The organism is Mariniluteicoccus endophyticus, assembly GCF_054780035.1.
This window is the reverse complement of record NZ_BAAGXC010000002.1, coordinates 1-57038: the sequence shown is the minus strand read 5'-3', so window position 1 is coordinate 57038 and position 57038 is coordinate 1. Positions and strand designations below refer to the sequence as shown.

The 57038-nt window shown below is 70.4% G+C and carries 51 protein-coding genes, 1 tRNA gene and 1 pseudogene (1 of these 53 running past the window's edge); 18 read left to right on the top strand and 35 right to left on the bottom strand.

Translation table 11 applies throughout. The features are described from left to right. Window positions 1–362: the 5' portion of a transcription-repair coupling factor gene (gene mfd, locus ACYVGD_RS01365; RefSeq protein WP_460741174.1), read on the bottom strand. 3127 nt of this gene lie to the left of the window's left edge; the window shows 362 of its 3489 coding nt (coding positions 1–362); its start codon is at window positions 360–362; the stop codon falls past the left edge of the window. A gap of 49 nt (window positions 363–411) precedes the next feature. Beyond that, complete coding sequence (locus tag ACYVGD_RS01360) at window positions 412–1104, bottom strand: type 1 glutamine amidotransferase domain-containing protein (RefSeq protein WP_460741173.1); 693 nt, start codon at window positions 1102–1104, stop codon at window positions 412–414. Between the two features lie 273 nt (window positions 1105–1377). Here ACYVGD_RS01360 and ACYVGD_RS01355 point away from each other — a divergent pair, with 273 nt between their 5' ends. Then, window positions 1378–2193 carry a peptidoglycan-binding domain-containing protein gene (locus ACYVGD_RS01355; protein ID WP_460741172.1) on the top strand — a complete coding sequence of 272 codons (816 nt, stop codon included), beginning with the start codon at window positions 1378–1380 and terminating at the stop codon, window positions 2191–2193. 56 nt (window positions 2194–2249) lie between these two features. Here the strand turns inward: ACYVGD_RS01355 and pth are convergent, their stop codons facing one another. From pth to glmU, 5 genes are all read right to left on the bottom strand, one after another. Continuing rightward, window positions 2250–2849, bottom strand: coding sequence for an aminoacyl-tRNA hydrolase (gene pth, locus ACYVGD_RS01350; RefSeq protein ID WP_460741171.1), 600 nt, complete (start codon window positions 2847–2849; stop codon window positions 2250–2252). A 9-nt stretch (window positions 2850–2858) separates the two neighbouring features. Next, on the bottom strand, window positions 2859–3548 hold the full coding sequence (locus tag ACYVGD_RS01345) for a 50S ribosomal protein L25/general stress protein Ctc (RefSeq protein ID WP_460741170.1): 690 nt from the start codon (window positions 3546–3548) through the stop codon (window positions 2859–2861). Between the two features lie 137 nt (window positions 3549–3685). Next, window positions 3686–4288 carry a hypothetical protein gene (locus ACYVGD_RS01340; RefSeq protein WP_460741169.1) on the bottom strand — a complete coding sequence of 201 codons (603 nt, stop codon included), beginning with the start codon at window positions 4286–4288 and terminating at the stop codon, window positions 3686–3688. 1 nt (window position 4289) lies between these two features. Then, window positions 4290–5267, bottom strand: a complete 978-nt coding sequence (locus ACYVGD_RS01335; protein WP_460741168.1) for a ribose-phosphate diphosphokinase — start codon at window positions 5265–5267, stop codon at window positions 4290–4292. Next, a complete protein-coding gene (gene glmU, locus ACYVGD_RS01330; protein ID WP_460741167.1) occupies window positions 5267–6745 on the bottom strand; it encodes a bifunctional UDP-N-acetylglucosamine diphosphorylase/glucosamine-1-phosphate N-acetyltransferase GlmU in 1479 nt (492 codons plus the stop codon). Before glmU ends, ACYVGD_RS01335 begins: the two co-directional genes overlap by 1 nt. Before the next feature lie 213 nt (window positions 6746–6958). Here glmU and glpX point away from each other — a divergent pair, with 213 nt between their 5' ends. Further along, on the top strand, window positions 6959–7972 hold the full coding sequence (gene glpX / locus ACYVGD_RS01325) for a class II fructose-bisphosphatase (RefSeq protein WP_460741166.1): 1014 nt from the start codon (window positions 6959–6961) through the stop codon (window positions 7970–7972). Between the two features lie 210 nt (window positions 7973–8182). On the opposite strand, the gene ACYVGD_RS01320 is transcribed toward glpX, so the two are convergent. Further along, window positions 8183–8262 (bottom strand) — tRNA-Gln (locus ACYVGD_RS01320). A 112-nt stretch (window positions 8263–8374) separates the two neighbouring features. Here ACYVGD_RS01320 and ACYVGD_RS01315 point away from each other — a divergent pair. From ACYVGD_RS01315 to ACYVGD_RS01305, 3 genes are all read left to right on the top strand, one after another. Next, window positions 8375–8980, top strand: a complete 606-nt coding sequence (locus tag ACYVGD_RS01315) for a TetR/AcrR family transcriptional regulator (protein WP_460741214.1) — start codon at window positions 8375–8377, stop codon at window positions 8978–8980. A 115-nt stretch (window positions 8981–9095) separates the two neighbouring features. Continuing rightward, window positions 9096–9866, top strand: coding sequence for an SDR family NAD(P)-dependent oxidoreductase (locus ACYVGD_RS01310; protein ID WP_460741165.1), 771 nt, complete (start codon window positions 9096–9098; stop codon window positions 9864–9866). Window positions 9867–9916: 50 nt separating this feature from the next. Continuing rightward, on the top strand, window positions 9917–11278 hold the full coding sequence (locus ACYVGD_RS01305; RefSeq protein WP_460741164.1) for an MFS transporter: 1362 nt from the start codon (window positions 9917–9919) through the stop codon (window positions 11276–11278). 58 nt (window positions 11279–11336) lie between these two features. On the opposite strand, the gene ACYVGD_RS01300 is transcribed toward ACYVGD_RS01305, so the two are convergent. The 7 genes from ACYVGD_RS01300 to ACYVGD_RS01270 all read right to left on the bottom strand — a co-directional run bounded on the left by ACYVGD_RS01300 (window position 11337) and on the right by ACYVGD_RS01270 (window position 17199). After that, window positions 11337–11825 carry a MarR family winged helix-turn-helix transcriptional regulator gene (locus ACYVGD_RS01300; RefSeq protein WP_460741163.1) on the bottom strand — a complete coding sequence of 163 codons (489 nt, stop codon included), beginning with the start codon at window positions 11823–11825 and terminating at the stop codon, window positions 11337–11339. Window positions 11826–11930: 105 nt separating this feature from the next. After that, window positions 11931–12758 carry an LLM class F420-dependent oxidoreductase gene (locus ACYVGD_RS01295; RefSeq protein WP_460741162.1) on the bottom strand — a complete coding sequence of 276 codons (828 nt, stop codon included), beginning with the start codon at window positions 12756–12758 and terminating at the stop codon, window positions 11931–11933. Further along, window positions 12755–13858 (bottom strand): epoxide hydrolase family protein, encoded by a 1104-nt coding sequence (locus ACYVGD_RS01290; RefSeq protein WP_460741161.1) that lies wholly within the window; start codon window positions 13856–13858, stop codon window positions 12755–12757. Before ACYVGD_RS01290 ends, ACYVGD_RS01295 begins: the two co-directional genes overlap by 4 nt. Window positions 13859–13904: 46 nt before the next feature. Continuing rightward, complete coding sequence (locus tag ACYVGD_RS01285; RefSeq protein WP_460741160.1) at window positions 13905–14834, bottom strand: 4-(cytidine 5'-diphospho)-2-C-methyl-D-erythritol kinase; 930 nt, start codon at window positions 14832–14834, stop codon at window positions 13905–13907. Between the two features lie 42 nt (window positions 14835–14876). Next, window positions 14877–15734, bottom strand: coding sequence for a 16S rRNA (adenine(1518)-N(6)/adenine(1519)-N(6))-dimethyltransferase RsmA (gene rsmA / locus ACYVGD_RS01280; protein ID WP_460741159.1), 858 nt, complete (start codon window positions 15732–15734; stop codon window positions 14877–14879). Next, entirely contained in the window at window positions 15731–16366 is a 636-nt protein-coding gene (locus ACYVGD_RS01275) for a nitroreductase family protein (RefSeq protein WP_460741158.1), read from the bottom strand. The genes rsmA and ACYVGD_RS01275 overlap by 4 nt, the downstream gene beginning before the upstream one ends. Beyond that, a complete protein-coding gene (locus tag ACYVGD_RS01270) occupies window positions 16363–17199 on the bottom strand; it encodes a TatD family hydrolase (protein ID WP_460741157.1) in 837 nt (278 codons plus the stop codon). The genes ACYVGD_RS01275 and ACYVGD_RS01270 overlap by 4 nt, the downstream gene beginning before the upstream one ends. A gap of 77 nt (window positions 17200–17276) precedes the next feature. On the opposite strand from ACYVGD_RS01270, the gene ACYVGD_RS01265 reads away from it, so the two are divergent. Further along, the gene (locus ACYVGD_RS01265) at window positions 17277–18272 is read left to right on the top strand and encodes an SDR family oxidoreductase (protein WP_460741156.1); all 996 of its coding nucleotides are present in this window, start codon (window positions 17277–17279) and stop codon (window positions 18270–18272) included. Here ACYVGD_RS01265 and ACYVGD_RS01260 read toward each other — a convergent pair whose 3' ends face one another. Then, a complete protein-coding gene (locus ACYVGD_RS01260; RefSeq protein WP_460741155.1) occupies window positions 18273–18731 on the bottom strand; it encodes a MarR family winged helix-turn-helix transcriptional regulator in 459 nt (152 codons plus the stop codon). 62 nt (window positions 18732–18793) lie between these two features. Here ACYVGD_RS01260 and ACYVGD_RS01255 point away from each other — a divergent pair, with 62 nt between their 5' ends. From ACYVGD_RS01255 to ACYVGD_RS01245, 3 genes are read left to right on the top strand one after another with little or no spacing between them, the layout of a single operon-like run. Next, a complete protein-coding gene (locus ACYVGD_RS01255; RefSeq protein ID WP_460741154.1) occupies window positions 18794–18958 on the top strand; it encodes a hypothetical protein in 165 nt (54 codons plus the stop codon). Between the two features lies 1 nt (window position 18959). Next, window positions 18960–20378 carry a multicopper oxidase family protein gene (locus ACYVGD_RS01250; RefSeq protein ID WP_460741153.1) on the top strand — a complete coding sequence of 473 codons (1419 nt, stop codon included), beginning with the start codon at window positions 18960–18962 and terminating at the stop codon, window positions 20376–20378. A gap of 42 nt (window positions 20379–20420) precedes the next feature. Beyond that, the gene (locus ACYVGD_RS01245; RefSeq protein WP_460741152.1) at window positions 20421–21137 is read left to right on the top strand and encodes a HEAT repeat domain-containing protein; all 717 of its coding nucleotides are present in this window, start codon (window positions 20421–20423) and stop codon (window positions 21135–21137) included. A gap of 76 nt (window positions 21138–21213) precedes the next feature. Here ACYVGD_RS01245 and ACYVGD_RS01240 read toward each other — a convergent pair whose 3' ends face one another. The 4 genes from ACYVGD_RS01240 to rsmI all read right to left on the bottom strand — a co-directional run bounded on the left by ACYVGD_RS01240 (window position 21214) and on the right by rsmI (window position 25412). Beyond that, window positions 21214–23760, bottom strand: a complete 2547-nt coding sequence (locus tag ACYVGD_RS01240; RefSeq protein ID WP_460741151.1) for a DEAD/DEAH box helicase — start codon at window positions 23758–23760, stop codon at window positions 21214–21216. Between the two features lie 61 nt (window positions 23761–23821). Further along, window positions 23822–24052 carry a hypothetical protein gene (locus tag ACYVGD_RS01235; RefSeq protein WP_460741150.1) on the bottom strand — a complete coding sequence of 77 codons (231 nt, stop codon included), beginning with the start codon at window positions 24050–24052 and terminating at the stop codon, window positions 23822–23824. Next, window positions 24049–24588, bottom strand: a complete 540-nt coding sequence (locus ACYVGD_RS01230) for a hypothetical protein (RefSeq protein ID WP_460741149.1) — start codon at window positions 24586–24588, stop codon at window positions 24049–24051. Before ACYVGD_RS01230 ends, ACYVGD_RS01235 begins: the two co-directional genes overlap by 4 nt. After that, entirely contained in the window at window positions 24585–25412 is an 828-nt protein-coding gene (rsmI, locus tag ACYVGD_RS01225) for a 16S rRNA (cytidine(1402)-2'-O)-methyltransferase (RefSeq protein ID WP_460741148.1), read from the bottom strand. Before rsmI ends, ACYVGD_RS01230 begins: the two co-directional genes overlap by 4 nt. Before the next feature lie 197 nt (window positions 25413–25609). Here rsmI and ACYVGD_RS01220 point away from each other — a divergent pair, with 197 nt between their 5' ends. Then, entirely contained in the window at window positions 25610–27127 is a 1518-nt protein-coding gene (locus ACYVGD_RS01220) for a dolichyl-phosphate-mannose--protein mannosyltransferase (RefSeq protein WP_460741213.1), read from the top strand. Window positions 27128–27200: 73 nt separating this feature from the next. Continuing rightward, window positions 27201–28865, top strand: a complete 1665-nt coding sequence (locus ACYVGD_RS01215) for an ABC transporter family substrate-binding protein (RefSeq protein WP_460741147.1) — start codon at window positions 27201–27203, stop codon at window positions 28863–28865. Window positions 28866–28942: 77 nt separating this feature from the next. On the opposite strand, the gene ACYVGD_RS01210 is transcribed toward ACYVGD_RS01215, so the two are convergent. From ACYVGD_RS01210 to ACYVGD_RS01195, 4 genes are all read right to left on the bottom strand, one after another. Then, window positions 28943–29710: a GNAT family N-acetyltransferase gene (locus ACYVGD_RS01210; protein ID WP_460741146.1), complete on the bottom strand. Its 768-nt coding sequence runs from the start codon at window positions 29708–29710 to the stop codon at window positions 28943–28945. Then, window positions 29703–30770: an FAD-binding oxidoreductase/lyase gene (locus ACYVGD_RS01205; protein ID WP_460741145.1), complete on the bottom strand. Its 1068-nt coding sequence runs from the start codon at window positions 30768–30770 to the stop codon at window positions 29703–29705. Before ACYVGD_RS01205 ends, ACYVGD_RS01210 begins: the two co-directional genes overlap by 8 nt. Beyond that, entirely contained in the window at window positions 30754–30921 is a 168-nt protein-coding gene (locus ACYVGD_RS01200) for a hypothetical protein (protein ID WP_460741144.1), read from the bottom strand. The genes ACYVGD_RS01205 and ACYVGD_RS01200 overlap by 17 nt, the downstream gene beginning before the upstream one ends. A 176-nt stretch (window positions 30922–31097) precedes the next feature. Beyond that, on the bottom strand, window positions 31098–32354 hold the full coding sequence (locus tag ACYVGD_RS01195) for an APC family permease (protein WP_460741143.1): 1257 nt from the start codon (window positions 32352–32354) through the stop codon (window positions 31098–31100). A 124-nt stretch (window positions 32355–32478) separates the two neighbouring features. On the opposite strand from ACYVGD_RS01195, the gene ACYVGD_RS01190 reads away from it, so the two are divergent. The 3 genes from ACYVGD_RS01190 to ACYVGD_RS01180 are packed head-to-tail and all read left to right on the top strand — an operon-like array spanning window position 32479 to window position 35302. Then, complete coding sequence (locus ACYVGD_RS01190; RefSeq protein WP_460741142.1) at window positions 32479–33102, top strand: DNA-3-methyladenine glycosylase I; 624 nt, start codon at window positions 32479–32481, stop codon at window positions 33100–33102. 40 nt (window positions 33103–33142) lie between these two features. Beyond that, window positions 33143–34621 carry a CYTH and CHAD domain-containing protein gene (locus ACYVGD_RS01185; protein WP_460741141.1) on the top strand — a complete coding sequence of 493 codons (1479 nt, stop codon included), beginning with the start codon at window positions 33143–33145 and terminating at the stop codon, window positions 34619–34621. A 24-nt stretch (window positions 34622–34645) separates the two neighbouring features. Continuing rightward, window positions 34646–35302 carry a cation transporter gene (locus ACYVGD_RS01180; RefSeq protein WP_460741140.1) on the top strand — a complete coding sequence of 219 codons (657 nt, stop codon included), beginning with the start codon at window positions 34646–34648 and terminating at the stop codon, window positions 35300–35302. 59 nt (window positions 35303–35361) lie between these two features. Here ACYVGD_RS01180 and ACYVGD_RS01175 read toward each other — a convergent pair whose 3' ends face one another. The 8 genes from ACYVGD_RS01175 to ACYVGD_RS01140 form a co-directional block, all read right to left on the bottom strand. After that, window positions 35362–36651 carry a DUF2207 domain-containing protein gene (locus tag ACYVGD_RS01175; protein ID WP_460741139.1) on the bottom strand — a complete coding sequence of 430 codons (1290 nt, stop codon included), beginning with the start codon at window positions 36649–36651 and terminating at the stop codon, window positions 35362–35364. A gap of 45 nt (window positions 36652–36696) precedes the next feature. Continuing rightward, window positions 36697–37917 (bottom strand): TerC family protein, encoded by a 1221-nt coding sequence (locus tag ACYVGD_RS01170; protein WP_460741138.1) that lies wholly within the window; start codon window positions 37915–37917, stop codon window positions 36697–36699. Window positions 37918–38108: 191 nt separating this feature from the next. Then, window positions 38109–39698 (bottom strand): TROVE domain-containing protein, encoded by a 1590-nt coding sequence (locus tag ACYVGD_RS01165; RefSeq protein ID WP_460741137.1) that lies wholly within the window; start codon window positions 39696–39698, stop codon window positions 38109–38111. Between the two features lie 382 nt (window positions 39699–40080). Further along, a complete protein-coding gene (locus tag ACYVGD_RS01160) occupies window positions 40081–40671 on the bottom strand; it encodes a CE1759 family FMN reductase (protein ID WP_460741136.1) in 591 nt (196 codons plus the stop codon). Between the two features lie 30 nt (window positions 40672–40701). After that, on the bottom strand, window positions 40702–41766 hold the full coding sequence (locus tag ACYVGD_RS01155) for a CE1758 family FMN-dependent luciferase-like monooxygenase (RefSeq protein WP_460741135.1): 1065 nt from the start codon (window positions 41764–41766) through the stop codon (window positions 40702–40704). Between the two features lie 233 nt (window positions 41767–41999). Further along, window positions 42000–44168 carry a hypothetical protein gene (locus ACYVGD_RS01150; protein ID WP_460741134.1) on the bottom strand — a complete coding sequence of 723 codons (2169 nt, stop codon included), beginning with the start codon at window positions 44166–44168 and terminating at the stop codon, window positions 42000–42002. 112 nt (window positions 44169–44280) lie between these two features. After that, on the bottom strand, window positions 44281–45495 hold the full coding sequence (locus ACYVGD_RS01145) for an amidohydrolase (RefSeq protein WP_460741133.1): 1215 nt from the start codon (window positions 45493–45495) through the stop codon (window positions 44281–44283). Continuing rightward, entirely contained in the window at window positions 45485–47065 is a 1581-nt protein-coding gene (locus ACYVGD_RS01140) for an acyl-CoA mutase large subunit family protein (protein ID WP_460741132.1), read from the bottom strand. Before ACYVGD_RS01140 ends, ACYVGD_RS01145 begins: the two co-directional genes overlap by 11 nt. A 204-nt stretch (window positions 47066–47269) precedes the next feature. Between ACYVGD_RS01140 and ACYVGD_RS01135 the strand changes: the two genes are divergently transcribed. Then, a complete protein-coding gene (locus tag ACYVGD_RS01135; RefSeq protein WP_460741131.1) occupies window positions 47270–50782 on the top strand; it encodes an ExeM/NucH family extracellular endonuclease in 3513 nt (1170 codons plus the stop codon). Between the two features lie 85 nt (window positions 50783–50867). Here the strand turns inward: ACYVGD_RS01135 and ACYVGD_RS01130 are convergent, their stop codons facing one another. The 3 genes from ACYVGD_RS01130 to ACYVGD_RS01120 are packed head-to-tail and all read right to left on the bottom strand — an operon-like array spanning window position 50868 to window position 54570. After that, a complete protein-coding gene (locus ACYVGD_RS01130; protein WP_460741130.1) occupies window positions 50868–52106 on the bottom strand; it encodes a phosphotransferase in 1239 nt (412 codons plus the stop codon). A 39-nt stretch (window positions 52107–52145) separates the two neighbouring features. Then, on the bottom strand, window positions 52146–53147 hold the full coding sequence (trpS, locus tag ACYVGD_RS01125) for a tryptophan--tRNA ligase (RefSeq protein WP_460741129.1): 1002 nt from the start codon (window positions 53145–53147) through the stop codon (window positions 52146–52148). Between the two features lie 52 nt (window positions 53148–53199). After that, entirely contained in the window at window positions 53200–54570 is a 1371-nt protein-coding gene (locus ACYVGD_RS01120) for a hemolysin family protein (RefSeq protein WP_460741128.1), read from the bottom strand. 153 nt (window positions 54571–54723) lie between these two features. Here ACYVGD_RS01120 and ACYVGD_RS01115 point away from each other — a divergent pair, with 153 nt between their 5' ends. The 3 genes and pseudogenes from ACYVGD_RS01115 to ACYVGD_RS01105 form a co-directional block, all read left to right on the top strand. Next, a complete protein-coding gene (locus tag ACYVGD_RS01115) occupies window positions 54724–55272 on the top strand; it encodes a YceI family protein (RefSeq protein ID WP_460741127.1) in 549 nt (182 codons plus the stop codon). Window positions 55273–55391: 119 nt separating this feature from the next. Beyond that, a complete protein-coding gene (locus ACYVGD_RS01110; protein WP_460741126.1) occupies window positions 55392–56504 on the top strand; it encodes a GNAT family N-acetyltransferase in 1113 nt (370 codons plus the stop codon). Window positions 56505–56578: 74 nt separating this feature from the next. After that, window positions 56579–57038 (top strand): annotated as a pseudogene (locus ACYVGD_RS01105) (hypothetical protein); the annotation flags it as partial.

Here is a 57038-nt window from a genome sequence, read left to right as displayed (position 1 = left end):
ACCACACGAGGCGTCTGGTCGGCGGGTCCCGCCAGCCGGCGCAGCACGGCGAGGCGGCGTCCGACGGTGTCGGAGCGGGGGCTCAACCGCTCGTGCGGGAGCGTCTCCCAGGCCGGGTAGTAGGCGACATGGTCGTCGCCCATGATCGCACCGAGCGCCGTGGTGACGTTCTCGGCCTCGCGATAGGTGGCGGTGACGACCAGCAGGGGCCGCTCCTGGGCCAGCGCGGCGGCGACGACCGGGCGCAGCGGTGGCGTCACCGCCAGATCGAGCTGGCTGAGGGTACGTGAGCGCGCGTCATCGCAGGCCTCGGCGATGACGGGGTCGGTGGATGCGAGCTTGACCAGTCCCTGCAGCGTCACCCCGGCACTCTACCCGTCCCGTGGCGGGGGGACGCCGCCGAGCAGCCGCTCAGCGGTCCTTGAGCAGCTTCACGACCGCCTTGGCCACACCCTTGGCCGAGGTGGGGTTCTGGCCGGTGATCAGGAGCCCGTCGACCACGACGTGCTTGCCCATGGGGACCCGCGCCTTCGTGTAGCGACGGGCGCCCCGGCGCAGCATCTTCTCGAGGCTGAACGGCACGGCGTCGGCGCGTCCCGCCACCTTCTCCTCGCGCCAGGCGAAGCCGGTCACCCGACGGCCGGCCAGCAGCGGCTTTCCGTTGGCCCGCTTGGCGTTGAGCAGTCCCGTCGGCCCGTGGCAGACCGCCGAGACGACCTTGTCCTGGTCGGCGAACGCGCCGACCAGGCGCGCGAGGTGGCGGCTCTTCGGGAAGTCGAACATCGTGCCGTGGCCGCCGGTCAGGTAGATCGCGTCGTACGCGTCCGCGGAGACCTGGGCCACGGACTTCGTCTCGCTCAGCAGGTCCATGTAGTCCCGGTCGCGGTAGCGCTTCCCGGTGCCACCCATGGCGAGCATCGGGGCGCTCAGCGACTCGGGGTCGAGGGGCACCCGGCCACCGGCGATGGAGGCGATCTCGAGGGTGTGGCCGGCCTTCTCGGCCACGTCCCAGAAGTGGGTGAGCTCGCCCAGCCACAGGCCGGTGCGATAGCCGGCATCGGCGTACTCGGGAGTGCTCGTCGTCACGATGAGGATGCGGGCCACGCTGGTCTCCAGTTCGGTCGGGTGCGCCCATCATCGTACGCGCCCGCCTCGCTGGCTGAGCGAGCGCCAGCGAGTCGAAGCCCGGGATGCGCCGGCAGAGCGAGCGCAGCGAGTCGAAGCCCGGCCGGGCTTCGACCCGGCCGCAGGCGGACCTCGCTCAGCCAACGTCAGATCCCCCGCCGACCGACCCCGGACTGACCCTTGTTAATTGATTGGTCAAGCAGATACGCTCACCCCATCCGACACCCGTCGGTACCACCCCCAAGGAGCATCGTGACCGTGAAAACATCCTTCCGCCGAGCAGCCGCTGTGACGGCGATCAGCTCCACGCTCGCCGTGGGTCTCCTCACCGGCGCCGCGCCGGCCCGCGCCGCAGACCACGTCCTGTCCGGCAACTGCAGCGTGAACTTCCTCGACTCGACCGTCCGGCCCGACTCGCGGGTGCCCCGCTCGCAGCGGTACGACGTTGACCGCCGCGGCGCGGTGGATGCCCTGAACTGCTGGCTGGTCGAGAACGGCTATCCCCTCCGCAGCCGGGAATTCAACCGGGACATGGAACGGGCCGTCTCGAAGTTCAACGCCGCGAACGGGCTCGGCAGCAGCCCGGTCGCCACGCCGGCGACCTGGACTGCGCTCACCCGCATCGTTCCCAACATGGCGCTGTACCGCGTCGCCATGCACTCGCAGCGCATCGAGATGCTGCTGACCGGCGACGGCGCGGGCAAGGTCCAGAAGGAGTACGCCTCTGGCGGCCTGACGATCCCCGGCACGGTGCAGGAGATCATGGCCCAGGGCCGTCCCGTCTCCGCCGCGGAGGCCGTCCCCGGAGACGTGGTGCTGTTCCGCATCCCGGCGAACGACCCCCGGCGGACGGGCGCGGACAAGCGGGTGCCCATCCACCCCGAGTATTCGGTCGGGATCTACTCGGGCCGGGGATACGCGTACCGCGTGGAGTTCTACCTCATCCCCCCGGGTGACCCGAACTTCGGCTACGGCTCCGACGGATACTGGCAGTGGATCGGTGGTCGGCTGCAAGGCGCCGACGGTCAGCTGGTCGACGGCGCGACGTTCTTCCGGATGGTTCCCTGACCGCGTGGGTGCGCGGAGGTCACCCACCCCCTCTCCGCGCACCCGCGCGTCCGGGGTCAGGCGTTGAACCGGTTCTGCGCCGCCGACAGACCCTCGACCACGAGCGATTCCACGGCATCCGCGGCCCGCGACACGTCGATCTCCAGGTCGACGCGCTGGGCCGCCGGAAAGCTGGAGAGCACGAAGTCGGCAGGAGCCTGACGTCCCGGCGGACGGCCGATGCCGAAGCGTACGCGGAAGAAGTCGCCAGAGCGCAGGTGGGCGCGCATCGACTTCAGCCCGTTGTGGCCGTTGTCGCCACCCCCGCACTTCAACCGCAGCATGCCCAGGTCGAGGTCGAGCTCGTCGTGGACAGCGACGACCTGGGACACGGGGATCTTGTGGAAGGCGGTCAGCTTGCCGACGGCCTGACCCGACTCGTTCATGTAGGTCCGCGGCTTGACGAGGACCAGGCGCTGGGCGTCCGCCGCTGGCGCCCCCACGCCGGCCGCCGACACGCGTGTCTCACACACGTCGGCGCGCATGCCCTTCGGGGCGGTGAAGCCCGCTCCCGCTCGGCGGGCGAGTTCGTCGACAACCATGAAGCCGACGTTGTGGCGGTGGGACGCATAGGTGGGGCCCGGATTCCCGAGCCCCACCACAAGCCATGTCGCCATGGAAGGAGATTATTCGTTGTCGCCCGCGGCGTCGGCGTCGCCCTCGGACTTCTCCTCGGTGTCCCCCTCGGCCTCGGCCTTCTCCTCGTCGGACTCCTCGCGCTCGATGCCGGCCTCGGCCTCGGCCTCGGCGAGCTCGGCCTCGAGCGCCTCCTCGGAGACGGCCTGGGTCACGTTGACGATGAGCAGCTCCTCGTCACCGGCCAGCGACGAGCCCGCGGGCAGGTCGAGGTCCTTCGCGAGCACCTGGGTGCCAGCCTGCATGCCCTCGATGGAGACCTCGATGGTCTCGGGGATGTTCGTGGCCTCGGCCTCGAGCGAGACGGTGTTGTTGTCAACGACCACGACGGTCTCGGGGGCGGCCTCACCGGTGACATTGATGGCGACGTCGACGGTGACCTTCTCGCCCTTGCGGACGACGACGAGGTCGACGTGCTCGATGAAGCCCTTGATCGGGTCGCGCGTGACCTGCTTGGCCAGCGCCATCTGCGGCTGGCCACCCTTGATGTCGATGTTCAGGACCGCGTTGTCGACGCGCAGCGCCAGCAGGGTCTGGTGACCGGGCAGCGAGATGTGGATCGGGTCGATGCCGTGGCCGTAGATGACCGCGGGGATACGGTTGGCGCGACGCAGACGGCGGGCAGCGCCCTTGCCGAACTCCTCGCGGAGCTCCGCGTCCAGGTTGAGCTGGTCAGACATGTTCACTCCTCAGGTGGGACGATGCCCAGGACAGGGCACGGTGGACGAGGAGTTCCAGTCGATCACGGACCAGATGGTCCCTCGCCAAGACTGCCCCACTGTAGCGGCGACGAGCCGCCGCCGCCAAACGGTCGCCCTCAGGTCAGGCTGCTGACGCAGTACGTCCGCGCCGGGACGGGGAAGGTGAAGGGCTCGGAGGTGGCGCTGCAGCGACGTACGTCGTCGACGTCGGCCATGGACTCCACACGGAACAGAGCGCTCGCACCGCACTGAGCCACCGTGAACGCCTTCGTCAGGTTGTCGGGCTGGTAGCAGGCACCCTGCATGAGGTTCGGCATCAGGCACGCCGTCCACAGCCGTGGCCGCTCCTTGTGGGCCTCGTCGACCTCGAAGTACTCCATGTAGTTGCCATTGGGGCACTCGAGCTTCCCCTCACCGACGGCGCCGACGGCGTACGTCACGACTCCCGCGGTGTTGCACCCGACCTTCTGGTGGGTGATGTTCATCCCACCCGTGGCCCCCCGCCCCTTGTCGGGACGCGGCACGATCTGGACGCACTCCCCCACGGCCAGCTCGGCCATCGAGTTCTGGTGGGCGGTGACGACGGGCGCCAGAGCGCGCGTGCCGACCACGGTCAGGACGACCAGCGAGACGACGCCGAGCAGCACCTGCAGGGTGCGTCGGCGCGTGGGGGACGCCGTAGGGCGCCCGGGCGCCGGACGGCCCGTGGCAGCAGGCATCTCAGCTCTGGCCGTCGAACAGCGACGTCACCGAACCGTCCTCGAAGACCTCGTGGACGGCCTTCGCCAGCAGCGGCGCGATGGACAAGACGGTGAGCTTGTCGATCTTGTTCTCGGGCGCGATCGGCAGCGTGTTGCAGACGACGACCTCCTCGAACGCACTCGCCTCGAGGCGCTCCATCGCCGGGCCGGACAGCACCGGGTGGGTGGCCGCACCGACGACCTTCGCCGCGCCACGCGCCATCAGCGCGTCGGCGGCCTGGCAGATGGTGCCGCCGGTGTCGATCATGTCGTCGACCAGCAGGCAGACCTTGCCCCTCACGTCGCCGACGACCTCGTGGACCGCCGACTTGTTGGCGACGTCCGGGTCGCGACGCTTGTGGATGATCGCCAGCGGGCAGCCGAGACGATCCGTCCACAGGTCGGCCAGGCGCACGCGGCCCGCATCGGGCGAGACCACGACGAGATCGTGGCTGCCGTACTTCTCCTTGACGTAGTCCGACAGCACGGGCAGGCCCCAAAGGTGGTCGACCGGCCCGTTGAAGAATCCCTGGATCTGGGCGGCGTGCAGGTCGACCGACATGATGCGGTCGGCGCCGGCGGCCAGGTAGAGGTCGGAGACCAGGCGCGCCGAGATGGGCTCACGGCCGACGTGCTTCTTGTCCTGGCGTCCGTAGGGGTAGAACGGCGAGACCACGGTGATGCGCTCGGCCGACGCGCGCTTGAGGGCGTCGACCATGATCAGCTGTTCCATCAGCCACTCGTTCACCGGGGCCGGGTGGGACTGGATGACGAACGCGTCGGCGCCGCGTACGGACTCCTCGAAGCGCACGTAGATCTCGGAGTTCGCGTAGGTCACCGCCCGCGTCGGGGTCAGCTCGACTTGGAGGATGTCGGCCACCTCCTTCGCGAGCTCGGGGTAGGCACGCCCCGAGAACAGCATCAGGTGCTTCTGGTCGCCCTTCTTCACACCGCTCATCACTGGCACTCCTTCTGACGTTCCTGATCGGCGACGACGTCGCCGTGGGCGGCGTACGCGGTGGCGGCCTGCGCCGCCTCGTCGAACTTACTCCCCGCCTTCTTGCGCGACACCCATCCCTCGGACGTGTGCTGGCGGCCGCGGGCCACGGCGAGCGCACCCGGCGCGATGTTCTCGGTGACCGCGGAGCCCGCCGCGACGAACGCGGCGTCGCCGATGTCGACCGGCGCGACGAGCACCGAGTTGGAGCCGACGAAGGCGTTGCGGCCCACGTGGGTCTTCCACTTCTTCTCACCGTCGTAGTTGGCGAAGATCGTGCCGGCGCCGATGTTCGCGCCGGCGTCGATGATGGCGTCGCCCGCGTACGTCAGGTGGGGCACCTTCGCGCCCTCGCCTATCACCGCGTTCTTCGTCTCGACGAACGCGCCGATCTTGCCCTTCCTGGCGACGTTGGTGCCGGGACGCACATAGGCGAACGGGCCTACGGTGACGCCCTCGCCGATGACGGCGAGGTTGACCTTGGACCGCTCGACCACGGCGTCGGGGCCGATCTCGGCGTCCGTGAGGGTGGTGTCGGGGCCGATGATCGCGCCCGAGGCGATCGACGTGGCGCCCTCGAGGAACGTGTCGGGGAGGATCGTGACGTCCTGGGCGATGTCGACCGAGGAGTGGATCCACGTCGAGTCGGGGTCGAGGATCGTCACGCCGGCGCGCATCCAGCGCTCGCAGATGCGGCGGTTCATCTCACGGTTCATGCGGGCGAGCTGGACGCGGTCGTTGACACCCTCGGTCTGCCACAGGTCCTCGGTCTCGAACGCACCGACGCGCTTGCCGTCACTGCGCGCGATACCGAGGACGTCGGTCAGGTAGAGCTCGCCCTGAGCGTTGTCGGCCGTGATCCGGGCGAGGCCGTCGCGCAGGACGTCGGCGTCGAAGACGTAGATGCCAGAGTTGATCTCGTCGATGGCGCGCTGGGAGTCGTCGGCGTCCTTGTGCTCGACGATGCGCTCGACCTGACCCTCGTCGTCGCGGACGATGCGCCCGTAACCCGTCGGGTCGGGGACGCGGGCGGTGAGGACGGTGACCTGGTCGCCGAGCGAGCGGTGGGCCTCGACGAGCGCCTGCAGCGTCTCTCCGCTCAGCATCGGCACGTCACCGTAGGTGACGATGACCTCGCCCTCGAGCTCGCCGAGGTCGGAGAGACCGCACTGGACGGCATGACCGGTCCCGTGCTGCTCCTCCTGGACAGCGGTGAGGACCTCGGGTGCGATGTCGTGCAGGTGGGCGACGACCTCCTCGCGCTGATGGCCGACGACGACCACCAGGTGCTGCGGCGAGACCGACTCAGCGGCGCTGACGGCGTACGACAGCATCGAACGGCCGGCGACCTCGTGCAGCAGTTTCGAGCGCCGGGACCTCATCCGGGTGCCGCCTCCGGCGGCGAGGACGACGACGGCAGCAATGCTCTCGGACAACATGACCCCTCGGTGTTGTGGACGGCCTGCTCGGCAAACTACCTCATGACGCCCGCGGAGCCCCCGATGACAGGATCTGCGGCGACCGGGTGTCGAGAAGGAAGAGTGGGCGGGCAAGTCGCGCCGTGCCCCGGGGCGTGGGCAGGCGTCCCCTAGACTGCCGAGGGACCGCGGCGACAGAGCCGTCGTAAGGGGAAGGGAACCAGAATGCCCGACATGCCGAAGCCGGACCGCAACCTCGCCCTCGAGCTCGTACGCGTGACCGAGGCCGCCGCCATGGCCGGTGGCCGCTGGGTCGGACGCGGCGAGAAAAACTTGGCCGACGGCGCCGCCGTGGAGGCGATGCGCACGATGATCTCGACGGTGCAGATGCGCGGCACCGTGGTCATCGGTGAGGGCGAGAAGGACAACGCCCCGATGCTTTACAACGGTGAGGAGGTCGGTGACGGTTCGGGCCCCGAGTGCGATGTGGCGGTCGATCCGATCGACGGCACGACACTGACGGCCAAGGGCCAGCCGAACGCCGTGGCCGTGCTGGCGGTGTCGGCGCGCGGCACGATGTACGACCCGAGTGCCGTGTTCTACATGAACAAGCTGGTCGTCGGCCCCGAGTCCGCCGATGTCGTCGACATCCGCAAGCCCGTCGCCGAGAACGTCCGCGCCGTGGCGAAGGCCAAGAACGAGGGCGTCGAAGACGTCACCGTGGTCATGCTCGACCGCCCCCGCCACGAGAAGCTGGCGCAGGAGGTCCGCGAGGCCGGCGCCCGCATCCGCTTCATCTCCGACGGCGACGTGGCCGGCGCCATCATGGCCGCCCGCCCGAACACCGGGATCGACATGCTGCTGGGCATCGGCGGAACGCCGGAGGGCATCATCACCGCCTGCGCGATCAAGTGCCTCGGGGGTGTGATCCAGGGCCAGCTGTGGCCCCAGGACGACGCCGAGCGCCAGAAGGCCCTCGACGCCGGCCACGACCTCGAACGCGTGCTTTCGACCGATGACCTGGTCACCGGCGACGAGTGCTTCTTCGCCGCGACGGGCATCACCGACGGCGAGCTGCTGCGCGGCGTCCGCTACCACGGCGGCGACGCGACGACCCACTCGCTGGTGATGCGCTCGAAGTCCGGCACGATCCGCGAGGTCATCTCCGAGCACAAGCTGACCAAGCTCCAGCACTACGCCAACCTCGGCGCGCCGGGCATGGCACGGATGCACTCCCCGGAGGAGTGAGACCGTCGCCCGACCCGGCAGGGAGCGCCAAGGCGACCACACAGGGAACGGACTCCCCCCGCATGCGTCGACAAGCGCGCCCCGGCGTCAGGACGAGCACCAAGGAGGAGCATCGCGGTGACCCACCCGAGAAGAGGGAGGGCCGCCGCGGGGCTCGACGACTGCGAGGAAGACGCCGGACCCCGGCGCGCGCGTGAGCGGAACAACGAGCTCCCCGGGTGCGAGTCGAACGCACGTCGCTAAATCCTGATTCAAAGTCAGGCGGGCCCTGCCGACAGACCAACCGGGGATCGCCCGGGCCGGTGAGCCCGGGGCTTGAACCAGACTAGCCGAGTCGGTGGGCCCCTGTGGAACACTGAGGCGGTGAGTGAGTCCAGACAGGGGCGCGGCCGTCGCGTACGCATGACGGGCCAGGAGCGGCGGGAGCAGCTGATCGAGATCGCCCGCACGCTGTTCGCCGACAAGGGCCTCGAAGGCACGTCCATCGAGGAGATCGCGGCCCGCGCCGAGGTGTCCAAGCCGATCGTCTACGAGCACTTCGGCGGCAAGGAGGGCCTGTACGCGGTGGTGGTCGACCGCGAGGTCCGTGCGCTGCTCGACTCGGTCCGGTCGTCGCTGCTGATCGAGGACGCCTCACCCCACCAGCTGATCGAGCATGCGACGATCGCGCTGCTCGACTACGTCGAGAACCGCACCGCCGGCTTCCGCATCCTCGTGCGCGACTCCAACGTCGGCACCGCCGGAGGTTCGTTCGCCTCGATCCTCAGCGACGTGGCCTCGCAGGTCGAGGACATCCTGGTCGCCGAGTTCAAGGCGCGCCGTCTGGACCCGAAGGCCGCTCCGCTGTATGCCCAGATGCTCGTCGGCATGGTCGGGCTCACGGGTCAGTGGTGGCTCGACAACCGCCGCCCGAAGAAGGAGGTCGTGGCCGCCCACCTGGTGAACCTCGCCTGGAACGGCCTGCGCCATCTCGAGCCCGACCCGCGGCTCCGCTCCCAGCACGGCTGAGCCCAGTCCACCACTCGGACAACCTCGTCCAACCCTTGACCATCCCCCGCGCGGAGTGCACAGTTTCCGGCACATCCGGTGATCTCGCCGATGGGCGTGAGGCAAGGGGGCCACGGTGGGTTACGAGAACATGTTCCGGCTCGACGGACGCACCGTCGTGCTCATCGGCGTGGGAGGGATCGGAGTCGAGCTGGCCACCGCCCTGTCCGACCAGGGCGCGCGCGTCGTCTGCGCCGACATCGACGAGCAGGTTGCGGCCGATGTGGCCGCCTTGTTGCCCGACGGGCGTGGCGTACGCCTCGACCTGACCGACCCCGCCGCAGTCGCGGCCCTGGCCGACGAGCTCGGCCCCGTCGACGCCCTCGTCGTCACGGCCGGCGCGAACATCCGCAAGTCGATCCTCGGCTACACACCCGACGAGCTCGACCGCGTGCTCGCGCTCAACCTCAAGGGCCCGTTCTTCGCGATCCAGTCGTTCGGCCGCCGTATGGCCGAGGCCGGCCGCGGCTCCATCACCGTCTTCTCGTCGATGCGCGCCCACGTCGTCGAGCCCGGACAGTCCGCGTACGCCGCGGCCAAGGCGGGCGTCCTGCGCCTGGTCGCCACGGCCGCCGCCGAGCTCGGCCCCTCCGGCGTGCGAGTCAACGCGATCTGCCCCGGCGTGGTCGAGACGCCACTGACAGCGCAGATCAAACAGTCACCTGACTGGTACGCCGCGTACGCGAACGCCTCCGCGCTCAAGCGCTGGGCGCAGCCGGGCGAGCTCGCTGGCGCCGTGTGTTGGCTGGCCTCCGACGCGGCGTCGTTCGTCACCGGGACGGCCATCAACGTCGACGGCGGCTGGACGGCCGTCGACGGGCGCTTCGACCCGCCGCTGCCGGCCTGACCGGACCACCGACCGTCCCTCTCTTCCCTCCCATCCGCGAAAGGCCCCCCATGAGTTCTTCGGTCAACAACGAGGTGACCGAACCGGCGCTCCTCGAGCCCACGGTCTCCAAGGTCGCGATGCGGCTCGTGCCGTTCCTGATCATCCTGTACTTCGTCAACTACCTCGACCGCACCAACATCGCGTTCGCCGGCCCCAACGGCATGAACAAGGAGCTCGGGCTCACCCAGGCCACCTACGGACTGGCCTCCGGCCTGTTCTTCCTCGGCTACCTGCTGCTCGAGGTGCCGTCCAACATGGCCCTCCACAAGTTCGGTGCGCGGCGCTGGATCGCCCGCATCATGGTCTCGTGGGGCATCATCGCGACGGCGATGACGTGGGTCCCGAACGTCCCGTGGCTCATGGGTCTGCGCATCCTCCTCGGCATCGCCGAGGCGGGCTTCTTCCCCGGCATCATCCTCTACCTGACCTACTGGTTCCCGCAGAAGGATCGGGCCCGCTTCACCGCCATGTTCATGACGGCCATCCCGCTGTCGAGCGCCCTGGGCGCGACGCTGTCGACGATGATCATCCAGTACACGCACGGCCATATCTTCGGACTGGCCGGCTGGCGCGCCATGTTCCTGCTCGAGGGCGTGCCGTCGATCATCCTTGGCTTCATCTGCTGGTTCTACCTGACCGACAACCCCCGTTCGGCCAAGTGGTTGTCGAAGGCCGAGCAGGACGTGCTGCAGAACCAGCTGGACTCGGAGCACGCCGACAAGGAGGAGACCTACCAGGTCGGTCATTTCCAGGCTCTGAAGATGCCGCGCGTGTGGGCGCTGGCGCTGGTCTACTTCGCCGGCACCTACGGCCTGTACGCCCTGTCGTTCTTCCTGCCGACGATCGTCAAGGGCTTCGCTCAGCAGTACAACACGAAGTTCACCGTCGTCGAGCAGGGCCTGATCACGGCCGTCCCGTTCGCATTCGGTGTGCTGGCGCTCCTGTACTGGGGCCGCCGCTCCGACAAGAAGCAGGAGCGCGTGTGGCACACCGCCGGCCCGCTGATCCTCGGCGGCATCGCCATCCCGATCACCCTCTACATGAGCAACCCGTTCCTGGCGATGGTGATGGTCACGATCTGCACCATCTGCATCATGGCGTTCCTGTCGGTGTTCTGGTCGCTGCCGACGACGTTCCTCACCGGCGCGGCCGCGGCCACGGGCATCGCCCTGGTCAACTCCGTCGGCAACCTCTCGGGCTTCCTCGCCCCCTACATCACGGGCTGGGTCGCCGACCTGACCGGCAACCAGAAGCTAGGCCTGTGGCTCGTGGGCGGGGCGATGCTCACCGGCGCGATCATCACCCTGATCCTCAAGGCCGCGCCCAAGCCGGCCGGGGCGACCAGCGACCGGACGATGGCAGGTCACTGACGCCCACGACGACGCGAGGCACCGGGTTCCTCCCGGTGCCTCGCGTCATCTGCGTCCGTCAGGCGGAGAAGCTCGTCATGAGCCGGCGCAGCAGCGCGGACAGCTGGCTGCGCTGGTCGGCATCGAGGGTGGCCAGCAGCTCGGACTCGCGCGCCAGGAGCGCCTCGAGCGCCCCGTCGACGGCCCCGCGGCCCGGCGGGGCGAGGCGTACGCGGACACCGCGCCGGTCGGACGGGTCGGGGAAGCGTGCGACGAGCCCACGCTCGGCGAGGCGGTCGACGCGGTTGGTCATTGTACCCGAGGTCACCAGCGTCTCGCGCAGCAACGCCTTCGGGGTCAGCTCATAGGGGTCGCCAGCGCGGCGCAGGGCGGCCAGGACGTCGAACTCCCAGGCGACGAGGTCGTGCGCGGCGAACGCGTCGCGGCGGGCCCGGTCGAGCAGCAGGCTCAGGCGCGAGACCCGCGACAGGACCTCCATGGGGCGGAGGTCGAGGTCGGCGCGCTCCCGCGCCCAGTCGCGGAGCAGGCGGTCGACGTCGTCGGACATGCCCCCATCGTAACCAAGACTCTTGATGTCGAGAATCTTGGGGCGGCCACGCGGGCCTGCCGCGTCCCGAGGGAACGGACCAGCGTGCTCGCGGGCTGACCGCCGTCAGCGGTTCTTCTCGTCCCGCCACGCCACCAGGTCGCACACCGGCGCCAGGTCGTACGCCGGGCCGCCCACCCCGATGGTGAACAGGCGGGTGCCCACGGCGTACAGCCCCTCGGCGTTGGCGGCGGGATCGGCGGCCTGCTCCCCGTGCCGACCCGGCTTCGGGCTCACGTCGGCCGAGCGCTCGATGGCCCGCGGGTCGCGCCCGACCCGGGCGCACCAACCGTCGAGCACCTCATGCTTGTGGGCGATGGTCTCGGCGTCGCCGAAGCCGTGCCAGATGTCGGCCTGCTGGGCGACGATGCGCAGCGTCTTCTTCTCGCCGCCCCCACCCACGAGCACGGGGATGGCCCGGGTGGGCGCGGGGTTGAGCTTCGCCCAGCGCTCCTTGACGAGCGGCAGGTCGCGGTCGAGGTCGTCGAGGCGGCTGACCTTGGTGCCGAAGTCGTAGTCGTACTCCTCGTAGTCCTTGGCGAACCAGCCCGAGCCGATGCCCAGGATCAGCCGCCCCTCGCCGCCCTCGCGCGCCGAGACGTGGTCGACGGTGCGCGCCATGTCGGCCAGCAGCTGGGGGTTGCGGTAGGAGTTGCACGTCACCAGCGCGCCGATCTCGACCCGCTCGGTCGCCTCGGCCCACGCGGCGAGCATCGTCCAGCACTCGAAGCGTTTCCCGTCGGGGTCGCCGTATAGCGGGTAGAAGTGGTCCCAGTTGAACACCACGTCGGCACCGATCTCCTCGGCCTGCGCCACAGCGCGACGTATCTGGGCGTAGTCGGCGTGCTGCGGCTGGATCTGTACGCCGACGCGGGCGGGGCGGCTGTTAGTCATGCAGTCACGATGGCACACTCCTCCGACAGGAAATCCAGGAGGTCGGCGGCGTACACATCGGGTCGCTCCAGCGCGAGGAAGTGGCCGCCCTCGTCGAGCACCCGGTGGCGCACGACGTGTGCGACGCGGTCGCACCACGACCGCGGAGCCGGTGCGTCGCGCGGGGCGCTGAGGACGGCGGTGGGCACCTCGACGCGCTCCCCGACCTCCGCCCCACCGGTGGCATACGCGTCGGCGGCCGAGCCGCCGGTGGCCGTGAACCAGTACACGCTCAGGTTGTCGAGAAGCTCGTCACGGCCGCCGAACGCCGCGTCCACGTCCCCGTCGACGGCCCCCGTCGCGACGAAGGAGGTCAGCCAGGAGGCCAGCGCTGCAGGGCTGTCGGTGAGGGCCGGGGCGACGGTACGCGGCTTGGTGCTCTGCAGGTGGGCGTACGCGCCCTCGGTCATGAACCAGGCCTGCACCCCCTGGGCCCACGCCTTGGCATCGGCATCGAGATCGTCCTCGCCACCGCTCGGGAACCCCGCATCGGTCAGGTGCAGGCCGGCGACCCGGTCCGCGTGGTCTCGGCCGAGCGACAGCGCCACTCGCGTACCCATGTCGCCACCGCCGACGGCGAACCGTTGGTGTCCCAGGGCGCCCATCAGTGCGGCGAGCAGGTCGGCCGTCCGCGCGGGCGACTGCGCGGAGTGGCCCGAAAAGCCGTAGCCGGGCAGCGAGGGCACGACCACGTCATGTCCGGCCTCGGCGAGGGGGCCGATCACGTGGCGGAACCGGAGGAAGGAGTCCGGCCAGCCGTGCAGGAGCAGCACCGGCACGCCCGTGGGGTTGGGCGCGCGGACATGGGCGAGGTGCAGGCGTACGCCGTCCACCTCGGCCATGAGCTGGGGGATCTCGTTGATCGCCGCCTGCCGCGGCCCCCACTCGCGCTCGCGCCAAGCCGTGAGCAGCTCCTCCAACCAGACCCTGGAGATGCCGCGCGCGAAACCGTCGTCGCCGGGGACGGGGGCCAGGCGTGTGGCGTCCAGGCGTCGGTGGAGCTCGCGCACCTCCTCGCTGGGGATGTCGATGTGGAACGGTTCGATGCTTGTGATGTCCATGTCCACCACGCCATCAGACGAATCGGACAGATCCTGTCCGCAGGTTTCAGCTGATCAGCCGGGCGCCCTGCACCGGGCCGTGGACGCGGCGTACGGCCCTCGCGACGCCCTCGGCGGCGAGCGCGGTCGACAGCGCGACCGCGGCGTCCTCGTTGCGGCACAGGAACGCGCACGTCGGCCCCGAGCCGGAGACCATCGCCCCCAGCGCGCCCAGCTCCAGCCCGGCGTCGAGGGTCTGCCGAAGGTCGGGCATCAGGTCGACCGCCGCCTCCGCGAGGTCGTTGCGCAGCAGCGGCGCGAGCGCCTCCGAGTCTCCGTGGGCGAGCGCGTCCATGACCCCGGTGGGCATGGTCGTGTCGCAGCCCTCGGGATGGAGCTCGTCGAAACGGCGGTAGACCTGCGGCGTCGACAGCCCTCCGTCGGCCAGCGCGATGACCCAGTGGTGGTTGCCGCGCGTCAGCACCGGCACCAGCTTGTCTCCGCGGCCCGTGCCGATGGCCGTCCCGCCGAGCAGCGAGAAGGGGACGTCGGCACCCAGCTCGGCACCGAGCTCGCGCAGTTCCTCGTGCTCGGCGTCGAGGTCCCACAAGACGGAGCACGCCAGCAGCGCCGCGGCCGCGTCGGCAGAGCCGCCCGCCATGCCGCCGGCGACGGGGATCGACTTACGCAGCGCCATGCGTACGCCGAGGGGCTCTCCCCCACCGAAGCGTTCTTCGACCAGCCGCGCCGCGCGCACCGCGAGGTTGGTGTCGTCGACGGGGACGAGATCGGCCCCCTCCCCGGTCATGGTCAGCGCGAATTCTCCCGGCTCCCCGACCTCGACGACGAGGTCGTCGTACATCGACACGGCCTGAAAGACCGTCGTCAGCGGGTGGTATCCGTCGTCACCGACCGGTCCCACCAGCAGGGACAGGTTGATCTTCGCGGGGACGCGGACGCGTACCTGCGGCGGTTCTGGAGCGATCGGTGATGCCACGCGGTCAACGTATCCGACCCGGGTCCCATCCTGATCGGGGGCTCAGCCCGGGGAAGCATCCGCCAACGCCGCCGCAATCCGTGCGTAGTCCCCGACCACCAGAGTCTCGCCGCGGCTCGTCGGGTCGATGCCCGCCGCCTCGAGGGCTGTGCTCGCCGACGTCGATCCGCCGGCGAGACCCGACAGCGCCGCGCGCAGCATCTTGCGGCGCTGCGCGAACGCGGCGTCGACGACGGCGAACACCTGCTCACGCGTCGCCGTGGTCTCCGGCGGCTCGCGGCGCACCAGTTCCACCAAGCCGGAGTCGACGTTGGGGACGGGCCAGAACACACTCGGCGGCACGGTGCCGACGCGGCGGCTGGAGGCATACCAAGCGAGCTTCACCGACGGGACACCGTAGACCTTCGAGCCGGGCGTGGCGACGAGCCGTTCAGCGACCTCGAGCTGGACCATGACCAGCCCGCGACGCAGGCTCGGGAACCGCGCCAGCACGTGCAGCAGCACCGGCACGCTCACGTTGTAGGGCAGGTTCGCCACCACCGTCGTCGGGGCGGGCCCCGGCAGTTCGTCGACCTGCAGCGCGTCGGAGTGGATCACGGTCAGCTTCTCGGCCGCCTCGGGCATACGCTCGGCGACGGTCGTCGGGAGTTGCTCGGCGAGCCGGTCCTCGATCTCGACCACGGTCACGTGCCGGGCGACCTCGAGGAGGCCGAGGGTGAGTGAGCCCAGTCCCGGCCCGATCTCGAGCACGACGTCGTCGGGGTGCACATCGGCCAGCGACACGATCCGGCGCACCGTGTTGGCGTCGGTCACGAAGTTCTGGCCGCGCTGCTTGGTGGGGCGCAGGTCGAGCTGTCCGGCGTACGCGCGCACGGCCTTCGGGTCCAGAAGGCCGCTCACCACTGCCCCCAGTGCACCTGATCCTCGCGCGCCACGCGCTGGCGGCGGCGCGGCGACCCGGACTGCTTCGGCTCATCGGGGTGGCCCAGGCTGATCACGCCGACCGAGAGCTGATCGGACGGTACGCCGAAGCCCTCGCGCACGGCGTCGACCTTCTGCGGCGGGATGCCGAAGAAGCATGCGCCCAGCCCGCGGTCGACGCAGCCGAGCAGGATGTTCTCGGCCGCCATGCCGGCGTCGACATACCAGTAGGGCGCGGTCCAGCGCGCCTCGTCGCGGTCGGACCAGCCCTTGTCGGGCTCGGTGTAGCGGTCGAGGTACGCGTCCTTGCTGGCCCAGACCATGACCAGCACCGGTGCGGTGGACATGTTCTCCAGCCAGCGCGTCTCGTCGTCGACGGTGAGCCGCCAGAACGTCGCCACGTCCTCGCCGTCCAGCGGCTGGAAGCTCACGCCCTGCGTGAACCCGGCCGAGGGCGCGCGTACGCCGAGGTCGACCAGCGCGTCGACGGTCACGCGCGGGACCGGGGTGTCGGCGTACCGCCTCACCATGCGGCGCCGGCGTACGACTCTCTCGAAGGGTGAGGGGGACGACCCCCTCGAACCCCCGCGCTCCGCAGCCTCCCCCGTCACCACGCACCCCCGAACGCCGCGAACGCGTTGTCGTGGAGGGCGTCGCAGAGCTCGGCGAGGTCGTCGCCGCGGTGCTCGGCCATGAACCGGACGGTGTGCGGGATCAGGTAGGAGGCGTTCGGGTAGCCACGGTGCGGGACCGGCACCAGGTAGGGAGCGTCGGTCTCGGTGAGCAGCTTGTCCCGGGGCGTGACCGAGAGCGCCTCGCGGAGCTCGTTGTTCGCCTTGTAGGTCACCGGCCCCGGGAAGCTCAGCCAGGCACCGCGGTCGAGGCACTCCTTCGCGAACGTCGCGTCGCCGGAGAAGCAGTGCATGACCATGCGGTCGGGGACGCCCTCGGCGTCGAGCACGTCGAGGATGTCGGCGTGCGCGTCGCGGTCGTGGATGACCAGGGTCTTGTCGTGCGCCTTAGCGAGCCCGATGTGGAAGGCGAACGACTCCTTCTGGACCTGCTGGGCGTCGGCGTCCTTGGTGCGGAAGTAGTCCAGGCCGGTCTCGCCCACGCCGCGTACGCGCTCTCCCCCGTTGGCCGCGAGGTCGGCGACGACATCGAGGGCCGCCTGCAGGCCGGGGCCGAGGCGGGCGGCGTCGTTCGGGTGGATCGCGACTGAGGCCACGACCTCGTCGAAGCGGTTCGCGGCGTGGACCGCCCACCGGGAGCCCTCGACGTCGCAGCCGATCTGGACGATGCGGGTGATGTTGACGCTCGCCGCCTGGGCGATCGCCTCGGCTGGGTCGTGCCGCGCCACCTCGTGGGCGGTGTCGAGGTGGCAGTGGGAATCGATCACCGGCCGCGGCAGCGGCTCGGGGATCGGTGGCAGCTCGTCCTTCACAGTCCGGAGCCTACCGGCCCGCCTCCGCGAATTGTCGGTCGCGCGCGGCACCATGGAGGCGACGAAGGAGGTCCGCCATGTCCCACGAGTTCCCGCCGCCCAAGGTTGTCTGCCCCGAGTGCCGCCGCGCCAGCGGGGTGCTGATCGTCCGCGGCCTACCCACGGCCGAGGCCATGAGGGCCGCCGAATCCGGCGACGTCTTCCTCGGCGGATGCGTGGTGACGCGCGACATGCCCACGCACGTGTGCACCTCCTGCGACCACGTGTGGGTCCAGCCGAACCTGCCCCTGATCGGGCGCACCGCCGTCGTCACCGGGGTGAGCCGCCGCCGCGGTATCGGGTACGCCGTCGCCGAGCGCCTCGCGGAGATGGGCGCCGACGTGTTCATCCAGCACTGGGCGCCCCACGACGAGGATCAGCCGTGGGGCGGGGACGACCTCGAGTCGGTCCTCCACGGGGTCGAGCTCAGCGCCGATGGCCGGAAGGTCGTCGACACGTCGCTCGACCTGTCCGCGCCCGGGGCCGGCGAGGAGCTCATCGCCCGGGCCCACGAGGCCATGGGCCACCTCGACATCCTCGTCTGCAACCACGCCCGCTCCGGCGGCGACGGCACCCTCGAGGCCATCGACGCCGACATGCTCGACGCCCACTGGGCCGTCAACGCACGCTCGACCGTCCTCGCCACGAAGGCGTTCGCCGTCCAGCACGACGGCCGCAACGGCGGCCGGGTCATTTGGATGACGTCCGGCCAGGTCGTCGGCCCCATGCGCGACGAGATCGCGTACGCCGCCTCGAAGGCCGCGCTGGCCGGGTTGACGCCGTCGGTCGCCGACTGGCTCATCGACCGCGGCATCGTCATGAACACCGTGAACCCAGGGCCGGTCAACACCGGCTACCTCGACGTGGGCAGCAGCGACCGCGAGGACCGCCTCGACGACATCCTCGCCCACTGCCCCACCGGCCGATTCGGCGAGCCGGACGACCCGGCGCGCCTCATCGCCTGGCTGGTCTCCGACGAGGGCCGCTGGATGGTCGGCCAGGTGCTGAGCACCGAGGGCGGGTTCCGCCGCTGATCACCAGATCTGCAGTCGGTCCCCGCCGAACTTCGCCAGCAGCGTGGCGAGCCGATGACGCTCGGCCGCGGTCAGCGGCGCGGTGAGCTCGGCCTCGTACGCCTGCGCGATGCGATCGAGGTCGCGTACGGAGGTGTGGCCGGCCGCGGTGAGGCAGACGGAGTGGACTCGGCGGTCGGTCGGGGACGGGCGTCGCTCGAGCCAGCCGCGCTCCTCCAGGTCGTCGAGCAGGGCCACGAGCCGGCTGGGCGGGATGGAGGTGCGGTCGGCGATCGCCCGCTGGCTCAGCCCGTCGTCCCCGGCCTCGCGCAGGAGCCGGAGCACGGCGTACTGACGCGGGTGCACGCCATCGGGCAGCGCGTCGCGGAAACCCGCGGCAGCCCGCTGCCCCGCCCCGGCGAGCAGCCAGCCGAGCGGGGGCGTCCCCGGATCGTTCCCTGATCCTGCGCTCTCGACCACGACAGAATGATACCGCGCGGATATCGTTCCATTCGGAATGATTACCAAACGAAAGGAAGGTCATGCATCCCCACCTGATCACCGCGCTCCTCGCCGCCCTCGCCCTCGTCGCTGGCGTCGTCGTCACCGGCATCCTCGGCGACCAGGGACGCGGCCTCGACCCGCTCCCGTTCGCCGTCGGCCTCGTCGCCGCGGGCGCCGTCGTCGTGCTGCGCCGGAAGGCCTGACATGCGCCGCCGCACCCTCCTCGCCGCAGCGGCGGTAGCGCCACTCGTCGCCTGTGCCTCGACCCCCAGGCCACGCCCCGCCCCCTGGGAACCACGGACGCGGCTCCCGATCCCACCCGAGCTCCGCCCGACCGACGGGCGGATCGACCTCACGCTGCAGGTCGGCCGGCACGCGTACGTCCCCGGAAAACCGGTCGAGGCCTGGGGCGTCAACGGACCGGTGCTCGGACCGAGCATCCGCGTACGCCGGGGTGAGACCGTCACCGCCCACGTCCACAACACGCTGCCGGAGACCACGACGCTGCACTGGCACGGCCTGCACGTGCCGGCCGCGGTCGACGGCGGCCCGCACCAGCCCATCGACCCCGGCGAGACGTGGCGCCCGGAGCTGCCGATCGAACAGCCGGGCGCCACCTGCTGGTACCACCCCCACACCCACGGGAAGACCGCCGCACACGTCCACCGCGGGCTGGCCGGGCTGCTACTCGTCGACGACGGCCGCGACGCCGCCCTGCCGCAGACCTACGGCGTCGACGACCTGCCGCTCGTGATCCAGGACCGCACCTTCGACGCCGACGGACGGCCGACGTTCGACACCGAGCCGAACTTCGGCCAGCTCGGCGACGAGGTGTGCGTCAACGGCGTCGCGGGGGCGTGGGTCGAGGTGACGACCGAGCATGTGCGGTTCCGGGTGCTGAACGGATCCAACGCCCGGCGCTACCACCTGGGCTTCGCCGACGGGCGCCCCTTCGCCGTGGTCGCGGGCGACCTCGGGCTGCTGCCCTCCCCGGTCGACGTCACCCGGGTCGCGGTGGGTCCGGGAGAGCGGGTGGAGGTCGTCGTCCGGTTCTCGCCCGGCGAGCGCGTACGCCTGGTCACCGCAACCGGCCGGGAACGGATCGACGCGGGCGACCTGACCGTGCTGGAGGTACGCGCCGCCGCGCAGCTCGCCACGTCCCCCGCTCCCCCGCAGGCCCTGGGCACCGCGGCGGCGATCGTCCCACCGCCGGGCGCCCGCGCACGCACCTTCACGCTCCAGGGGCACGACGAGATCAACGGCCGCTCGATGGACATGTCGCGCATCGACGAGGTCGTGCCCGCCGGCGCGGTCGAGGTGTGGGAGCTGACCAACACCGTGTATGCGCACAACTTCCACGTCCACGGCGTCGCGTTCTCGATCATGGAGGTCGACGGTCACGCCCCGGCCCCCGAGGAGTCGGGCTGGAAGGACACCGTGCACCTGCCGCCGCGGTCACGGGCCCGGCTGGCGGTGGCGTTCGGCCGCCACACCGACCCGCACCATCCCTACATGGTCCACTGCCACATCCTGCGCCACGAGGACGCGGGCATGATGGGCCAGTTCGTGGTCGTCGCCCCGGGGACGGAGGACGCGACCCCGCGGACGATCCGGGGCCACTGAAATGCGCGTGCCCGGGTTGGGGCGCTCCCCTACGGTGGAGCCATGACCGATCTCGAGCCGCTGCTGCGCGGCGCCACCGACGACGACCCCCGCGTACGCCAGGAGGCGGCCATCGCACTGGGCACCGCCGACCCGACCCCGGTGATCGACCGGCTTGTGTCGATCATGATCGGTGAGCCGGACGACTACGTGCGCGAGACGCTGATCTGGGCGATCGTTGCGCGCGGCACCGCAGCAGTGCCAGCGCTCGTCGCGTCCCTCGACGACCCGCTCAACGAGCGGGAGCGGATCCTGCACACGCTGAGCAAGATCGGCGACCCGGCCACGGTGCCCGCGATCATCCCGCACGCCGCCGACCCCGACCGCGTGGTCGCCGCCAAGGCGTGGTGGGCGCTCGGGCGGATCGGGACGCCCGAGTCGCTGCCGGTGCTGCTGGCCCACCTCGGCGAGGGGGACGCCGACCGACGACTGGGGCTGACGCGCGCGCTGCTGCAGTTCGGGCCCGACGGGGTCTGCGCCCTCGTGGAGGCGCTCGGCGGAGGCACGCCGGCCGCCAGTGAGCACGCGGCCGAGGTGCTGGTCCGCCTGGCCGACCCGACGCAGTACGGCATCGCCCAGCGAGGGGCCGACACCCCCGCGCGCGAGGCCGTGATCGCCGCGACCGCCCCGGAGGTGGACCTCGTGCTCCGTGCGCTGGCCGCCGATGGGGACGACCCCGCCTCGGACATCGCCGCCGAGCTCCTCGCCGCCCGCCGCTGAGACAGATCGCCCAGAAGTCCCCGTGACACGCTCAACGTTGGGCGTGTCACCACGACTCGGGGACGATCCGGCTCGCTCAGTCCAGGCGCTCGAACGCGAGCGTCCGGACGACCGCCGACCCTGCCAGGTCGGAGGCCTCCAGCGGCACCTCGGCCAGCATCTGCCAGTCGTGGTCACCCTCGGGGTCGTGGACGATCTGGCGCACGGTCCACGCCTTCGCGCCCTTGTCGACCATGAACAGCCCGGGCCCGCGCGCCTCGGCGTCGACGAGGATCTCGTCGTGGTCGTCGAAGTAGGCGCCGAGCGCGTCGTCCCAGCGGTCGACGGTCATCACGACCTCGAGTGGCGGGTCGGTCTTCGCGCACTCCGACGCCTCCATCGCCGCGAGCTCCTCGAAGCGGTCGCGGGCGGCGAGCTCGACGCGGCGGAACATCGCGGTGCGCACCATGGCGCGGAAGGCCCGCTCGTTGCCGGTGACCGGCCGGGGCGGGGCGGGCGGCTTGCCTGCGGCGCGCTCGGCGGCGGCGCGCGCGACGGCCTCGGGGTCGGTGAGCGCCTCCCACTCGTCGAGCAGCGACGAGTCGGTCTGGCGAATCGTCTCGCCCAGCCACTCGAGCAGGTCGTCGAGCTCCTCGGTGCGATAGCTCTCGGGCACCGTCTGGCGCAGCGCCCGGTAGGCGTCGGTCAGGTAACGCAGCACCAGCCCCTCGGAGCGGGTCAGCCCGTAGTACGCGATGAACTGGTTGAAGTCCATCGCCCGCTCCCACATGTCGCGGACCACGGCCTTCGGCGACAGCGCCGACGGGTCGACCCATGGGTGGGTGGTGGTGAAGACGCCCAGCGCGTACTCCAGCACCTCGGCCAGCGGCTTGGGCCAGGTGATCTCTTCGAGGAGCTGCATGCGCTCCTCGTACTCGATGCCGTCGGCCTTCATCTCCGCGACCGCTTCGCCGCGCGCCTTGAACTGCTGCTGCAGCATCACCTGGAACGGGTCCTCGAGCACGGCCTCGATCACCGAGACGATGTCGAGCGCGTACGTCGGCGACTCCTTGTCGAGCAGGTCGAGCGCGGCGACCGCGAACGGGGCCAGCGGCTGGTTGAGGGCGAAGTCGTCCTGGACCTCGTCGCTGAGCGCGCACGTGCGGCCGGTGGCGTCCGGCTCCGCCAGCTTCACGAGTACGCCGGAGTCGAGCAGCCCGCGGGTCAGCGAGATGGCGCGACGCGAAAGCCGCCGCTGGGAGCGCCAGTCATCGTGGTTGTCCTGCAGCAGCTTCTTCATGGCGGCCCACGGGTCGCCGGGGCGGGCCACGACGTTGAGGATCATCGAGTGCGTCACCCGCATGCGCGAGTGGAGCTGCTCGGGCTCCTGGGCGATGAGCTTGGCGTACATCTCCTCGGTCCAGACGACGAACCCCTCCGGCGGCTTGCGGCGCTGGAACTTCTTCTTCTTCTTCGGGTCGTCGCCGATGCGGGCGAGCGCGCGCTCGTTCTCGATGACGTGCTCGGGGGCCTGGACGACGACGTAGCCGACGGTGTCGAATCCCGCGCGCCCGGCTCGGCCGGCGATCTGGTGGAACTCGCGGGAGCGCAGCTTGCGGGTCTTGGAGCCGTCGTACTTGGTCAGGCCGGTGAACATGACCGTGCGGATGGGGACGTTGATGCCGACGCCGAGGGTGTCGGTGCCGCAGATGATCTTGAGCAGGCCGGTCTGGGCGAGCTGTTCGACCAACCGCCGATACTTGGGGAGCATGCCGGCGTGGTGGACGCCGATGCCGGCGCGGACGAGCTTGGACAGGACCTTGCCGAAGCCGTTGCCGAACTGGAAGGCGCCGATCTCGTCCTTGACGCGTTCCTGCTCGTCCTTGGTGAGCAGCTTCATCGTGAGGAGCGACTGGGCGCGCTCGAGCGCGTCCGCCTGGGTGAAGTGGACGACGTAGACGGGTGCGCGGTCGTCGCGGACGAGCTCCTCGAGCCGCTCGGGCAGCGGCGTCATCGACCACTCGAAGTGGAGCGGCACGGGGCGCTCGGCGTCGGCGACGACTGCGGTCTCCCGGTTCGTACGCCGGGTCAGGTCGGTGACGAACTCCGACACGTCGCCGAGGGTCGCCGACATGAGGACGAACTGGGCCTGCGGCAGCTCGAGCAGCGGCACCTGCCAGGCCCAGCCTCGGTCGGGCTCGGAGTAGAAGTGGAACTCGTCCATGACGACCGAGCCGACGTCGGCGTCGGCGCCCTCGCGCAGCGCGATGTTGGCGAGGATCTCGGCGGTGCAGCAGATGATCGGCGCGTCGGCGTTGACAGAGCCGTCGCCGGTGACCATGCCGACGTTGTCGGCGCCGAACACCTCGCACAGCGCGAAGAACTTCTCGCTCACCAGGGCCTTGATCGGCGCGGTGTAGAACGACACCTCGTCACGCGCGAGCGTCGCGAAGTGGGCGGCGATGGCGACCAGCGACTTGCCCGAGCCGGTGGGCGTGGCCATGATCAGGTTCTTGCCCTCGAAGATCTCGATCGCGGCCTCGTCCTGGTGGTCATACGGCGTGATCCCCCGCTCGGCACACCACGCGTGGAAGTGCTCGTAGAGGGTGTCGGGGTCGGCGGGGACAGGATCGGTGAGACGCATCGGCCCCATCGTCTCAGACGCCGAACCGTCGGTGTCTAGCTGCCGGCGAGACGAATCGCAGTCAGAGGACGTCTGCGGCGCGCACCAGATGTCGGACCCAGCGCCCCTGCCGCCACTCGATGCCGCCGACCCCGACCAGGAGGCCGCCCGCGAGCCCCACCCAGAACCACGGTGCCGTGCCCTGGCCGAGCAGGTCGCAGACGAAGGGGAGGCCGCCGATAGCCGGGACCCCGATCGAGAGGGATGCGGGGGTCGCCCGCGCCGCGCCGTCCTTCGACCGGATCCGGTTCATCGGCCGTCGGCCAGCCGCGCGGCCCAACGCCGCTGGACACGCACGAGCAACAGGCCGGCACCGATCGCGATCACCGGCGCGAGCAGGAACCAGCCCTGCCACGCGTGCGCGACCGGGCTCCCGACCTGGGTGGCGATGTCGGTGAATGGCACCCATGCCGCGAGCAGGGGAAGTCCCCAGCTGAACGCGGCGACGGACGCCCACGCCGCCCCGGGGGCGACCCGGACGACCTTCTCCGCCGTGCTGAGCGCCGCCCCGCACACCACCAGTGCCACGAACGACAACACGGCGGGCATCACCAGCGCGCGCCACCACACGTCGTCACGGGCGACCAGGCTGTGCCCGCCGACGCGCGAGACGTTGGTGAACGCGACCGGATCGGGCAGGCGGCCGGACGCCCCGAGGGCGAACAACGTCAGCGCCCCCAGCACCAGGAACGGCCCGGCGAACGCCACGGGACGGAACAGTCTCGCGGTCGTCGCCTCGGCAGCCCGTTGGGCGTCCGAGAGCTCCGGAACACCAGGCTCGGTGCTCACGGCTTCCGCCGCGCGGCGAGCACGGCCTCGTAGAGCGCGTTGCGCGAGACGCCGGTGCGCTCGGCGACCTCCGCGACGGCGGGCTTCATGCGCTGGCCGCCCTCGATGAGGGCCTGCACCTCCGCGACCGCAGTCTCCGGGTCGGCGTCCACGGCGTCGGCGCCTTGGACCACGACGGTGATCTCACCGCGTACACCCTCGGCGGCCCACGCAGCCAGCTCGGCGAGGGTGCCGCGGCGTACCTCTTCGTAGGTCTTCGTCAGCTCGCGGCACACGGCGGCGGGACGCCCGGCACCCAGCGCGCCCGCGGCGTCGGCGAGGAACTCGGCCAGCCGGTGGGGTGCCTCGAAGAAGACCATGGTGCGCTCCTCGCCGGCCAGGCGCGCGAGGCGACGTGCACGCTCCCCCGGCCTGCGTGGCAGGAAGCCCTCGAAGCAGAACCGGTCCACGGGCAGGCCCGAGACCGCCAGCGCCGTCAGGACCGCCGACGGACCGGGGACGGCGGAGATCGGCAGCCCCTCCTCGACCGCGGCCGCGACCAGCCGGTAGCCGGGGTCGGAGACCGACGGCATGCCGGCGTCGGTCACCACCACGACCGTCTTCCCGGCGGCCAGCTCGGCGAGCAGCTCCGGCGTACGCGTGGCCTCGTTGCCCTCGAAGTAGGACACGATGCGCGCGGAGGTCCGCACGCCGAGGCGGCGCAGGAGGTCGGCGAAACGGCGCGTGTCCTCGGCGGCGACCACGTCGGCCTCGGTGAGCACGCGCAGCAGACGCGGCGACGCGTCGTCGGCGTCCCCGATGGGAGTCCCAGCCAGCAGCAGCACGAGACCAACCCTAGACCGGGGCCGTGGTTAGGATGGCGCGCGTGACGCACGCCCAAGACCTCGACGCCCCGGAACGCGTCAGCGCCCCGACCGCCGACGCCCCGGCGCGCACCCCCTGGTATGCGGGTCCCAGCCCCGCGACGGGACAGCCCCAGGGGCGTACGCCCCTCCCCCCGATCGAGCGCCTGCGCTCGAAGGTGCCGGGCGACCCCGTCAACGCGTGGCTCATCGCCGCAGTCCTGACCCTTTTCACGTTCGTGGTGCGGGTGGTGAACCTCGGCTTCCCCAGCACGCTGGTGTTCGACGAGATCTACTACGCCAAGGACGGCTGGGCGCTGTGGCACTTCGGCCACGAGCGCGACTGGGCCGAGGGCGCGGACGCCGACTTCGCGCGGGGCATCTTCGCCGGTGTGAAGGACTCGGGTTCGTTCATCGTCCACCCGCCGGTCGGCAAGTGGTTGATCGGTCTCGGCGAGCAGGTCTTCGGGCCCGGCTCGTTCGGCTGGCGCTTCCCGTCGCTCATCGCCGGCTCCCTGCTCGTCCTCGTCGTGTTCTTCCTCGCACGTCGCCTGTCGCGCTCGACCCTGGTCGGCGCCATCGCCGCGGTTCTGCTCTCGCTGGACGGCCTCCACTTCGTGATGTCGCGCATCGCGCTGCTCGACATCTTCCAGGCCTTCTTCACCGTCCTCGCGGTCCACCTCCTGGTCGTCGACCGCGACTGGTTCCGCAACCGGTTGGCCGACCACCTGGCCGTCAACGACCTGCGCGACCTCGGCGGCTCGTTCGGGCCCATGGTGTGGTGGCGGCCGTGGCGGCTGGCCGCCGGCATCACGTTCGGCCTGGCGTGCGCCACCAAGTGGAACTCCATGTACGCCCTGGCGACGTTCTCGCTGCTGTCGGTCGCCTGGGACATCGGCGCCCGCATGACCGCCGGCGCCCGTGGCCGCGCCTGGATGTCACTGCTGCTGGACGCGCCGCTGGCGTTCGTCTACCACGTGGGCGTCGCCGTCGTGGTTTACGTCAACACCTGGTGGGGCTGGCTCCTGACCGACGGCGGGTATGCCCGCGACTTCGGCGACAACAACCCCGAGGCGGCCTCCGTACGCCTGCTCGGCAAGCCGCTGGCCTCGCTCCTCGACTACCACCGCCAGATGTTCGAGTTCCACACCGGCGACGGCATGAAGCAGGCCACGCACCCGTACGAGGCCCATCCCGCCGGCTGGCTCTTCGTCGCCCGCTCGATCGGCATCGACGCCCACAACGACATCCAGCCCGGCACCGACGGCTGCCCCGCCGGCGGCGAGACCTGCCTGCGCGTCATCGACGGGGTCGGCACGCCGCTCCTGTGGTGGGTCGGCGTCATCGCGCTCGTCATGGCCCTCATTCTGTGGATCGCCGACCGCGACTGGCGCTTCGCCGTGCCGGTCGTGGGCGTCCTGACGATGTGGCTGTCGTGGTTCCCCAACGCGGACCGGCCGCTGTTCTTCTTCTACGCGATCATGCTGATCCCGTTCACCTGCATCGCGCTGGCTCTGTGCCTGGGCAGGATCATGGGCTCCCCGGACAGCCCCCACCGCAGGCCCGGGGCGATCGCCGCCGGCGTGTTCGTCGCGCTCGTCGCGCTCAACTTCGCCTACTTCTACCCCGTTCTCAGCGACGGGCTGCTGACCAAGTCCCAGTGGAACGCCCGCATGTGGCTCAAGAGCTGGATCTGAGCCGACTTTCCCCTCGCGTTGCGTTTCGGCGTACCCTGTACAGGTTCACGTCCACACTCGAACTGGAGGAAATGTGAAGGTCCGCCGGATCATCGCCACCGGCGTACTGGTGCCCATGGCGCTCGTCGGCTGCTCGAAGGCCGAAGACCGGGGAGAGTCCAACACGGTCCCCATGCCCGCCCAGGACGTCAACGCGAAGGACCGCGGCAGCATGCAGCCGGGCGGTGAGATGCGGCTCCCGGTGGAGAAGATCGGCAACCTCAACCCGATGTCCGCCGACGCGAGCGACGCCATGGACCCGATCCGCAGCGCCTACCTCCCGTCGTTCTTCACCTACGACTCGACCGGCGTCGCACGCCCCAACCCGGCCTACGTGGTCTCGGCCGAGGAGACCTCGCAGAGCCCGACGAAGGTGGCGCTCAAGCTCAACCAGCGCGCCGTGTGGGGTGACGGCACCCAGATCACCGCCAAGGACCTCATCGCGACCTGGTCGGCCTGCAACGGCCGTTCCCAGGGGTTCCGCTGCGCCTCCGACCTGAAGTTCACCCAGATCGCCGACGTGCGCCAGAACGGCAGCGAGCAGGACGTGGAGATCACGTTCAACACGGCCTACCCGTCGTGGCGTCAGGTCTTCGACCGCGTGAGCGTGCTGCGTGCCGAATCCGTCAAGGACGCCCAGACGTTCAACGGCTGGACCGACCTGAAGAAGGGGTGGACCTCGGGCCCGTTCGGCGTCGACAAGTGGGACGCCGCCAACAACGTGCTGATCGCCACGCCCAGCGCCCAGTGGTGGGGCGACAAGCCGATGCTCGACCGGATCGTGGTGCGCCAGGTCGCCCCCGAGAACCAGATCAAGGCGTTCACCGAGAACGAGACCGACGTCGTCGAGGTGGGTCAGTCGCAGGAGGCGTACGAGGCCGTCAAGCGCGTGCCCGACTACACGCTGCGCAAGGCCGCGGCGACCACGTGGCGCCAACTCGTCCTCAACACCGCGAGCGGCTCGCCGACGAGCGACCAGTCCGTTCGCAAGGCCATCATGCTCGGCCTCAACCGGTCCGCCATCGGCGCCGCCACCTCGGCTGCCGTCGAGGGCAAGCCAGCTCCGCTGAACAACCGCATCCTGCTGCCGGGTCAGGAGGGCTACTCCGACTCGGCGTCAAACCTCGTCCTCACCCGTGATCTCGACAAGGCACGCAAGACGCTCGACGACGCGGGCTGGAAGGAGTCGGGCGGGACGCGTTCCAAGGACGGCAAGCCGCTGAAGCTCACCATGGTCCAGGTGCGTGGGTTCGCCCCGTCCGAGGCCGAGGCTGCCGCGATCCGTGACCAGCTCAAGCAGATCGGCGTCCAGGTCGACGTGCAGGACATCTCCCCGGCTCAGTTCGACGACGGATCCGTGCTGTCCGGCGGCGAGTTCGACCTGATCACGATGGGCGGCAAGGGCTCGACGGACCCGTACGCCGACCTCGCCGACCGCTTCACCTCCGGCGCCGAGCGCAACTATGCGCGCCTGGAGTCCCCGGAGGTCGACGCCCTGGTCGAGAAGGTCAAGAACGAGGCCAGCCAGCAGGGCAAGGCCGACGCCGCCAACGAGCTCGACCGCAAGCTGTGGGACCTCCTGCCCACCATCCCGCTGTACCAGAACGCCGAGGTCGTCGGCACGCGCGTACGCGTCGCCAACTACGGGGCGATGGGGCTGGCTTCCGTCCGCTGGGACCAGGTCGGCCACATCAAGTGACCCGGCGCCCTCGGGCGCACCCCACGCCAGCGGTGGCACCTCGTGTCTCACGCGAGGGTCGCGGCGCGGAAACGACGTCAGACCTTCCTGCGGTAGTGGTAGCGGTACTGCTCGGTGAAGCTCAACCGCTCGTAGAGACCCCGTGCCGGGTTGCCGTCGGCGACCTGCAGCCACATCCCACGCGCTCCGGCGGCGAGCGCCCGGCGGGCGATCTCGGCGATCAGATCGGTCGCCAGCCCGCGTCCGCGCGCGGCGGGATCAGTGACGAAGCCATCCAGCCCGCACCAGCCCTCACGCAGGGTCCCCCGGCCCACGGCCCAGACCCGTCCGTCGCGGCGCATCGAGGCGAAGACGGCCGGCGTGCCGGTCGCCACCTCGACCATCTCCCCCAGCAGCGCGTCGTCGGTTCGCCCCCCGTGCGCGGCCCACAGGGCGAGGTGGGCGTCGTCGAGCGCTCCGGAGACGTGCACCCCTCGCGTACGCTCCCCCGCCAGGCGCACCACGTCCTCGGTCTGGGCGACCATCACGTCGCAGGCGCCGTCGGCGACGTATCCGCGCTCGGCGAGCTCGTCGTCGAGGGTGGTGGGCAACGCAGCCGGGGTGATCAGGAACGTCGGCACCAGCCCGCGCTGACGGTAGAGCTGCTCGACCAGCCTGATCGCCATGGCGAGGTCAGCGGGCTCGCCATGCGGCAGGACCGAGTTGGCGCGCCGCGTCGCGCCCCGCGTACGCCGGACCAGCCAGCCGTCGATGTCGCGCACGTCGGTCGCCGGCCAGGAGTGGTGGGCGAGGAGGTCGAGCCTGGCATCGGCGATCCGGACGACCTCGCGCTCCTCGTCAGCCACGGCGGGGGAAGGGGGTCACGGGGTTGATGCGCATCGCCTTGCGGGACGCACCCCACGCCGCGCGGCCGATGGCTGCCGCGCGCGGCAGCCGCCTCGGCGACCAGGGCAGGTCGGTAGAGGCTCCGGTGATGACGTCGGCCAGCTGGAGCGCCGCCGCCGTGCCGAGCGTCAGCTCCCACGGGCCGAACCCGCACGCGACCAGGCCGTCGCCCAGCGGTCCGACCAGGGGCAGCGCGTCGAACGTCGCCGACGCGGGCGCTGTCCACGCCTGGGTGATGGCCGGGTCGTCGTAGTGGCGGGCGACCCAGGCGGTGCCGTCGTCACGACGACTGCCCACCCACAGCTCGTCGCCGACCGGGGTGACAATGCGGCCGCCGTCGTCGAGGTGGAAGGTGTCGCGCCCGATCGGGTGTGGCGCGGCGAAGGCCAGCCAGTGCCACGTCATCGTCTCCAGGCGCATGCGCAGCGCAGGCGGGGCACCCACGGGGTCGGGCGTGGTGGACACGCGGCACCCGGCGTCGGCGGGCAGGTTCGAGGCGACCTGGCCGCCGGCGGCGCGGAAGGCCTCGAATAGCCCGTCGCGGTAGGCGACGACGTCAAGCGACGGCTGGTCGTCGCGCATCAGCTGGGGGCGCGTGGCCATCGGGAGGCCCGTGGTGTCGGTGAACGTCGGCTCGATGCCGCAGCGACGCTCGGCCCTGGCCTCGTAACGCAGCCAGAAGGCCTCGTGGCCGTCGGCCGTCACGGTCGCGGTGGGCCGGCGGTGGACGCGTACGCCCAGCTCGGCGGCGTGGGCGAGGACCTGCTGCTGGCCACGGGCGGCCTCGGCCGCGTACCGCCTCACGGCGGCGTCGCCGAACCAGCGCCAGACGTGGTGGTGCTGGAGCTCCTGATGGGTGGTCGCGAGCCCGGCCATCAGGCCGTCGCGCGTCCCGGGGGTGAGGGCGTGGTCGACCACGACGGCGGGGACCCCGCCGCGGACGAGCGCGAGGCCGAGGGTGAGCCCCGTGAGGCCCCCTCCGACGACGGCGACGGGCGAGTGGTCAGGATGTGCGGGCACGCACCGATTCTATCCAGCGGGTCCGTGAGACCGTGGTCGGCGACTCCACCGGCACGCGCGGCTCGAAGGCCGCCAGCCGGGCGATCGACTGCCGCAGCGCCACAAGTGTCATCCTCCCCATCACGATGGGGGCGACGGCCATGACGTCCATGGCCGCCGCCCGGCGCTGGGCCGAGTCGCGCGGATCGGGAGAGCCGAACTCGCGGCCTCGTTGCCCCGACGATCAGCCCCTCGAGCGTGCTCACCCAGACGGCGTCCAGGTGTCGCTCCACGGCCTCCAGTTCGAGGCCGCGCGTCACCCCGATCCCTTATCGCATAGGAGAAGTGTCAACCATCGCTGCGCGCCGCGCGGCGCGCCAGCCGGAGCGCCGCCCCCACCGCGTACACCGCGATCCCCGCGGCGATCGACGTCCACGGGAGCGTGACGACGAGCACGACGCACAGCACCGCCCCGACCACCTGCAGCGCCTTCGGGAAGCGTCGGTGGTCGCGGTCCTGGGTGAGGGCGGCGAGGTTGGCGACGAGGTAGTAGAGGAGGACGCCGAAGCTGGAGAACCCGATGACCGAGCGGACGTCGCCGACGAGCACGAGCGCGCACACCACGAGCGCGAGGACCAACTCGGCGTTGCGGGGGACGGTGCGTCGCTCCTCGACCTGGGCCAGGAAGCGGGGCAGGTCGCCGTTGCGGGCCATGGCCAGCGTCGTGCGGCCGATGCCGGTCATCAGGTTGAGCATCGCTCCGGCCGTGGCCAGCGCCGCCGCCGCGCCGACGACGGGGACCAGCCAGTGCGGTCCGGACAGGTGGACGGCGTCGGCGAGTGGCGCTGGGGTCAACGGCCCGGCGGTGCGCAGAAGAGGCACGACGAGCAGGGCGACGGCGGCGTACACGAGGGCGGTGAGGCCCAGCGCGACGAGGATCGCACGCGGGATCGTCCGCTTCGGGTCGCGTACCTCCTCCCCCATGGTGGCCACACGCGCATAGCCGGCGAAGGCGAAGAACAGTAGGCCCGCGGCCTGGAGCACACCGAGGGCGTCGAACCCGATCGGTCCACCCGGTCCGATCCCGCCCCATCCCTGGCGGGGCCCGCGGGCGGCGAGGACGCAGACGACCGCCAGCACGGGCAGAACCACGGCGAGGATGACCCGCGTCGCCCGAGCCGTGCGGGTGACGCCGCGCAGGTTCACCAGCGTCAGGACCACGACGGCGGCGACGGCGACGGGCGGCTCCCAGCCGGGGACGACGTACGCGGCGAAGGTGAGCGCCATCGCCGCGACCGAGGCGGTCTTGCCGATGACGAAGCCCCAGCCGGCGAGGAACCCGGGCCACTCCCCCAGCCGCTCACGTCCGTAGACGTAGGTGCCGCCCGAGGTCGGGTACTGCGCGGCCAGCTGGGCCGACGAGGACGCGTTGCAGTACGCCACCACCAACGCGACGGCGAGCGCGAGGACCAGCCAGCCGCCCGCAGCCTGCAGCGCGGGCGTCCACACTGCGAAGACGCCGGCTCCGATCATCGAGCCCATGCCGATGACGACCGCGTCGAGGAGGCCGAGACGGCGCTGGAGGGTCTGCGGTGCCGGGGTCATGGGCGGAAACGTAGGGCACGTGGGTGACGAGAAGGCGAACGGTGGTGTTGTCCGTCGGCGGGCGGGTGTTGTCCGTCGGCGGGGACGCTGCCGCTCGGGGGCGTACGCGGGCCATAGTGAGGACGTGAGCGACGAGACCACCGAACCCACGCCCGCCGACACCGTGCTGGGCGACGACGGCCTGCGCCGACCCCGCTGGGCCGCGAGCGACCTCCTGATGCGCGACTACTACGACACCGAGTGGGGCATGCCGGTGCGCGACGAGCGCGGCATGTTCGAGCGGCTGAGCCTGGAGGCCTTCCAGTCGGGGCTGAGCTGGGCGACGATCCTGCGCAAGCGGGAGTCGTTCAGGAAGGCCTTCGACGGGTTCGACCCCGAGAAGGTCGCGGCCTACGGCGAGGCCGAGGTGGCCCGTCTGATGGGCGATGCCGCCATCGTCCGCAACCGCCGCAAGATCGAGGCCACGATCGCCAACGCTGCGGCCACCCTGGCCCTGCGGGACGACGGGACCGACCTCGCCGAGCTCATCTGGTCGTTCCGGCCCGAGCAGACGCCGCGTCCGACCACCTTCGGCGAGATCCCGTCGTCGTCACCCGAGTCGGTCGCCTGCGCGAAGGCCCTCAAGAAACGAGGCTTCACCTTCGTCGGGCCGACGACGGTGTTCGCGCTCATGGAGGCCACGGGCATCGTCGACACCCACCTGCTCGACTCCCACCGACGCGGCACCTCCGGCGTGTGGCCGGGCTGACCCCGATAAGATGGGGGGTCACCCGATCGAAGGAACTCAGATGGCCGTCGAGATCGAACGCAAGTTCACCATCTCCCCCGGCGAGCGCGTGCCCGACCTGGCCGAGGTCGTACGCAGCGGCGAGTCGAGGCGTTTCTCGCTGAAGGCCGTCTATTTCGACACACCGAACCTCGAGCTGGCGCGCAACCGGATCACCCTGCGCCGGCGCACGGGCGGCAGCGACGCGGGCTGGCACCTCAAGCTCCCCGGAGACGGCCACGCCCGTCAGGAGATCCACGAGCCGATCGTGCGCGGCGCCAGCACGCTGCAGGTCCCTGCGGCCCTGCGCGAGCAGGTCGCCGAGCTGATCGGGTACGCACCGCTCGTGCCCGTCGTCGAGCTGAAGACCGCACGCAACGAGACCGACCTGACCACCAGGCGCGGTCGCAAGCTGGCCATCCTGTGCGACGACACCGTGACCGCGACGCGCAACGGCCACAAGCAGAAGTGGCGCGAGCTCGAGGTCGAGCTCGACGGCGGCACCACCGACGACCTCGAGGCCATCACGGCCACGTTGTCGGCGGCCGGCGTACGCCCCAGCAAGTCGGTCTCCAAGCTCGTCCAGGCCATGGGCGACCGGCTCCGCGAGGCCGAGGACGAGCGTTTGACGCGCAAGTCGAGCGCCGCAGCGGTCATCCGTGCCTACGTGGCGGCCCAGGTGGGCGCGATCCAGGGACGCGAGGCCGACGCCCGCGTCGACGCCCCCGATGCCGTCCACAAGATGCGCGTGGCGACCAGGCGACTGCGCTCGACGCTGCGTACGTTCCGGCCACTGCTCGACACCGAGCGCACCGAGCCGATCCGCGCCGAGCTGAAGTGGCTCGGCCAGGTGCTGGGTGAGCCACGCGACGCTGAGGTGATGCGAGACCGCATCCGGGCCGCCATCGAGGAGCTGCCGGCCGGGGCGGTCCTCGGCCCGGTCAGCGAGCGGGTCACCGCCGAGCTCGACGCGACCCATGCCGATGCCCACCGGGCGCTGGTCGAGGCGCTCGAATCGCCGCGCTACACGCGGCTGCTGGACGACCTGGTCGGACTGTTCGTCACGTCGCCGTTCACCGAGTACGCGGACGCCCGCGCCAAGGGTGTGCTGCCGCCGGTGCTCGACGACGCGACCAAGCGCGTCACGCGCCGCTGGAAGGCAGCACAGGCCGCCGACGGCGAGGAACAGATCGTGCAGTGGCACGAGACCCGCAAGCGCGCCAAGGCGGCCCGCTATGCGTGGGAGGCCGTCGCCCCTGCCTTCGCCACGGCCGCCGACGCGGCGAAGGCGTGGGAGGAGGTCACCGAGTCGCTCGGCACCGCTCAGGACACCGTGGTGGCGCGTGAGCGTCTCCTGGAACTGGCCCGTGCGGCGGCCGACGCGGGTGAGCCGACGTTCACGTACGGCGTCCTGTGGGAACGGGAGGAGGCCAGCCGCCTGGCCGCGACCGACACGGCGAAGCGGGCGATCCGCACGGCCCGCAAGGCGTCGGCGATCTGATCCACGCCGCTAGGCTGGGACGCCGTGACCGACGACTCCTGCCGCGACTCCTGCTCCGCCGATCGCATCGAGGGTGATCCGCGCGCGCTGAGGCGCACCGTGCTTGGCGTCGCGGGCCTGAACGGTGCGGCGATGGCGCTCGAGATGGTCGTGGCCGTCGCCATCGGTTCGGTGTCGCTGTTCGCCGACGCCGTCGACTTCAGTGAGGACACGGCGGTCAACCTGCTGATCTTCCTGGCGCTGGGCTGGTCGCTCGCCCGCCGGGCGTTGGCCGGCAAGGCGATGGCTGTGATCATCTGCATCCCAGCAGTGGCGGCCGTGTGGCAGGCCGTGACGAAGTTCTCCCACCCCGATGCGCCCGATGTGTGGTGGCTGATCGCGACCGCCGGCGCGGCAGCGGTCGTCAACTCGGTCTGCGCGTGGCTGCTGGCAAGGTTCCGCCACGAGGCGGGGTCCATGTCGAAGGCGGCGTTCCTCGCCGCGCGCAACGACGTCGTCGCGAACCTCGCGATCATCGTGATGGGCGTGGTGACGGTGTTCTGGCGCTCCGGCTGGCCGGACATCGTGCTGGGCCTGCTCATCGTCGCACTCAACCTCACCGCCGCCAAGGAGGTCTGGGAGGCGGCCGAGGAGGAGGCCCTCGCCGCCAGGGCACTGGCGGGCGAAGATCTCGGTGATTGACGCGCGCGCGAGGGCTGAAGACAGAGGACTTCGCGCGCCGGGCGCGACCAGGTCTTGAGCTAGAAGTCGCAGCCGCCCAGGTCGCAGCCGTCGAGGTCGGGGATGTCGAAGCCCCCGGCGGAGTCGACGAAGCCCGAGACGCCTTCGGTGAAGGCACCGAAGACCTCGCCGGCGCCCTCGCCGATGTCGCCGAACATGTCGCCGATGTCGGGCATGTCGAACCCGCCACCCCCGAAGGCGTCGCCCACGGCGAACAGATCGGCATCGCCGCCGAGGTGGATGTCGGGGGTCCAGAAGTCGAACCACATCAGGTCGAACATGAGGTCGCCGGCGGTGTAGTCGCCGAGGTCGCCGCCGCGTGCCTCCTTGTAGCGCTTGGCGACGTCGCCGAACACCTTGGCCCAGTGCTCGGCAACTCCGAACACGATGGCGTACGGCAGGTAGCGCGAGAAGATCTCGGAGGCCTCTTCGAACTTGATCTGTCCGGCCTCGGCGGTGGCGAGGTACTCCTTGAAGCCGAGCGACTGGATCATCATGGCGGTGCCCTCGGCGGTGCGGCCGACGCGTACGCCACGGCCGGCGATCAGGCCGATGGCACCGCCGATGATGGCGCCGAACGGGAACAGGGCGGCGATCGGGGTGACGAGGTCGTTGGCGACGGCCCAGAAGACCGCAAGGAGGGCGAGCACGCCGACGGCGAGGAGGATGCCGCCCCAGATGCGGACCTTGTTGCCCTTCTCGAGCGGGTGGCGCGGATACCAGCCGTTGTCGACGACCTGGCGGTAGAGGCTCACCTGGGCCTCGCGCATGGCCTTGCCGAAGCCGTGCTGGAGGTCGGACATGCGGACGGTCGGGCCTTGGCCGAACATGGCGAACAGGAGCTGGCGCTCGTACGCGCTCTCGTCGCCGGGCGGCGTGGGGTTGGCGGTGAGGAGCCAGTCCTGCTTGGACTTCTCGGGCCGGGTCTGGGGCCCTTCCTGTCCGACGGGCGCGTCGTGGGCCGTCTCGGGGGCCTCACCCTTGATCGGGACGGTCTTGATCGTGAGGTAGCCGCGCACGGCGAGGTCGACGATCGTGGCGGTCACGTCACGCATCTCGGCCTTGCCATCGACGATGGTGCCGACCAGTCCGGGTGAGACGTCGCGCGGCGGCTGGAACTGCACGGCGACGGGGCCGGAGTATTCCATCCCCTTGACGCGGCTGCGACGGACTTCCTGGCCGGGCAGCGGCAACTGTCCGGGCGTGATGCCCTCGAAGATCTCGTCGTGCGAGCCGCGGCGGCCCAGCGCGGAGACGATGATCATGACGACGACGATGACGACGCCCAGCAGGGCGAGGAATGAGCTCACCGAGTCATTATCCACGGGTGCGTACCTTTCGGTCCTGGACGCGGGTCATCGCAGACCCCGGGGGTCGGCGGCGACAACGCCGGCCTCGTGGGCCTCGCGGTGGGCACTGTGGGCCCGGTTGATGAGATCCATCAGTCCGGACTCGTCGCGGATGATCGCGCGACGGTTCTCGGGCAGCTCGCGGATACGGTCCTCGAGGTCGAGCAGCTCGGCATAGTAGGCCTCCTTCTGCTGCGGATCGGTCTCGTAGTCCTCGTCGAGGTAGTTGGTGGCGTGGCGCCGGGCGTTGGCGACGTAGCTCTGCACGCGGCCTCGGGGGCTGAGCAGCGAGGCGACGACTGTGACCACGAGTACGCCGATGATCACCGACAGCGACATGGTCGTCGAGATCTCGACGACCTTGACGTGGTCGCCGTCGTTGATGAACGGCAGGTTGTTCTCGTGGAGGGCGTGGAGGATGAGCTTCACCCCGATGAACATGAGGATCGCGGCCAGACCGTACGAGAGGTAGATGAGGCGGTCGAGCAGTCCGTCGATCAGGAAGTAGAGCTGGCGGAGGCCGAGCAGGGAGAAGGCGGTCGCGGTGAAGACGACGAAGACGTTCTGGGTGAGGCCGAAGATCGCGGGGATCGAGTCGAGCGCGAAGAGGATGTCCGTGGCACCGATGGCGACCATCACGAGCAGCATGGGCGTCAGGACCCGCTTGCCGTTCTCGACGGTGAAGAGCTTGTCGCCGTCGTAGTGCTCCGAGGTGTGCAGGAACCTGCGGGCCAGTCGCACCATGAAGTTGTCGGCGTCGTCGCTCTCCTCGCTCGACAGCTGCTCTTTCAGCAGGTTGCCGGCGGTGAGGACGAGGATCAGGCCGAAGATATAGAACACCCAGGCGAACGAGTTGATCAGGGCGGCGCCGAGGAAGATGAACCCGGTGCGGGCGATCAGCGAGAACACGATGCCGAACAGCAGCACTTTCTGCTGGTCGGCGCGCGGCACCTTGAAGCTGCCCATGATGATGAGGAAGACGAAAAGGTTGTCGACCGACAGCGCCTTCTCGGTGATGTAGCCGGCGAAGTATTCCATCCCCATGTCACTGCCACCGAGGAAGGTGCCGAAGCCGAAAAGAATGGCGATCCCCACGTAGATCGCCGACCAGACCGCGGCCTCGCGGAGGGTCGGCGTGTGGGCCTTGCGTACGTGGAAGATGAAGTCGAACAGAAGAAGGGCGACGATGAACACGATCGTCGCGGCCCAGACCCAGGTGGGAACCATGCGTACTCCGGACCGTCGCCTGAAGACAGGTCGGCGAACGGCTGCTCGGAAGGGGGACGGTCTCGACGGGGTTTCGATGACCGCTGTCTTCATGCGGAGGAACAGCAGCCGTCATCCAGTTTATCGCAGATTCAACAAGTCGGGAAACCGGACCGGGAAGGACGTCCCGAGGACGCCCGTCCCGGCCCGGCTCAGGCCCCGCGCAGGAAGTCGCCGATCACCGCCGGCGCCGACGCGTCGAACCCGACGACGTCGAGCATGCCCCCGTCGTCCGGGTCGGCCACGGTGAAACCGGTCGACGTCATGCCGACGACGACGAGCTTCGCCGGGATGCCCGTGCGCTCGCGGTACTCCCGCAGCGCCTGGTACGGGTGGATGTTCCCGTGCCAGGTCTCGTTGTCGGTGTAGACGACGAACGCGTCGACCTCGCGACCGGTACGCGTGGCGTCGACGATCGGCGCGGCCACGTCCGTGCCCCCGAAACCGACGCGCCGGAGGCGGCGTACGACGTCGTCGAGGCGCATGCGCGGGCTGATGCGGACCGGGACCAGCTCGGTGCTGAAGGCCACGGTCTCCACCGCTCCCCCGGCACCGGCCTCGGTCGCCGCCGTCACCAGCGCCATCGCCGCCGTACCCACCGCAGGGGTGACCGGCGAGCCGGCGATCGTGCCCCAAGTCATCGACCCGGAGACGTCGAGCGCCAGGCGCAGGCGCAGCCCCGTGGGGCGTACGTTCGCGAACGCCGCGTAGAACAGGCCGTCGAGCGCGTCGACGACGTCCTGCACGGGCTCCCACGTCAGCCCGCCCCGTACGCCCCGACCCTGGGAGTAGGTCGTGAGGGCCGTGAGCGCCTGCAGCGGGTGGATGCGGGCCCGGCGTACGCGCTCGGCGTCGGCGAGCTGGGCGACGACCGTGCGCGCGGCGGGCGAACCGGGCGCGACGACCCCCAGCGCCGTGAGGCGACCGAGCTGGCGCACGAGCGCCGTCATCGGCATGCCGCGAAGCACGAGCGTCTTCCAGACCGCCGCGTCGGCGAGCGCCCCGGTCGGGATCATCTCCCAGGTGAGGCCCTGGTCGACCAGGCCGAGGAGCTCGGCCCCCGTGGCCGTGCGCGCGGCCTCCAGGCGGCGCACCACGGCCGGGACCTGCTCGGTGACCTCACCGCCGGTGACCCAGCCGAACAGCGCCTGACGGGCGGGCTCGGTGGACACGGGGTGGGACAGACGCAGGAGGTCGCGGTGGGTCCAGCCGCCGCGCTGGCGATACTTGGCCACCTGGTACGCCACGTCGTCGACGTCCGGGTCGGTGTACCAGGCTGCGACGGCGCGGCGCAGTCCGCGGCCCCAGCCGCGGAACTGCTCGGCGTACCCGGCGAAGAGGAACAGGTGCGTACCGGTACGCGCCACCTGCGGCAGCGCCGCGAGAGCGGCACGACGCTCGTCGTCGGTGCCGACGGACGCCGCGACCGCGAGGGCGAACAGCGCGGGGTTGGCGCGCGGCGCGAGGCCCGAGGTGGAAACCTCGACGACCGTCGCGAGCAGCGTCGCGTGGTCGGTCTCGGCCATGCGCACCACAATCTCCGCGTTCTCGCGGGTGAGCTCAAGCGGCGACTGGTAGAACGTGCCTGCGTCGGTCCCGAGGACGAGGAACCGGCGCAGGCGCTGCACGTCGCTCAGCGCGAACGCGTACCCGCCGGCATGGTTGCGCACCTGGTCGGCGCGCGCCGGCTCCGTCTGCGGCGTCCGACGCAGGGTGAAGGTCTTCAGGATGTCGGAGATCATGGGTCCCCCCTCTCGTGGCGGCTCGGTGTCGAGCGTGGCCGGAGGGGAACGCGGGCAGGTGTGTCGGACCGGAGTCACACCGACCGTGGTCGGCGCGTCGAGGAGTCGAACCTGAATCGCCGGATAACCGGGCCGTCTCGGCCCGCGCTCCCCACCGACCACGCAGTGGGTCGGTGGCGCGGGAGCCGGTCGGGCATGGGTGTGTGGGCCTCGGAGACGATTGCTCTGCCAGTTGAGCTATGCGCGATGCGCAGCGGGTCTCGAACCCGCAACCGATCGTTCCAGTGAGGTGGTAACCGAAGCGCCTCCGGCCCGACCGGCTCACGCAACGATCTCCATGTTCCGACCGGCGGGCCGGAGGGGCAACCGATTTTTGGGCGGCTCAGCGGGCGAGGAGCTTCTCGAACGGCGTCACGTCGTCGAACGGGTCGACGCGTGGGGTCGGCTTACGCCCCTGCATGGCCTCGGCGAGCGCCCTGCCCGCGGCGTCGATGCGGCCGGACAGGCCGGAATCGCTGGTCCCCCAGTCGTCGGTGGCGGCGAACACCGACATCGGCACCACCGACGCCTTCAGGTAGAAGAACAGCGGCGCCATCGTCTGGTCGAGCGCGAGCGAGTGGCGCGGCGTGCCCCCGGTGGCGCCGAGCAGCACGGGCTTGCCGCGGAGCGCGCCCTGCTCCAGGACGTCGAAGAACATCTTGAACAGCCCCGAGTAGGCCGCGTTGAACACCGGCGACACGGCGATGAGCGCGTCGGCGCGCTGGACGGACTCGAGCACGTCTTCCAGCGACTCCGATGACACGTGGGTGAGCATCCGGTTGGTGAGGTCGCGGGCCAGGTCGCGCAACTCGACGTGGACGACGTCGGCCCCCTCGGGCAGCGCCGCGACGGCGGCGGTGGCGAGGCGGTCGCCGAGCAGGCGGGTCGAGCTGGGCTGCGACAGCCCGGCGGTGATGACGACGACGGCGGTCATGGTTCTCCTTTTCGGGGCGGGTGGACGGGATCAGGCGAGCACGCCGGGGTGCTGTGGGGCGGTGGCGGGCACGTCGGCCGGGCGGGCGGCCTCGTAGCCCTTTCGCATCTCGGGCAGGATCTCGCCGAGCAGGTCGAGCTGTTCGAGGACGGTCTTCAGCGGCAGGCCGGCGTGATCGATCAGGAACAGCTGGCGGTGGTAGTAGCCGACGTCCTCGACCTGCTTCAGGTAGCGCTCGAGCACCTGCTGGGGCGAGCCCACGGTGAGCGGCGTCTGGCGGGTGAACTCCTCCAGCGAGGGACCGCCGCCGTAGACGGGGGCCTCGTCGAAGTAGGGCCGGAACTCGTTGACGGCGTCCTGCGCGTTGCGACGCATGAAGAACTGACCGCCCAGGCCGACGATCGCTTGGTCGGCACGGCCGTGGCCGTACTTCTCGTAGCGGCGACGGTAGAGCTCGACCATCTGCTTGGTGTGACGCATGGGCCAGAAGATGTTGTTGTGGAAGTAGCCGTCGCCGTAGTAGGCGGCCTGCTCCGCGATCTCTGGGCTCCGGATCGAGCCGTGCCAGACGAACGGGGGTACGCCGGCCAGCGGCCGCGGCGTGGACGTGAAGCCCTGCAGCGGCGTACGGAAACGGCCCTCCCAGTCGACGACCTCCTCGCGCCACAGCTGGTGGAGCAGCGCGTAGCTCTCGACGGCCAGGTTGACGCCCTCGCGTATGTCCTTGCCGAACCAGGGGTACACGGGGCCCGTGTTGCCTCGTCCGAGCATGAGGTCCCTGCGCCCCTCCGACAGATGCTGGAGCATCGCGTAGTCCTCCGCGATGCGCACCGGGTCTGTGGTCGTGATGAGCGTGGTGGCCGTGGAGACCTTGAGCGTCTTCGTCTGGGCCGCGATGTAGGCCAGCGTCGTGGTCGGCGACGACGAGAAGAAGGGCGGGTTGTGGTGCTGGCCGAGGGCGAACACGTCCAGGCCGATCTCCTCCGACTTCTTGGCGATCTCGACGGCCGCCCTGATGCGCGCGTGCTCCGTCGGCGTGGTGCCGTTGGTGGGGTCACGCGTGATGTCGCTGACGCTGAAGACGCCGAGTTCCATGGGAGGCCCCCTAGGTAGTTGCTTGTTCAACCACCTTCTACAAGGCGGGCCCGCCCACATCTATTCCCGGGCACGGCAGCGGACCCGACCCCAAGGGGATCGGGCCCGCACAAGCCCGCTCAGCTCACTTCCACGCCACGCGAATGATCGGGTCCGACCCCATGAAGACCGCGAAGCGGGTTATGGGAGGACTTCTGAGGGAACTGGTGGGCCGTTGTGGCTCACCCCACGCCTCAACCGCGTGCTCCCCCGGAGGCCGACCAGGTGATGGTGCCGCGCTGGAACGCCTGCTTACAGGCGCCGTTGGCGCACTGCTCGGGGCCCACGGGGTAGCCGAGGCGTCCCCACTCGTAGCCGTTGGCCGCCCAGTGGTCACGGATCGCACCCCACACGGGCCACGCCCCGCTGGAGAGCGACCAGTAGATCGAGCCGCCCTGGAAGTGCTGCCCGCAGCCGCCGTCGACCAGGCCGCAGAACTCGGGCGCCTTCGGGTAGCGCAACGCGCTGTTCTCCCAGCCGAGCTGCTCGTAGCGGCCCCGGATGGCACCCCACACCGGCTGTGCCCCGGTCGCCGGCGACCAGTAGATCGAGCCACCCTGGAAGTGCTGCCCGCAGCCACCGTCGCGCAGCCCACAGAACTCGTCGCTCGTCGGATAGCCGAGGCGTCCGTTCTCCCAGCGCATGGAGGCCCACAGGTCGCCGATGGCGCCCCACACCGGATGAGCTCCGGTCGCGGGCGACCAGTACATCGAGCCGCCCTGGAAGGTCTGGTAGCAGCCGCTGTCGCGGTATCCGCAGCGCTCACCGCTGGTCGGGTAACCGAGCGCGCTGTTCTCCCACCCCATCGACGCCCACTTGTCGTAGATGGCGCCGCGGACCAGGTTCGGCGCTGTCTGCACCGACGAGTAGAGGCTGCCGCCGGTGAACACCTGGTAGCAGCCCGAGTCACGCAGGCCGCACACCCGATCGCCGAGCGAGCTGCCGACCCACTGCAGCCAGGTCGCGGTCTGGGACCGCGAAAACCCGGACACAACGGTCAGCTGGTCGCCGTCCTGCGGCGTGTACGCGAACGTCCCGTCGGCATTGATCCCCACCCGCTGTGTGATGTTGCCCCGCCGCAGCTCGAGGGCCGTGTCGTCGGGCAGCGCGCCGTCGATGGCGATGCGGCCCGTCACCGTGACGCCGTTGGCGCCGGGCTGGACGGTGGGCCGGTTGAGCCACACCTCGACGCTGTGCCTGAGCCCGGCGACCTCGCCGATCGGGGCACCGACGGTGGACGCCGGAAGGTCGCCCCACGCGTCGTAGCCGGCCGACACCGTGCCGGCAGCCCGGAGTCCCTGAAGGATCGGCCCGCCGGAGTCGCCGCCCTGGGTGACGATGTCGGTCTCGAAACCGGCCACCCAGCGCACGTCGTTCTTGTAACCCTCGACGTTGTAGCTGCCCGTGGTGATGACCTTGCCGCACATCCACCGTCTCGACGTGCGACCGGTGATGCAGACGTTGGAACCGACCACGACACCGGCCGTGCCGATGACGGGGACAGTGCCACCGTCGTACTTCTTCGTTCGCCCCACCAGGTCGGCGGGTGACCCGCTGAAGAGGGTCAGGTCAAGGCCCGGCGAACCTTCGGCGTTGGCCGTGTTGCCCGGCCCGCCGAACTGGCTGAACACCGCGCTGCCGAGCGAGCGGTTCGGCGCCGACTCGAGCACGGCGCTCATCCGCGTACCGTCGACGGTGCAGTGACCGGCGGAGGCGAAACCCTGGCGGCCCCGGTCGTCGAACGTCGCGAACCCGATCGAGCACAGGGTTCCGCTCGCATTGAAGCCCTCGCCGCCGTAGACGTCGTGTCGCTTCGCGGGGCCGCGTCCGGCCACGACCTCCACGCCGGGGTTGGCGGCGGCGAACTCCAGGGGCGAGCGGCCCGACGGCCGCCTGCGCTGGGGGTCCTGCACCCTGACGACGACACCGGTCCCGGTATGTGCGACCGTCTCGACACCCTCGGCGCCGACCTCGCTGGTGAATCGCTTCGCCACGTCGGCCGCGGCACCGGCGGGACGCTGCTCGGTGCGGGCGCCGACGCGTCGGGCGGCCGCCCGCACGGCCTCGCCCTCGCCCGCGACGACGACGGAGCCCTGCTGATCGAGGCGTACGCCTCCGTAGCCGGGCCGGCCAGCGAGCTCGACATCCAGTCGCGCGGCCTTCTCGGCGACCTCGCCGCGCTGCACGTATTCCTCCCAGGACAGGCCCAGGTCCCGACGCACGGCGTCCTTGAGCCCCTGGTCGACGGGGACGGTCGATTTAGGGGGAACGGGGGTGGGGGCGGCATGCGCCATCGGCGCGAGGGCCATCGATCCGACGAGTCCGAGCCCGGCGAACTTCAGCGACCGCACCAGTCCACGCATGCAGCTTCCTCCCGACGGCCCGGCCGTCTCCGGGCGACCCTGACACCTTATGCAATTAGCGTCCCAGGGGCGCCGCGTGGAGACCGCCGCGGATGAGCGGTGGCTCAGGTTGTCAGAGCGCGACGAGGCCAGCCATCACGCGTACGCCCACGCCCAAGCACTCCTCGTCGACGTCGAACTCCGGTCGGTGGAGGTCACCGGCAGCCGCCTTGCCGCGCGGGCGTACGCCCAAGCGTCCCATGGCACCGGGGACGACCTGCAAGATCTCGCCGAAGTCCTCGCCGCCGAGCGACTGGGCGGTCTCGGCGACGGCGCCGCTGCCGAGCATCTCGGTGACGACCGACACGACGCGGGCGGCGCCGGCGGGATGGTTCACCGTGGGCGGGATGCCGTTCACGGAGCGGCGGACGTCGACCTGGACACCGTACGGGCTGACGATCTCGGCGACGAGCCGAGGCACCAGCTCACGCGCCACCCGCCACGCGTCGAGGTCGAGGCAGCGCAGCGTGCACGCCAGTTCGCCGTCCGCAGGGATCGCGTTCGGGGCGTTGCCCGCCCGGACACGCCCCCACATCAGCGACACCCCGCCACGCGGGTCGACGCGTCGTGTCAGCAGGAACGGCAGCTGGGTGATCACGGCGCCGATCGCGCCGATCAGGTCGGCCGACAGGTGGGGACGCGACGTGTGCCCGCCGGGCCCGGAGAACCGGATGTCGAATTGGTCGCAGGCCGACGTGATGGGCCCGGTGCTGACGGCGACCTCCCCCACCGTGGTGGCGGGGTCGCAGTGCAGCGCGTACGCCTCGCGCACGCCCTCGAGCGCGCCCGCGGCGATCATGTCGGCGGCGCCGCCGGGGCTGGACTCCTCCGCCGGCTGGAACAGCAGGCGGGCGCCTCGACGCAGCAGCCCGGCGCGACGCAGGCGCGTCAGCACCGCGGCCGTGCCGAGCAGCACGGTGGTGTGGACGTCATGGCCGCAGGCGTGGGTGGCCCCGGCGTTCTTCGACGCGTACGAAACCTGCTTCGGGTCGTCGAGCGGGAGGGCGTCGATGTCGCCGCGCAGCGCGACGAGCTCGCCCGACCAGTCGCCGGGGACGATGTCGACGTAGCACCCCGTCGGGACCCTGAACGACTGCGGCTCGAGCCCCAGGCCCTCCAGGAGCGACCGGAGGCGACGCGTGGTGCGAAACTCCTCGCGGCTGACCTCGGCGTTGTGGTGGAGGTCGCGCCGGATCTCGACGAGCTTGTCCTGCAAGGCCGAGGCCTCGGCGTCGATGGCTGATGCCACCGCGCCGAGGCCCGGCTGTGGTTGTGGATCAGAATGCATCGTTGGGCTCGTACATCCCCCAGACCTCGCGAAGGGCGTTGCAGACCTCGCCGATGGTGGCCTTCGCGCGAAGGGCCTCCTTCATCGACGGCAGCAGGTTCTCGTCACCCTGAGCCGCAGCCTTGATCTTCGCGATGGCCGCGTCGACCGCGGCGTTGTCGCGGTTGGCGCGCAGCGTACGCAGGCGCTCGGCCTGCTGGTCGCCGATCGCCGGATCGACCTTCAACGGGTCGTAGTGCTCCTCCTCGTCGAGCTGGAAGCGGTTCACGCCCACGACGACGCGCTCGCCGGAGTCGACCTGCTGGGCGAAGCCGTACGCGGAACGCTCGATCTCGTTCTTCTGATAGCCCTGCTCGATGGCCTTGACAGCGCCGCCCAGCTCGTCGACCTTCTCGATGAGCTTCAGGGCCTCGGCCTCTACATCATCGGTCAGCGACTCGACCACGTAGGAGCCAGCCCACGGGTCGACCGTCTTGCAGACGTCCGACTCGAACGCGATGACCTGCTGCGTACGCAGGGCCAGTCGCGCCGACTTCTGGGTCGGCAGGGCGATGGCCTCGTCGAACGAGTTGGTGTGCAGCGACTGGGTGCCACCCATGGCCGCGGCCAGAGCCTGGACCGCGACGCGGACCATGTTGACCTCGGGCTGCTGGGCCGTGAGCTGGACGCCCGCAGTCTGTGTGTGGAAGCGCAGCATCATCGACTTCGGGTTCTTGGCCCCGAAGCGCTCCTTCATGATGTGGGCCCAGATGCGGCGGGCCGCACGGAACTTGGCGACCTCCTCGATGATCGTCGTGCGCGACACGAAGAAGAACGACAGCCGCGGGGCGATGTCGTCGACATCCAGCCCGGCGGCGATGGCGGCCTCGACGTACGCGATGCCGTTGGCCAGCGTGAACGCAACCTCCTCGGCGGGCGTCGCACCGGCCTCGGCCATGTGGTAGCCCGAGATCGAGATCGTGTTCCACTTCGGCACGTTGTCCTTGCAGTAGCCGAAGATGTCGGAGATCAGGCGCAGCGAGGGAGCCGGCGGGAAGATGTACGTCCCGCGGGCGATGTATTCCTTCAGCACGTCGTTCTGGATCGTGCCGGTGAGCTGGTCGGCCGACACGCCGTTCTCCTCGGCGACCAGCTGGTAAAGCAGCAGGAGCACGGCCGCGGGGGCGTTGATCGTCATCGAGGTCGAGACCTTGTCCAGCGGGATCCCGTCGAACAGGATGCGCATGTCCTCGATCGAGTCGATGGCCACGCCGACCTTGCCGACCTCGCCCTCGGACATCGGGTCGTCGGAGTCGTAACCCATCTGGGTCGGGAGGTCGAAGGCGACCGACAGGCCCATCGTGCCGTTGGCGATGAGCTCCTTGTAGCGCGCGTTGGACTCCACCGCCGTACCGAAGCCGGCGTACTGGCGCATGGTCCAGGGACGCGAGGTGTACATGGTCGGGTAGACGCCGCGGGTGTAGGGATATTTGCCGGGCTCCCCCAGCTTCTCGGCGGGGTCGAAGCCCGCGAGGGAGTCGGCGTCGTACACCGACTGGAATTCGGTACCGGTCTCGGTCTGTCCGCTCATGGGCCCAACCCTACTCAGCCCCTCCGGCGGCTCTGCGCACCCCCGCCACGAGGACTCAAGGTGAACACGAGGTGGCCGACAAAGGAACATTCCCTCAGTGAACGCTCAGGAGTTTCACCGCGGCACCTGACCGCACTAGGTTCGCGTCTTGGTGGCCGGATCTGGTCACTCGTCCGAGAAACCCCCCTCGATTCTGGGAGAGAAATGTCCAACTGGTTCAAGGCGGGCCGCCGGCAGGTTGCCGCGGCCGCGGCCGTGAGCATGAGCGCCGCCCTCGTCGGTGGCACGCTCGTCACCACGCCGGCGCACGCCGTGTCACCGAACGTCCTCATCAACGAGGTCTACGGCGGTGGCGGGAACTCCGGTGCCCCGTACACGAACGACTTCATCGAGCTGATCAACCCGACGGGCCAGGGCATCTCGGTCGACGGCTGGAAGGTCACCTACTACTCCGCGTCCGGCAACTCCGGCGGCTCCTGCGCCCTGACGGGGTCGATCGCGGCTGGCGCCACCTACCTGATGCAGCAGAGAGGCGGCAGCAATGGTGCTCCGTTGCCCACGCCGGAGGTGAAGTGCTCCCTCAACATGTCCGGCACCAACGGCGCAGTGGAGCTGATCGACGCTTCCGGCACCGTGGTCGACCTCGTCGGCTTCGGCAGCGCCAACAAGTTCGAGGGCGCGGCCACGCCGACCCTGTCGAACACCACCTCGGCGGCGCGCACCAGCACCACCGACACCGACAACAACGCGACCGACTTCGCCGTGGGCGCCCCGACGCCGACCAACGGCGGCGCACCCGGCACCACGCCGACGCCGACGCCCACGCCGACGGCCACCCCGACCGCCACGCCGGGTGAGACCAAGGCGATCGCCGACATCCAGGGCACCGGCACCGCGTCGCCACTGGTGGGCCAGAAGGTGACGACGCGCGGCGTCGTGACCGCCGCGTACCCGACCGGTGGCTTCAACGGCATCTACATCCAGACCCCGGGCTCCGGTGGCGCGCCGAAGGCGGCCGGCCAGGCCTCGGACGGCGTCTTCGTCTACACCGGCACCGCTCCGACCCAGACGATCGGCGAGTGCTACGACGTCACGGGCACCGCGGCCGAGTACAACGGGCTGACCCAGCTCACCGGCCCGACCTTCACCAAGGTCGACACGTGCGACGCGGTCAAGCCGACCGAGCTCGCCACCCTCCCGGTGACGGACGCCGACAAGGAGCCCTACGAGGGCATGCTCGTGCTCCCCAAGGGTGAGTACACGATCACCAACAACTACGACCTGAACACGTTCGGCCAGCTCGGGCTGGCGGTCGGCTCCGAGCCGCTCTACACGCCGACCGACCGCGTGCTGCCTGCCGAGGCCGCCGCCTTCGAGGCCGAGCAGGTCAAGAAGTACATCACCCTCGACGACGGCTCGTCGTGGAACTACATGCAGAACGTCACGGCCAAGCAGTCGCCGCTGCCCTACCTGTCGCAGGCCACGCCGATGCGTACGGCCTCCCAGGTCTCGTTCACGTCGCCGGTGATCCTCGACTTCCGCTTCCAGTGGAACTACCAGCCGACCGGCCAGGTCGTCGGCCCGCAGGCCGCGTTCCTGCAGTCCGAGAACGACCGTGAGATGACGCCGCCGGCCGTGGGTGGCGACATCCAGATGGCGACGTTCAACATCCTCAACTACTTCACCGACCTCGGCAAGGACGAGGCAGGCTGCAAGTCCTACAACGACATGAACGGCACACCCGTCGGCGCGAACGGCTGCCGCGTCCGCGGCGCCTACACCGATGCCGCCTTCGCCGACCAGCAGGCCAAGATCGTCAACGCGATCAACGGCTCCGGCGCCGAGGTCGTGGCCCTGATGGAGGTCGAGCAGTCCGCCGCCTTCGGCCACGAGCGTGACGCCACGGTCAAGCACCTCGTCGACGAGCTCAACGCCAAGGGCGGCTCGTGGGCGTACGTCCCCTCGCCGACGGTCGTCCCGTCGGGTGAGGACGTCATCCGCCTCGCCTTCATCTACAACCCGAAGTCCGTCAAGCCGGTCGGCGAGTCGCAGATCCTCGCGGACGGCGCCTTCTCGAACGCGCGCTACCCGCTCGCGCAGAAGTTCGCCGGCACCACCTCCTCCACCGAGTTCGTGGCCATCGCCAACCACTTCAAGTCGAAGGGCTCGGGCGCGGACGACGGCACGGGCCAGGGCCTCTCCAACCCGGCGCGCATCAACCAGGCCAAGGCCTTGGTGAACTTCGCCAACGCCACGTTCGCCGGCCAGGCGGTGTTCCTGCTCGGCGACTTCAACGCGTACTCGAAGGAAGACCCGATCCGGGAGATCGAGAAGGGCGGCTACGCCTCGACCGAGAAGAAGTACGAGCCCAACGCGACGACCTACCAGTTCGGTGGCCGTCTCGGTTCGCTCGACCACATCTTCGCCAACGCCGAGGCGATGAAGCTCGTCAACGGCTCCGGCGTGTGGGACATCAACGGTGACGAGTCGGTCGCCATGCAGTACTCGCGCCGCCGCTACAACATCACCGACTTCTACACCACCGAGCCGTTCGCGGCCTCCGACCACGACCCGGCCCTCGTCGGCATCAAGCTCACGCCGACGACCACGCCCACGCCCACCCCGACGCCGACGCCGACCCCCACGCCGACGCCGACGCCGACCCCCACGCCGACCCCCACGCCGACGCCGACGCCGACCCCCACGCCGACGCCGACCCCCACGCCGACCCCGACGCCGAAGACCCCCATCACTGAGAAGTGGGAGTCGCTCGGTGGCGCCGCCGGCCCGGTCGGTGCCCCCCGGACCAACGAGAACTGCGGTCTCAAGGACTCGGGCTGCTACCGCCACTTCCAGAACGGTTCGATCTACGACTCGGCCTCGACCGATCCCCACCTCGTCAAGGGCCTGATCTACGACAAGTGGGCCTCGCTCGGCTGGGAGAACGGCCGTCTCGGCTACCCGGTCTCCGACGAGATCTGCGGCCTCAAGGACGGCGGCTGCGTGTCGCTGTTCCGGGGCGGCGCGATCTACTGGTCGCCCAAGACCGGCACTCACACCACGTGGGGCGCCATCCGTGACCACTACGCCCAGCTCGGCTTCGAGAACGGCCAGCTCGGCTACCCGACCACCGACGAGGTCTGCGGACTGAAGGACGGCGGCTGCTACCAAGGCTTCGAGAGCGGCAAGATCTACTGGTCGCCGAAGACGGGCGCCCACGCGGTCTGGGGCGCGATCGAGGTCGCGTACGCCGACAAGAAGTGGGAGCAGGGTGCGCTCGGCTACCCGACGACCAACGAGATGTGCGGACTGAAGGACGGCGGCTGCTGGCAGCAGTTCCAGGGCGGCAAGATCTACTGGTCACCGCAGTCCGGCGCCCACACCGTGTGGGGTGAGATCGCCAAGCGCTGGGACGCCCTCGGCTACGAGCACGGTGTCCTCGGTTACCCGTCCGGTCCTGAGATCTGCGGCCTGCGTGACGGCGGTTGCTACCAGACCTTCCAGCAAGGCTCGATCTACTACTCGCCGCGTACGGGCGCCTGGCCCGTCTGGGGCATGATCGCCGAGTCGTGGGGCGCCACCCGCTGGGAGAACGGCCAGTACGGCTACCCCGCCGGCGTGGAGTCCTGCAGGACCCAGGCCAACGGTGAGCTGGTCTGCACGCAGCGCTTCGAGCGCCGCCAGCTGACCTGGAGCTCCTTCCGCGGCCTGATCTGATCGACGGATCCGGCCACCAAGAGGCTCGGGCTCGCTCCTTCCGGGGAGCGGGCCCGAGCTGCGTTCCGGGGGCGCGCCGTGCGGGTCAGAGGACCTGGGCGACGAGCGTCTCGGCGGCGTCGACGATGCCGACGGTCTCGGCCTGCCAGTTGGGCTCCTGGCCGCGGTAGGGGCCGGTCGCCAGCGAGATCACCACGGCGGCGGCCCGCAGGCGCAGCTCGGTGGCGTCCACGCGCTCGTCGAAAACCGGCACCCAGGTCGACAGCAGGTGACGTACGCGGGCGGCCTGCTGGGGGTTCATGCGCTGCACCGTCGACAGGTGGGCGATGAGGCAGGCGAGGTCGTCGGCCCGGTTGCCGGGGCCGATGGTGTCGATGTCGAGGATGCCGCAGATGCGGCCGCGGGCCACGTGGATCTGGCCCTCGTGGAAGTCGCCGTGGGTGGGCTCGCTGCCCGGCGGGATGGGCCGGAGCCCGGAGTCGATCTCGTTGGCGAGCCAGCGCAGCCGCGGCTCCAGCGTGGGCATCGCCTGAACGACCATCTCGGTGTAGTGGTGGATCGCCTCGGACCACGGCGCGCGGCGCGGCAGCTGGGCGATCTGCTGGGGCATCGAGTCGAGGACCCCGATGAGCTGTTCGGCGGTGCACGGCGGCTGGGGATCGAAGATCGCCTTCGACAGGGGTACGCCGGGCAGCTCGTCGAGGACCAGGAGGCAGTCGGGGGTCGCGGCCGCGACGCGGGGCGCGGGCACCCCGGCCTGGCTCAGCAGGTCGTGCCGCAGTTTGACCTCGCCGAACAGGGCCTCGCGCAGCACCTTGACGTAGAAGACGGTGCGCGTGTGCCCTTGCGGTCCGGGCAGCGCGACGGTCGCGCGGAGCACGGCCCGCCGGCGGGGCCGGTAGCCGATCATGTCAAGGCGTACGCGGTCGGGCGGGATGCGCGTGCGCATGACGTCGGACAGGAGCGCCGCCATCGAGTCGGGATACGCCGCCCGCACAAGCCCGGGCAGGTCGGGGTCGCGCGGGTAGAGCCACACGACGGCCTCGCGGTCGCCGTCGGCGAAGATCTCGGCGCGCTCGTCGTTGGGGACGCGACCTCCCGCACGCGTAGAGACGCCGAGCAGCTCGTTGCGCCGGCCGAACGACCAGTCGACGACCGCCGTGTATGTCGCGGTCGTCGACTGGTTGGGGTTGGCGTCGACGTGGTCGAGGTCCCACGACACCAGGGTGCCGCCCGCGTGCTGGACGGCCGCGACCAGCAACGGCCCCACGGCGTCGGTCGTCAGCAGCTGGGACCCGTCGGGGTCGTGCGCAGCGGTCGTCATGGGCCTGTCGAGCTCTCCTTCGGCGATCGGCACCGCGCGTCAGCGCAGCAGCCCGATCTTGTCATACACGTCGGCCACCGTGGCGTCGGCGATCTCCAGCGCTCGGGCGTTGCCGGCGGCGATGATGCGCTCGAGCTCGGCGCGGTCGTCGAGGAGTTCGTTGGTCCGCTCACGGATGGGCGTGAGGTGGTCAACGACGGCCTCGCCGACGGCGACCTTGAGGTGGCCGTACATCTTGCCCTCGAACTCGCGCTCGAGGTCGGCGATGGGCGTACGCATGATCGCCGACAGGATGTTGAGCAGGTTCGACACCCCCGGCTTGCTCTCCTCGTCGAACCGCACCTCGGAGCCGGAGTCGGTGACCGCGGACTTGAAGCGCTTCATGATGACCTTGGGCTCGTCGAGCAGGTCGATGCGGCCGTTGGGCGATGCCGAGGACTTCGACATCTTCGACTCGGGGTTCTGGAGGTCCTGGATCTTGCCGACCGACTTCAGGATGTGCGGCTCGGGCACGACGAACGTCTCGCCGTAAGTGTTGTTGAACCGGTCGGCGAGGTCGCGGGTGAGCTCGAGGTGCTGGCGCTGGTCCTCCCCCACCGGCACCTTGTGGGCCTGGTAGATGAGGATGTCGGCGGCCATGAGGATCGGGTAGGTGAACAGGCCGACGTTGGTCGAGTCGGTGCCGCGCTTGGCGGCCTTGTCCTTGAACTGCGTCATGCGCTCGGCGCGGCCGAATCCGGTCAGGCACGACAGCACCCACATCAGCTCGGTGTGGGGGCGGACCTGCGACTGCACGAAGACGACCGAGCGCTCGGGGTCGATGCCGGCACCGATGATCTGGGCGGCAGTACGCAGCGTGCGCTCGCGCAGCACGGCCGGGTCGGGCCACTCGTTGAGCGAGTGGAGGTTGGCCACGCCGAAGAAGGTCTGGAAGTCGTCCTGCATGTCGACCCACTGCCGCAGCGCACCCAGGTAGTTGCCGAGGTGCATCGAGTCACCGGTCGACTGGGCGAGGGAGAGGGCACGGGGCTTGGATTCCATGGCGTCATCTTCCACCCGAACCGGGCGATCGTTCCAATCCGGGACCGACTGGTCAGGGGCGTTCGGCGTCGACGGCGGCGGCTCCCCCGAGGGGGTCCTCCGCCGGCGTACCGGGCTGGCGCATCACGATGCGGGAGGCGCGGCGACCGTCCACCTCGAGGACGCCGAACGCGAACCTCGTCGCCTCGTGGTCGTCCTCGGGCTCGACCGGGGCCAGGTCGGCCTCGACCTCGTCGCCGACGGCGGGCAGGCGTCCGGTCTGCTTCATGAACCATCCGGCGAGGGTGTCGTAGGGGCCCTCGTCGAGCACGAACCCTGTCTCGTCAGCGAAGTCCTCCAGCGACAGCAGCCCGTCGAGCTCTCGGCGGTCGACCCGGGCCGCGGGACGGTCCTCCTCGACCACGTCGTACTCGTCGGTGATTTCTCCGACGAGCTCCTCGACGAGGTCCTCCATGGTCACGATGCCCGCCGTGCCGCCGTACTCGTCGCGGACGATCGCCATGTGCATGGCCTGTCGGCGCATCTCGCTCAGCGCGACCAGAACCTTGACGGTCTCGGGCAGCGACAGGACGGGGCGTACCAGCTCGAGCACGGGTGTCGAGCGGGTCGCGACCTCGGGGTCGAACAGGTCGCGCACGTGGACGAAGCCGGCGACGTCGTCCGCCGAGTCGCGCGTGACCGGATAGCGGGAGTGGGGCTTCTCAGCCATCTCGCGCACGGCCTTGTAGGCGGGGGTGTCGCCGGCGACGAAGTCGACCTCCGTACGCGGGATCATCACCTCGCGCAGCGAGCGCTCGCCGGCGTCAAAGACGTCGTCGACGATCTGGCGCTCCTGCTCGCCGAGGGTCTGCGACCCGGAGACCATCGCCCTGATCTCTTCGTCGGTGACCTCCTCGCGCGCCGCGTCCGGGTCACCGCCGAGGACGCGTACGACGATGTCGGTGGAGAACCCGAGGAACCAGATGACCGGTCGGGCGACGATCGCGATGGAGTTCACGATCGGGGCCAGCGCCATGGCGAAGCCCTCCGCTCGCTGCATAGCGAGGCGCTTGGACGCGAGTTCGCCGAGCACAATCGAGAAATAGGAGATGACGATGGTGATCAGCACCAGCGAGGTCACCGACGCGAGACCCTGAGGCAGCCCCAGCGCGATCAGGTGGGGGGCGAGCGCCTCGGACAGGGTGGCGCCGCCGAACGCCGCCGACAGGAAGCCCGACAGCGTGACGCCGATCTGGACCGCCGAGAGGAAGGTGTTGGGCTCGGCGGACAATTTCGCAACTGTACGCCCTCGCTTGCCCTTGTTGGCCAGCTGCTTGACCTGGGACTCACGCAGCGAGACCAGCGACATCTCAGCCGCGGCGAAGACGCCGCCGATGAGGATGAAGATGAAGATGAGGACGATGTTGAGGGCGACGTCACTCACCGGTCATCGCCCGCCCGTTGGTGGCTCCCCTGACTGTCATGCACGGGTCCAAGCGTAGGGGAAACAGGTTGTGACGCAGGTCATACATCCAGATATTGAATATTCAACATCATCCTGTGATAGTTGAATCAACAACGACGAAGGAGTATCCCCATGACGCAGAACCTGACCGACCTGACCGGCACCTGGACCCTCGACCCCACCCATACCCGCATCGGCTTCGTGGCCCGCCACGCGATGGTGACGAAGGTCCGCGGCTCCTTCAACGAGTTCGAGGGCACCGCCACGACCGGCGGGAACCTCTCCGACGCCAAGATCGACGTCACCATCCAGGTCGCGTCGGTCGACACCCGCAACGCCGACCGCGACGCCCACCTGCGCACCGGCGACTTCTTCGAGGTCGAGAAGTACCCGACGATCACGTTCACCTCGACCCACGTCGAGGCGGTCGACGCCGAGACTCTGCGCGTCACCGGAGATATGACCATCAAGGACGTCACGAAGCCGGTCACGATCGACTTCGAGTACTCCGGCACCGCTCAGGACCCGTACGGAAACACGCGCGCCGGCGTCGAGGGTTCGACCACCATCACCCGCTCCGACTTCGGCATCAACTTCAACGCCGCGCTCGAGACCGGCGGCGTACTGGTCTCCGACAAGATCACCCTCGAGATCGAGGCCTCGCTCATCCGCAACTCCTGATCCACGCACAGCGCCTGCGCCTCAGGACCGCACGGCGGCCCGCCACCCTCCCCCGGTGGCGGGCCGCCGTCTTCCACAAACCAGTGGCGCACCGGCGGGTCGACCGCCACAATCCCGCCATGCCCCCGACCTGGCCCGACCGCGTCCCCATCCTCGTCGACCCCGCGAGCGGCGTGCTCCTGCGCGCCCACCGGTCGGACGACATCCCGAGGATCGTCGAGCAGTGCAACGACCCCGGATCGATCCGGTGGACGACGGTCCCACAGCCCTACACCGCGGCCGACGCGAAGAGCTGGATCACCGAGATCATCCCCGCCGGCTGGGAGGCCGGCACCATGTCCCACTGGGCGATCGAGGCCGAGATCGGCGGCGAGCGCCGGTACTGCGGTACGTTCGACCTGCGCCACCCCGACGGCGTCCGCGGCGAGGTCGGCTACGGCCTGCACCCCGACGCACGCGGCCGAGGCATCCTCACCGCCGCCGGCCGCTTGGCGATCGACCACGGTTTCGACAGCCTCGGCCTCGGCGTCATCCGCTGGGCCGCGTACGTGGGCAATTGGGCGTCGCGCCGCACGGCGGCAGCCCTCGGGTTCCGCGAGGAGGGCATCCGACGGGCCCACATGCAGCACCGCGGCGAGTTGGTCGACTGCTGGTCGGCCGCGATCCTGCCCACCGATCCGCGCGTGAGCGTCGCCGCACCCCGCCTGCCGGCGCTGCAGGGGGAACGCGTACGCCTGCGCCCCTTCCGTGACGACGACGCCGCGCGCGTCGGCGAGGCGCACCGCGACCCCGAGTCCGCACTCCGGCTCCCCGGCGTGCCCCAGCCGTTCACCACCGCCGACGAGCGGGGCTTCATCGACTGGTGCCGCGACGGCGAGCACACCGGCACCCGCTGGACCTGGGCGGTCACCGACGACACGGACGTCATGCTCGGCGCCATCACCCTGTTCCACGACCGGGAGCCGCACGAGGTCGGCTACTGGCTGCATCCCGACGCCCGGGGCCGGGGCGCGATGACCGAGGCCCTGGACCTCGTGTCCGCGTACGCGCTGGGCGAGGGAGGTCAGCCGTCACTGGTCGTGCGCTGCGCTGCCGACAACACCGCATCGCGGGCAGTCGCCCGGAGGGCGGGGTTCACCGAGACCGGGGTCCTTCCGAAGGCCGAGCGGCAGCGTGACGGCGCGTACGCGGACCTCGTCGTCCACGCCCGGACAGTGGGCGGGATTTCCTGATTCCTTTCACATTCGACGACTTTTCTCCGTACGCTCATGTCGTCCCCACGACGCCACCCCTTCTAGGAGAATTGATGTCCCCACGTCTGGTTGGCCCGCTCCTGGCGGCCACCCTCTCTGTCGCCGGCATCGCCGTGGCCACCCCCAGCTACGCAGCCCCCACCCCCACGCCCAGCAGCTCCGCCACGCGGGGATCCACCCCCACCCCCGAGCACTCGACCACCCCCGAGCACTCGACCACCCCCGAGCACTCGGCCACTTCCACGGCCACAAGCACGGGCAGCCCGGGCGCACGCCCGAGCACCACGCACCCGGCCACCCCACGGGCACAGACGCCCATCATCGAGCGCTGGCTCACGCTCGGCGGTGACAACAGCCCGCTGGGCCCGATCTCCGGACCGGAGCGGTGCGGCCTGCGCGACGGCGGCTGCGTCCAGTCGTTCCGCAACGGTCTGATGTACTGGACGCCCACCACGGGCGCCCAGCCCGTCTGGGGAGCCATCGGCGATCGCTACGCCAGCCTCCGCTGGGAGA

What these genes read in the sequence shown, in the direction of transcription:
- ACYVGD_RS01305 (WP_460741164.1), top strand. Translation starts at nt 9,917, where the DNA reads ATGAGTTCTTCGGTCAACAACGAGGTGACCGAACCGGCGCTCCTCGAG.
- ACYVGD_RS01340 (WP_460741169.1), bottom strand. Translation starts at nt 4,288, where the DNA reads ATGCCTGCTGCCACGGGCCGTCCGGCGCCCGGGCGCCCTACGGCGTCC.
- ACYVGD_RS01135 (WP_460741131.1), top strand. Translation starts at nt 47,270, where the DNA reads ATGTCCAACTGGTTCAAGGCGGGCCGCCGGCAGGTTGCCGCGGCCGCG.
- ACYVGD_RS01155 (WP_460741135.1), bottom strand. Translation starts at nt 41,766, where the DNA reads ATGGAACTCGGCGTCTTCAGCGTCAGCGACATCACGCGTGACCCCACC.
- ACYVGD_RS01315 (WP_460741214.1), top strand. Translation starts at nt 8,375, where the DNA reads ATGACGGGCCAGGAGCGGCGGGAGCAGCTGATCGAGATCGCCCGCACG.
- ACYVGD_RS01115 (WP_460741127.1), top strand. Translation starts at nt 54,724, where the DNA reads ATGACGCAGAACCTGACCGACCTGACCGGCACCTGGACCCTCGACCCC.
- ACYVGD_RS01185 (WP_460741141.1), top strand. Translation starts at nt 33,143, where the DNA reads ATGGCCGTCGAGATCGAACGCAAGTTCACCATCTCCCCCGGCGAGCGC.
- trpS (WP_460741129.1), bottom strand. Translation starts at nt 53,147, where the DNA reads ATGGAATCCAAGCCCCGTGCCCTCTCCCTCGCCCAGTCGACCGGTGAC.
- ACYVGD_RS01170 (WP_460741138.1), bottom strand. Translation starts at nt 37,917, where the DNA reads ATGGTTCCCACCTGGGTCTGGGCCGCGACGATCGTGTTCATCGTCGCC.
- ACYVGD_RS01290 (WP_460741161.1), bottom strand. Translation starts at nt 13,858, where the DNA reads ATGGACATCACAAGCATCGAACCGTTCCACATCGACATCCCCAGCGAG.
- ACYVGD_RS01235 (WP_460741150.1), bottom strand. Translation starts at nt 24,052, where the DNA reads ATGAACCGGATCCGGTCGAAGGACGGCGCGGCGCGGGCGACCCCCGCA.
- ACYVGD_RS01200 (WP_460741144.1), bottom strand. Translation starts at nt 30,921, where the DNA reads ATGGACGTCATGGCCGTCGCCCCCATCGTGATGGGGAGGATGACACTT.
- ACYVGD_RS01140 (WP_460741132.1), bottom strand. Translation starts at nt 47,065, where the DNA reads ATGAGCGGACAGACCGAGACCGGTACCGAATTCCAGTCGGTGTACGAC.
- ACYVGD_RS01130 (WP_460741130.1), bottom strand. Translation starts at nt 52,106, where the DNA reads ATGACGACCGCTGCGCACGACCCCGACGGGTCCCAGCTGCTGACGACC.
- ACYVGD_RS01250 (WP_460741153.1), top strand. Translation starts at nt 18,960, where the DNA reads ATGCGCCGCCGCACCCTCCTCGCCGCAGCGGCGGTAGCGCCACTCGTC.
- ACYVGD_RS01295 (WP_460741162.1), bottom strand. Translation starts at nt 12,758, where the DNA reads ATGACTAACAGCCGCCCCGCCCGCGTCGGCGTACAGATCCAGCCGCAG.
- ACYVGD_RS01265 (WP_460741156.1), top strand. Translation starts at nt 17,277, where the DNA reads ATGTCCCACGAGTTCCCGCCGCCCAAGGTTGTCTGCCCCGAGTGCCGC.
- glmU (WP_460741167.1), bottom strand. Translation starts at nt 6,745, where the DNA reads ATGTTGTCCGAGAGCATTGCTGCCGTCGTCGTCCTCGCCGCCGGAGGC.
- glpX (WP_460741166.1), top strand. Translation starts at nt 6,959, where the DNA reads ATGCCGAAGCCGGACCGCAACCTCGCCCTCGAGCTCGTACGCGTGACC.
- ACYVGD_RS01195 (WP_460741143.1), bottom strand. Translation starts at nt 32,354, where the DNA reads ATGACCCCGGCACCGCAGACCCTCCAGCGCCGTCTCGGCCTCCTCGAC.
- ACYVGD_RS01345 (WP_460741170.1), bottom strand. Translation starts at nt 3,548, where the DNA reads ATGTCTGACCAGCTCAACCTGGACGCGGAGCTCCGCGAGGAGTTCGGC.
- ACYVGD_RS01145 (WP_460741133.1), bottom strand. Translation starts at nt 45,495, where the DNA reads ATGCATTCTGATCCACAACCACAGCCGGGCCTCGGCGCGGTGGCATCA.
- ACYVGD_RS01150 (WP_460741134.1), bottom strand. Translation starts at nt 44,168, where the DNA reads ATGCGTGGACTGGTGCGGTCGCTGAAGTTCGCCGGGCTCGGACTCGTC.
- ACYVGD_RS01160 (WP_460741136.1), bottom strand. Translation starts at nt 40,671, where the DNA reads ATGACCGCCGTCGTCGTCATCACCGCCGGGCTGTCGCAGCCCAGCTCG.
- ACYVGD_RS01245 (WP_460741152.1), top strand. Translation starts at nt 20,421, where the DNA reads ATGACCGATCTCGAGCCGCTGCTGCGCGGCGCCACCGACGACGACCCC.
- ACYVGD_RS01255 (WP_460741154.1), top strand. Translation starts at nt 18,794, where the DNA reads ATGCATCCCCACCTGATCACCGCGCTCCTCGCCGCCCTCGCCCTCGTC.
- ACYVGD_RS01335 (WP_460741168.1), bottom strand. Translation starts at nt 5,267, where the DNA reads ATGAGCGGTGTGAAGAAGGGCGACCAGAAGCACCTGATGCTGTTCTCG.
- ACYVGD_RS01165 (WP_460741137.1), bottom strand. Translation starts at nt 39,698, where the DNA reads ATGATCTCCGACATCCTGAAGACCTTCACCCTGCGTCGGACGCCGCAG.
- ACYVGD_RS01110 (WP_460741126.1), top strand. Translation starts at nt 55,392, where the DNA reads ATGCCCCCGACCTGGCCCGACCGCGTCCCCATCCTCGTCGACCCCGCG.
- ACYVGD_RS01240 (WP_460741151.1), bottom strand. Translation starts at nt 23,760, where the DNA reads ATGCGTCTCACCGATCCTGTCCCCGCCGACCCCGACACCCTCTACGAG.
- ACYVGD_RS01300 (WP_460741163.1), bottom strand. Translation starts at nt 11,825, where the DNA reads ATGTCCGACGACGTCGACCGCCTGCTCCGCGACTGGGCGCGGGAGCGC.
- pth (WP_460741171.1), bottom strand. Translation starts at nt 2,849, where the DNA reads ATGGCGACATGGCTTGTGGTGGGGCTCGGGAATCCGGGCCCCACCTAT.